The 57,508-nt window shown below is 46.0% G+C and carries 56 protein-coding genes, 1 pseudogene and 1 CRISPR repeat array (2 of these 58 cut by a window edge); of the genes and pseudogenes, 24 read left to right on the plus strand and 33 right to left on the minus strand.

The features are described from left to right. Both FTU69_RS02325 and FTU69_RS02330 read right to left on the minus strand, forming a co-directional pair. Positions 1-352 carry the 5' portion of an FxsA family protein gene (locus FTU69_RS02325; RefSeq protein ID WP_016658253.1) on the minus strand. The gene continues 224 nt to the left of window position 1, outside the view, so only the first 352 of its 576 coding nucleotides appear in the window; its start codon is at positions 350-352; its stop codon lies off the left edge, out of view. Positions 353-509: 157 nt separating this feature from the next. Continuing rightward, positions 510-896, minus strand: a complete 387-nt coding sequence (locus tag FTU69_RS02330) for a YkvA family protein (protein ID WP_180103412.1) — start codon at positions 894-896, stop codon at positions 510-512. A gap of 242 nt (positions 897-1,138) precedes the next feature. On the opposite strand from FTU69_RS02330, the gene ruvC reads away from it, so the two are divergent. Beyond that, on the plus strand, positions 1,139-1,684 hold the full coding sequence (gene ruvC, locus FTU69_RS02335) for a crossover junction endodeoxyribonuclease RuvC (protein ID WP_045795787.1): 546 nt from the start codon (positions 1,139-1,141) through the stop codon (positions 1,682-1,684). A gap of 52 nt (positions 1,685-1,736) precedes the next feature. Here the strand turns inward: ruvC and FTU69_RS02340 are convergent, their stop codons facing one another. Both FTU69_RS02340 and FTU69_RS02345 read right to left on the minus strand, forming a co-directional pair. Continuing rightward, positions 1,737-2,012, minus strand: coding sequence for an acylphosphatase (locus tag FTU69_RS02340; protein WP_005177399.1), 276 nt, complete (start codon positions 2,010-2,012; stop codon positions 1,737-1,739). Between the two features lie 3 nt (positions 2,013-2,015). Continuing rightward, positions 2,016-3,473 (minus strand): NAD(P)H-hydrate dehydratase, encoded by a 1,458-nt coding sequence (locus FTU69_RS02345; protein ID WP_180103413.1) that lies wholly within the window; start codon positions 3,471-3,473, stop codon positions 2,016-2,018. A gap of 41 nt (positions 3,474-3,514) precedes the next feature. Here FTU69_RS02345 and queG point away from each other — a divergent pair, with 41 nt between their 5' ends. The 3 genes from queG to bioB all read left to right on the plus strand — a co-directional run bounded on the left by queG (position 3,515) and on the right by bioB (position 6,072). Then, positions 3,515-4,591 carry a tRNA epoxyqueuosine(34) reductase QueG gene (queG, locus tag FTU69_RS02350; RefSeq protein ID WP_180036770.1) on the plus strand — a complete coding sequence of 359 codons (1,077 nt, stop codon included), beginning with the start codon at positions 3,515-3,517 and terminating at the stop codon, positions 4,589-4,591. 120 nt (positions 4,592-4,711) lie between these two features. After that, a complete protein-coding gene (locus tag FTU69_RS02355) occupies positions 4,712-4,927 on the plus strand; it encodes a hypothetical protein (RefSeq protein ID WP_005177388.1) in 216 nt (71 codons plus the stop codon). Between the two features lie 143 nt (positions 4,928-5,070). Further along, on the plus strand, positions 5,071-6,072 hold the full coding sequence (gene bioB, locus FTU69_RS02360; protein ID WP_016658258.1) for a biotin synthase BioB: 1,002 nt from the start codon (positions 5,071-5,073) through the stop codon (positions 6,070-6,072). A 43-nt stretch (positions 6,073-6,115) separates the two neighbouring features. On the opposite strand, the gene FTU69_RS02365 is transcribed toward bioB, so the two are convergent. Continuing rightward, complete coding sequence (locus FTU69_RS02365; RefSeq protein ID WP_075166751.1) at positions 6,116-6,325, minus strand: hypothetical protein; 210 nt, start codon at positions 6,323-6,325, stop codon at positions 6,116-6,118. Between the two features lie 660 nt (positions 6,326-6,985). On the opposite strand from FTU69_RS02365, the gene FTU69_RS02370 reads away from it, so the two are divergent. Continuing rightward, a complete protein-coding gene (locus tag FTU69_RS02370; protein WP_180088346.1) occupies positions 6,986-8,620 on the plus strand; it encodes a long-chain-fatty-acid--CoA ligase in 1,635 nt (544 codons plus the stop codon). 107 nt (positions 8,621-8,727) lie between these two features. On the opposite strand, the gene FTU69_RS02375 is transcribed toward FTU69_RS02370, so the two are convergent. The 12 genes from FTU69_RS02375 to paaA form a co-directional block, all read right to left on the minus strand. Further along, positions 8,728-9,327 carry a gamma carbonic anhydrase family protein gene (locus tag FTU69_RS02375; RefSeq protein ID WP_180088348.1) on the minus strand — a complete coding sequence of 200 codons (600 nt, stop codon included), beginning with the start codon at positions 9,325-9,327 and terminating at the stop codon, positions 8,728-8,730. Positions 9,328-9,397: 70 nt separating this feature from the next. Next, the gene (paaX, locus tag FTU69_RS02380; protein WP_005177380.1) at positions 9,398-10,345 is read right to left on the minus strand and encodes a phenylacetic acid degradation operon negative regulatory protein PaaX; all 948 of its coding nucleotides are present in this window, start codon (positions 10,343-10,345) and stop codon (positions 9,398-9,400) included. Positions 10,346-10,405: 60 nt separating this feature from the next. Next, positions 10,406-11,698, minus strand: a complete 1,293-nt coding sequence (paaK, locus tag FTU69_RS02385; protein ID WP_005177377.1) for a phenylacetate--CoA ligase PaaK — start codon at positions 11,696-11,698, stop codon at positions 10,406-10,408. A gap of 43 nt (positions 11,699-11,741) precedes the next feature. Then, the gene (pcaF, locus tag FTU69_RS02390) at positions 11,742-12,968 is read right to left on the minus strand and encodes a 3-oxoadipyl-CoA thiolase (RefSeq protein WP_180103414.1); all 1,227 of its coding nucleotides are present in this window, start codon (positions 12,966-12,968) and stop codon (positions 11,742-11,744) included. Positions 12,969-12,982: 14 nt separating this feature from the next. Continuing rightward, positions 12,983-14,536 carry a 3-hydroxyacyl-CoA dehydrogenase gene (locus tag FTU69_RS02395; RefSeq protein ID WP_180103415.1) on the minus strand — a complete coding sequence of 518 codons (1,554 nt, stop codon included), beginning with the start codon at positions 14,534-14,536 and terminating at the stop codon, positions 12,983-12,985. A gap of 2 nt (positions 14,537-14,538) precedes the next feature. Continuing rightward, on the minus strand, positions 14,539-15,330 hold the full coding sequence (gene paaG, locus FTU69_RS02400) for a 2-(1,2-epoxy-1,2-dihydrophenyl)acetyl-CoA isomerase PaaG (protein WP_180103416.1): 792 nt from the start codon (positions 15,328-15,330) through the stop codon (positions 14,539-14,541). After that, positions 15,330-16,100 (minus strand): enoyl-CoA hydratase-related protein, encoded by a 771-nt coding sequence (locus FTU69_RS02405; protein WP_168397596.1) that lies wholly within the window; start codon positions 16,098-16,100, stop codon positions 15,330-15,332. Before FTU69_RS02405 ends, paaG begins: the two co-directional genes overlap by 1 nt. 24 nt (positions 16,101-16,124) lie before the next feature. Beyond that, on the minus strand, positions 16,125-17,183 hold the full coding sequence (gene paaE, locus FTU69_RS02410; protein ID WP_005177359.1) for a 1,2-phenylacetyl-CoA epoxidase subunit PaaE: 1,059 nt from the start codon (positions 17,181-17,183) through the stop codon (positions 16,125-16,127). A gap of 39 nt (positions 17,184-17,222) precedes the next feature. Continuing rightward, positions 17,223-17,723 (minus strand): 1,2-phenylacetyl-CoA epoxidase subunit PaaD, encoded by a 501-nt coding sequence (gene paaD / locus FTU69_RS02415; RefSeq protein ID WP_180103417.1) that lies wholly within the window; start codon positions 17,721-17,723, stop codon positions 17,223-17,225. A 28-nt stretch (positions 17,724-17,751) separates the two neighbouring features. Then, positions 17,752-18,507 (minus strand): 1,2-phenylacetyl-CoA epoxidase subunit PaaC, encoded by a 756-nt coding sequence (gene paaC, locus FTU69_RS02420; RefSeq protein WP_005177355.1) that lies wholly within the window; start codon positions 18,505-18,507, stop codon positions 17,752-17,754. A gap of 11 nt (positions 18,508-18,518) precedes the next feature. Next, the gene (paaB, locus tag FTU69_RS02425) at positions 18,519-18,809 is read right to left on the minus strand and encodes a 1,2-phenylacetyl-CoA epoxidase subunit PaaB (protein ID WP_005177351.1); all 291 of its coding nucleotides are present in this window, start codon (positions 18,807-18,809) and stop codon (positions 18,519-18,521) included. A gap of 36 nt (positions 18,810-18,845) precedes the next feature. Continuing rightward, positions 18,846-19,790, minus strand: coding sequence for a 1,2-phenylacetyl-CoA epoxidase subunit PaaA (gene paaA, locus FTU69_RS02430; protein ID WP_104498663.1), 945 nt, complete (start codon positions 19,788-19,790; stop codon positions 18,846-18,848). A 261-nt stretch (positions 19,791-20,051) separates the two neighbouring features. On the opposite strand from paaA, the gene paaZ reads away from it, so the two are divergent. From paaZ to FTU69_RS02445, 3 genes are all read left to right on the plus strand, one after another. Further along, positions 20,052-22,169, plus strand: a complete 2,118-nt coding sequence (gene paaZ, locus FTU69_RS02435; protein ID WP_180103418.1) for a phenylacetic acid degradation bifunctional protein PaaZ — start codon at positions 20,052-20,054, stop codon at positions 22,167-22,169. 200 nt (positions 22,170-22,369) lie between these two features. Continuing rightward, the gene (locus tag FTU69_RS02440) at positions 22,370-23,794 is read left to right on the plus strand and encodes an MFS transporter (protein WP_168384153.1); all 1,425 of its coding nucleotides are present in this window, start codon (positions 22,370-22,372) and stop codon (positions 23,792-23,794) included. Between the two features lie 266 nt (positions 23,795-24,060). Beyond that, on the plus strand, positions 24,061-24,555 hold the full coding sequence (locus FTU69_RS02445; protein WP_005177343.1) for a Dps family protein: 495 nt from the start codon (positions 24,061-24,063) through the stop codon (positions 24,553-24,555). A gap of 48 nt (positions 24,556-24,603) precedes the next feature. Then, a CRISPR array of direct repeats spans positions 24,604-24,871; the repeat unit is 28 nt; unit sequence TTTCTAAGCTGCCTACATGGCAGTGAAC. Positions 24,872-24,982: 111 nt separating this feature from the next. Here the strand turns inward: FTU69_RS02445 and FTU69_RS02450 are convergent. The 3 genes from FTU69_RS02450 to FTU69_RS02460 form a co-directional block, all read right to left on the minus strand. Beyond that, positions 24,983-25,357: a transposase gene (locus FTU69_RS02450; RefSeq protein WP_180103419.1), complete on the minus strand. Its 375-nt coding sequence runs from the start codon at positions 25,355-25,357 to the stop codon at positions 24,983-24,985. A 185-nt stretch (positions 25,358-25,542) separates the two neighbouring features. Beyond that, positions 25,543-26,532, minus strand: coding sequence for an AraC family transcriptional regulator ligand-binding domain-containing protein (locus FTU69_RS02455; protein WP_180103420.1), 990 nt, complete (start codon positions 26,530-26,532; stop codon positions 25,543-25,545). Continuing rightward, complete coding sequence (locus FTU69_RS02460; protein WP_104988725.1) at positions 26,529-27,452, minus strand: GGDEF domain-containing protein; 924 nt, start codon at positions 27,450-27,452, stop codon at positions 26,529-26,531. The genes FTU69_RS02455 and FTU69_RS02460 overlap by 4 nt, the downstream gene beginning before the upstream one ends. Positions 27,453-27,769: 317 nt before the next feature. On the opposite strand from FTU69_RS02460, the gene FTU69_RS02465 reads away from it, so the two are divergent. The 11 genes and pseudogenes from FTU69_RS02465 to ribA form a co-directional block, all read left to right on the plus strand. Then, positions 27,770-30,229 carry a TonB-dependent receptor gene (locus FTU69_RS02465; protein ID WP_180103421.1) on the plus strand — a complete coding sequence of 820 codons (2,460 nt, stop codon included), beginning with the start codon at positions 27,770-27,772 and terminating at the stop codon, positions 30,227-30,229. A 58-nt stretch (positions 30,230-30,287) separates the two neighbouring features. Next, entirely contained in the window at positions 30,288-32,255 is a 1,968-nt protein-coding gene (locus tag FTU69_RS02470; RefSeq protein ID WP_180103422.1) for a phytase, read from the plus strand. Between the two features lie 71 nt (positions 32,256-32,326). After that, a complete protein-coding gene (gene tolQ / locus FTU69_RS02475) occupies positions 32,327-33,013 on the plus strand; it encodes a protein TolQ (protein WP_180103423.1) in 687 nt (228 codons plus the stop codon). Positions 33,014-33,019: 6 nt separating this feature from the next. After that, positions 33,020-33,466: a protein TolR gene (gene tolR, locus FTU69_RS02480; protein WP_005177325.1), complete on the plus strand. Its 447-nt coding sequence runs from the start codon at positions 33,020-33,022 to the stop codon at positions 33,464-33,466. After that, the gene (locus FTU69_RS02485) at positions 33,463-34,257 is read left to right on the plus strand and encodes an energy transducer TonB (RefSeq protein ID WP_180103424.1); all 795 of its coding nucleotides are present in this window, start codon (positions 33,463-33,465) and stop codon (positions 34,255-34,257) included. Before tolR ends, FTU69_RS02485 begins: the two co-directional genes overlap by 4 nt. A 571-nt stretch (positions 34,258-34,828) precedes the next feature. Continuing rightward, positions 34,829-36,982 (plus strand): TonB-dependent siderophore receptor, encoded by a 2,154-nt coding sequence (locus FTU69_RS02490; protein ID WP_180103425.1) that lies wholly within the window; start codon positions 34,829-34,831, stop codon positions 36,980-36,982. A gap of 64 nt (positions 36,983-37,046) precedes the next feature. Continuing rightward, complete coding sequence (locus tag FTU69_RS02495; RefSeq protein WP_163145893.1) at positions 37,047-37,658, plus strand: DUF4198 domain-containing protein; 612 nt, start codon at positions 37,047-37,049, stop codon at positions 37,656-37,658. A gap of 41 nt (positions 37,659-37,699) precedes the next feature. Continuing rightward, entirely contained in the window at positions 37,700-37,984 is a 285-nt protein-coding gene (locus FTU69_RS02500; RefSeq protein ID WP_168369521.1) for a hypothetical protein, read from the plus strand. 3 nt (positions 37,985-37,987) lie between these two features. Continuing rightward, a complete protein-coding gene (locus FTU69_RS02505) occupies positions 37,988-39,547 on the plus strand; it encodes a PepSY domain-containing protein (RefSeq protein ID WP_180103426.1) in 1,560 nt (519 codons plus the stop codon). After that, on the plus strand, positions 39,544-39,825 hold the full coding sequence (locus FTU69_RS02510; RefSeq protein ID WP_180103427.1) for a hypothetical protein: 282 nt from the start codon (positions 39,544-39,546) through the stop codon (positions 39,823-39,825). The genes FTU69_RS02505 and FTU69_RS02510 overlap by 4 nt, the downstream gene beginning before the upstream one ends. Positions 39,826-40,902: 1,077 nt before the next feature. Then, positions 40,903-41,397: pseudogene (ribA, locus tag FTU69_RS02520) on the plus strand (GTP cyclohydrolase II); the annotation flags it as partial. Between the two features lie 16 nt (positions 41,398-41,413). Here ribA and FTU69_RS02525 read toward each other — a convergent pair. The 4 genes from FTU69_RS02525 to trpB all read right to left on the minus strand — a co-directional run bounded on the left by FTU69_RS02525 (position 41,414) and on the right by trpB (position 44,545). After that, entirely contained in the window at positions 41,414-41,884 is a 471-nt protein-coding gene (locus FTU69_RS02525; RefSeq protein ID WP_180103428.1) for a transposase family protein, read from the minus strand. Further along, positions 41,832-42,227 (minus strand): transposase family protein, encoded by a 396-nt coding sequence (locus FTU69_RS02530; RefSeq protein WP_008306679.1) that lies wholly within the window; start codon positions 42,225-42,227, stop codon positions 41,832-41,834. The genes FTU69_RS02525 and FTU69_RS02530 overlap by 53 nt, the downstream gene beginning before the upstream one ends. 321 nt (positions 42,228-42,548) lie before the next feature. Further along, positions 42,549-43,337: a tryptophan synthase subunit alpha gene (gene trpA, locus FTU69_RS02535; RefSeq protein ID WP_180103429.1), complete on the minus strand. Its 789-nt coding sequence runs from the start codon at positions 43,335-43,337 to the stop codon at positions 42,549-42,551. Then, on the minus strand, positions 43,334-44,545 hold the full coding sequence (gene trpB, locus FTU69_RS02540) for a tryptophan synthase subunit beta (RefSeq protein WP_180103430.1): 1,212 nt from the start codon (positions 44,543-44,545) through the stop codon (positions 43,334-43,336). Before trpB ends, trpA begins: the two co-directional genes overlap by 4 nt. 102 nt (positions 44,546-44,647) lie before the next feature. Between trpB and FTU69_RS02545 the strand changes: the two genes are divergently transcribed. The 4 genes from FTU69_RS02545 to FTU69_RS02560 all read left to right on the plus strand — a co-directional run bounded on the left by FTU69_RS02545 (position 44,648) and on the right by FTU69_RS02560 (position 47,401). Further along, a complete protein-coding gene (locus tag FTU69_RS02545; protein WP_163142160.1) occupies positions 44,648-45,529 on the plus strand; it encodes a LysR substrate-binding domain-containing protein in 882 nt (293 codons plus the stop codon). 119 nt (positions 45,530-45,648) lie between these two features. Further along, on the plus strand, positions 45,649-46,221 hold the full coding sequence (locus FTU69_RS02550) for a nuclear transport factor 2 family protein (protein WP_171525607.1): 573 nt from the start codon (positions 45,649-45,651) through the stop codon (positions 46,219-46,221). Further along, positions 46,197-46,697, plus strand: a complete 501-nt coding sequence (locus FTU69_RS02555) for a chalcone isomerase family protein (protein ID WP_180103431.1) — start codon at positions 46,197-46,199, stop codon at positions 46,695-46,697. The genes FTU69_RS02550 and FTU69_RS02555 overlap by 25 nt, the downstream gene beginning before the upstream one ends. An 11-nt stretch (positions 46,698-46,708) precedes the next feature. Next, on the plus strand, positions 46,709-47,401 hold the full coding sequence (locus tag FTU69_RS02560; RefSeq protein ID WP_111885226.1) for a response regulator transcription factor: 693 nt from the start codon (positions 46,709-46,711) through the stop codon (positions 47,399-47,401). Here the strand turns inward: FTU69_RS02560 and FTU69_RS02565 are convergent. The 9 genes from FTU69_RS02565 to nudC all read right to left on the minus strand — a co-directional run bounded on the left by FTU69_RS02565 (position 47,398) and on the right by nudC (position 56,573). Continuing rightward, positions 47,398-48,720, minus strand: coding sequence for a sensor histidine kinase (locus FTU69_RS02565; protein ID WP_373685076.1), 1,323 nt, complete (start codon positions 48,718-48,720; stop codon positions 47,398-47,400). The genes FTU69_RS02560 and FTU69_RS02565 overlap by 4 nt on opposite strands. Before the next feature lie 39 nt (positions 48,721-48,759). Beyond that, positions 48,760-49,809 carry a cyclopropane-fatty-acyl-phospholipid synthase family protein gene (locus FTU69_RS02570; RefSeq protein WP_180103432.1) on the minus strand — a complete coding sequence of 350 codons (1,050 nt, stop codon included), beginning with the start codon at positions 49,807-49,809 and terminating at the stop codon, positions 48,760-48,762. An 8-nt stretch (positions 49,810-49,817) separates the two neighbouring features. Continuing rightward, on the minus strand, positions 49,818-50,597 hold the full coding sequence (locus FTU69_RS02575) for a DUF1295 domain-containing protein (protein ID WP_180088381.1): 780 nt from the start codon (positions 50,595-50,597) through the stop codon (positions 49,818-49,820). Positions 50,598-50,622: 25 nt separating this feature from the next. Beyond that, positions 50,623-51,819 carry a cyclopropane-fatty-acyl-phospholipid synthase family protein gene (locus FTU69_RS02580; RefSeq protein ID WP_180088384.1) on the minus strand — a complete coding sequence of 399 codons (1,197 nt, stop codon included), beginning with the start codon at positions 51,817-51,819 and terminating at the stop codon, positions 50,623-50,625. Next, positions 51,816-52,610 (minus strand): DUF1365 domain-containing protein, encoded by a 795-nt coding sequence (locus tag FTU69_RS02585; RefSeq protein ID WP_180088386.1) that lies wholly within the window; start codon positions 52,608-52,610, stop codon positions 51,816-51,818. The genes FTU69_RS02580 and FTU69_RS02585 overlap by 4 nt, the downstream gene beginning before the upstream one ends. 9 nt (positions 52,611-52,619) lie before the next feature. Then, positions 52,620-53,903 (minus strand): NAD(P)/FAD-dependent oxidoreductase, encoded by a 1,284-nt coding sequence (locus FTU69_RS02590; protein WP_180088388.1) that lies wholly within the window; start codon positions 53,901-53,903, stop codon positions 52,620-52,622. Further along, positions 53,900-54,886: an acyl-CoA desaturase gene (locus tag FTU69_RS02595; RefSeq protein WP_180103433.1), complete on the minus strand. Its 987-nt coding sequence runs from the start codon at positions 54,884-54,886 to the stop codon at positions 53,900-53,902. The genes FTU69_RS02590 and FTU69_RS02595 overlap by 4 nt, the downstream gene beginning before the upstream one ends. Before the next feature lie 137 nt (positions 54,887-55,023). Further along, a complete protein-coding gene (locus FTU69_RS02600) occupies positions 55,024-55,572 on the minus strand; it encodes a lipocalin family protein (protein ID WP_136143614.1) in 549 nt (182 codons plus the stop codon). A 227-nt stretch (positions 55,573-55,799) separates the two neighbouring features. Next, a complete protein-coding gene (gene nudC / locus FTU69_RS02605; protein WP_171324809.1) occupies positions 55,800-56,573 on the minus strand; it encodes an NAD(+) diphosphatase in 774 nt (257 codons plus the stop codon). A gap of 380 nt (positions 56,574-56,953) precedes the next feature. On the opposite strand from nudC, the gene FTU69_RS02610 reads away from it, so the two are divergent. Further along, positions 56,954-57,508: the 5' end (the start) of a cryptochrome/photolyase family protein gene (locus tag FTU69_RS02610; protein WP_180103434.1), read on the plus strand. 969 nt of this gene lie beyond the right edge of the window; the window shows 555 of its 1,524 coding nt (coding positions 1-555); the start codon lies at positions 56,954-56,956; its stop codon lies off the right edge, out of view.

Raw genomic sequence — 57,508 nt, forward strand, 5'->3', positions numbered from 1 at the left:
GTTTCATCATCGCTTTCATCATGGCCGCTTTAAAGGCATTTTGTACGCCCGGAATCATAATCAGCACAGCCAGCACATCGGTGATCAGACCTGGAATCAACAGCAGGAAACCTGCAAAGATTTTAGGCAAGTTATTGCTTAATGCCGGATCTGCACTCATTTGTCCCATCTGCATCTGCTGCATTTGTGGCATGATGCCCGCAGAATACTTACGGATCAGATTCATACCAATAAAGAAGGCGGCAATAAACCAGAAGAACACGTACCACATGCTACCGACCAGGTCACCCACGCCGATCCAGACGAATACTTCCAGAATTAAACCAGCCAGAATAATAAGAAATAATTTCATGAAAATTAATCTAATCTCAACAAAATAAATAGAGTGCAGGCATCAACTGCTTAATCAGCATCAAGCTTTTTTTGACACGCTTATGTAACAATATGGGCATTATTCTATTTTTAAAGTGCAGGCCTGTCATTAATATTTTCAATGACAGACCTGAGCTTTATGCTGTAGCACGATAAAAATAAATATAAGCCGCATACGCGAGCAGCAGCCACAGCCCGATAAACACTGCCGCAGCCAGCGTACTGCGCGGCTTTTGACTGGCCGCTTCAGCTTTGTCACGGCAACGCTGCATAATTTCGGCAGGCACCAGACGCATCACCAGCAAAATACCCAAAGGCACCAGAATCAGATCATCCAGATAACCCAGTACCGGAATAAAATCCGGAATCAGGTCAATGGGAGACACTGCATAGGCAGCCACCAGCAACGCCACCAGCTTGGCCAGTAATGGCGTATCAGGATCACGTGCGGCAAACCATACGGCATATACATCGCGTTTAATCTGCTTGGCCCAGTGTTTCAAGCGGTCTATCCAGCCTGACATGATCAATCTCGGTTTGACTGTAGATGTACAGTATAAACCCCGAAACTTAAGCCAAAATGAAGATGCAGCCTTTTTTACCAAGATAACCTATATATTGTCCCTGCTATTTTTAATAGCAGCTCCAGCGAGTTTGAAGCATTGTTGATAGTCTTGAGTATCCGCACCGGTTGCTGCAAATTCCCTCACACAATACCGCTGTAAAATCATATAATTCATTTTGATGTAATTTTTTAAGGCTTGGCATGTCACTGATTATTGGTATCGATCCCGGTTCCCGGCTTACCGGTTACGGCATTATTGAGCGTGATGGCTCAAAATTGCGTTTTGTAGATGCCGGCACCATTCGGACCGAAACCACGGAAATGCCTGAACGCCTGAAACGTATTTTTGGTGGTATTGACCGGATTGTAAAATTTCATGGCCCGACTGAGGCCGCAGTTGAACAGGTTTTTATGGCGCAAAACCCGGACTCGGCACTGAAACTGGGTCAAGCGCGTGGTGCTGCCATTGCCGCACTGACCAATCTGGATTTACAGGTGGCGGAATATACCGCCCGCCAAATCAAGCAGTCTGTGGTCGGCTATGGGGCAGCCGATAAAGAACAGGTGCAGATGATGGTGATGAAGCTGTTAAATTTAAGCATTAAACCGCAAGCTGATGCAGCTGATGCGCTGGCCGCTGCCATCTGCCATGCCCACGCCTCCGGCAGTATGAGCAAAATGGCGGTACTGAATGCCCTGGGTGGTATGGCGCGCGGCCGTAGCCGTTCTAGCAGCAGACGGCGCTAACTGGAAGCCATCTTGATCCCGGTGAGGGGATGTCCAAATCGGGAGTTTCTACTTAACGGATCATCTGGAAATGGGTGTATTCACGTTCTGCCGGATCAAACGGGATGCGCTCAATTTTAGTGACCTGTGCCCGCAATGGTCCAACCAGACTGCGTTTCAGAATTTCCTGAATCTGCATTTCCTCGCCAATAATTTCTGCTTCGACATCACCATTGTCCAGATTTTTGACATAGCCGGTTAGCTGCAGTTCTTGCGCCTGCTGTTCAAACCAGCGGCGATACCCCACGCCCTGCACATTTCCCTGAATAATAATTTTAAGTGCTTGCATCTCTCACCTGTTCACGACCTGATAAATGGCCTGATTCATCTGCTGTGCCTGAAGTCCGCGCATACCGGATTCCGCCAGTACATCTCCAGCTTGCGCATGTAAAGTGACAATCTCATGTAAACTGAGTTCAGTATGATATTGTGCTTTTAAACTGGCGATCATGCCGGACAGAACATCACCCATGCCGCCCGTGCCCATCCCGGCATTGCCGGCAGTACATAGCCAGAGCTGATCTTCCAGAATCAAGCTGCCCGCGCCTTTAAGCACCCACTGGCCGCCATAACGGGCCTGTAATTCCTGAATGGCCTGTAAACGGTTCTGCTCAACCTCCATTGTCGTTAGGCCTAAAAGTTTCGCCGCCTCACCCGGATGTGGCGTTAAATAACTACCTTCAGGTAACTGCTGCGGATGTGCGGCCAGAAACCATAAGGCATCTGCATCGAGTACCCGTTCCAGTTCAGCCTGTAACAGTTTCGGCAACCATAGTGCATATTGACGGGCAGCCCAGTCATCACGTCCAAGTCCCATACCAAAACAGATGGCATCGACCTGCTGTAGCAGCTGTTCAATGGCATTATCCTGCAGAGTGTTAATATCGCGCAGCATGATATTCGGAGCGCGACTTAAAATAGCCGTATGATGTTTGGCATCACAAACCACGGTCACTTTGCCACAACCGGCCGCAAACGCTGCTTCCGCTGCCATGATTACCGCGCCGCCCATATCGGCATGACCGCCGACCACTAGCACATGCCCATAACTGCCCTTATGACCAAAGGCCTGACGTGGCGGCAGCTGAATCTGGGTGGGTACCAATTGAGCGATGGCATGTAATTCGGCATCGGGAGGAATGGCGGCAATCACTTCCACCTGTCCGGCGTAGGCTTTGCCCTTACCGGTAAAGAGTCCGGCTTTTAAACCCAATACGCTATAGGTCAAATCAGCCTGAATTGCGCAAGGTAAAGGCTGACCACAATTGGCATCCAGGCCACTTGGAATATCAATTGCGACTTTCAAGCCGCGCTGCTGATTCATCTGATGAATAATCTGTTGCCACTCAACGCTCAGTTCACGATTCAGGCCAATCCCAAACAGCGCATCAACATAGACCTCATAAGCCTGTTGAAACCGAAAACCGGATTGAATATCTAGGCCAGCCGCTTGGGCCTCGCGTTCAGCCTGCTGCAAATCAGGCGAGGGTCCGAGTTCAGCCGCATAAATATGCACCTGAAAACCGGCCTGCTGTAAATATTTGGCCAGTAGATAGCCATCCCCGGCATTATTGCCCTGCCCGCAGCAAACGGCGACAGATTGATAGTCGTGCTGCTGTAAAACGGGAACGACGCGCTGGGCAATCGACCAGGCCACCTGCTGCATCAGGCCATAAGACGAGTTTTGCCGAGCAAACCAGCGCTGCTCCCATGCTTGAATATCACGGCTATGATAAACTTGTGGATGCATTGTTTTTCCCTTGTTTTGTCATTATGAACTCATCACCTGCCATGCAAAATATTCCGGTCAATCAACTTGATCCCGTCCAGTTAAAAGCATGGATTAAAGCGCAGGCTTTAGCACTGGGCTTTGCTGATTGTGTCATTGCCCGGCCCGATGCTCAAGCAGAATTACCCCGTTTGGAAGCCTATTTAGCGCAAGGTTATCAGGCAGATATGCATTTTCTGGGCGAAAATCTGGAGAAACGTGCCAACCCGGCCTTACTGGTGCCAGGCACCAAAAGCATTATTTGTGTGCGCATGAATTATCTGGTAGATCGGCCTGCGCCACGACACGTGCCAGATGCACCCAATAGCGCCATTATTGCGCGTTATGCCCGCGGCCGCGATTATCATAAAGTCATGCGCGGTCGTCTTAAAACTCTGGCCAGCCTGATTCGGGACAAAATCGGTGATTTTGAATCGCGCCCTTTTGCCGATTCAGCCCCCATCTTTGAAAAATCGCTGGCCGAAAGTGCCGGCATGGGCTGGACCGGTAAACACACCCTGCTCATTCATAAAAAATCCGGCTCATTCTTTGTATTAGGTGAGCTGTTTAGCTCGCTTGAGTTGCCGTTTGATGAACCGGCCACGGCGCACTGCGGTTCCTGTAGCGCCTGTATCGACATCTGCCCAACCAAAGCCATTGTCGAGCCCTATGTGCTGGATGCCGGTAAATGTATTGCCTATTTAACCATTGAATACAAAGGCATTATTCCTGAAGATTTGCGCCGGCCGATTGGCAACCGGGTTTTTGGCTGTGATGACTGCCAGTTAATTTGCCCCTGGAACAGTTTTGCCCAGCTGACTCCGCTGGATGATTTTGCCCCGCGTCATGGGCTAGACCGGATGAGCCTGCTGGAACTCTGGCAATGGGATGAAGCCACCTTCCTGGCCTGCACCGAAGGCAGTCCACTCAGACGGACCGGTTATCAGAGTTTTAAACGCAATATTGCGATTGGTCTGGGCAATGCGCCTTATTCCGCAGATATTATTGCCCAGCTGCAACAGGCCAAAACGCTGCATGATGAGGTGGTGAATGTGCATATCGACTGGGCCATTCAGGAGCAGTTGACCAAATCTGCATAATTTTTCATTTCTTTACCTAAGCTCACAGATCCCCACACAAGCCCTACAGCGCGTGGTACTGAATTGTGGCTCAATAGAGGAATCCAACAGAAAAGATGTTGTCATCAGGAGGAATTTATTATGCAAACGCATCATAAAAACCAACAGCAGCAGAAACAACAGCAAAAGCAGGAACTTGAACAGCAGACTGAACATTTAAAACAGCAACAGCAGCAACCCCAAGGGCCTATTGATAGCCCTAAAAACAACCAGCATGAACAGGATGACCGGATGCTGAATAAACAGCACCGTGCCGATCTGCAAAACCAGAACATGCACGGCAACCATCGTGAATAATGCTGAAGTTCATGTTCCCTCACTCAACAAAGTCCACTTCAGGTGGACTTTGTTTTTGGATTACGTCATATTTTGCTAATGAAGCGCCTGCCGCTTTTGCTTAATATGTAGTATGCAAAATATGGATAATTAGGGACAGACTTATGAGCAGTATGCGTCCGGTACGTAATGATTGGTCTCGTGAAGAAATTGAGGCACTTTATCAGCAACCGTTTTTAGATTTGGTTTTTGAGGCACAGCGCGTACATCGTGAGCATTTTGCCGCCAATACCATTCAGGTCAGTACCTTACTCTCGATTAAAACCGGTAAATGCCCGGAAGACTGCAAGTACTGCTCTCAATCGGCTCATTATGATTCACAGCTGGAAGCTGAAAAACGTATTGCCGTTGAAAAAGTGATTCAGGAAGCCAAGGAAGCGCTGGAATCAGGTTCTTCACGTTTTTGTATGGGCGCAGCGTGGCGCAATCCGCATGAACGCGATATGCCTTATGTACTGGAAATGGTGCGTGAAGTAAAAGCGCTGGGTCTGGAAACCTGTATGACGCTGGGTATGCTGAACCAGTCTCAGGCAGAACGTCTGAAAGATGCTGGCCTGGATTATTACAACCATAACCTCGATACTTCACGCGAATACTATGCCAACATTATTAGTACCCGCAGCTTCGATGACCGTTTAAATACCTTGGAGCATGTGCGTAATGCCGGCATGAAAGTCTGTAGCGGCGGTATTGTCGGTTTAGGTGAAGATACCCAGGATCGGATTGGCCTGTTACATGAACTGGCCACCTTGCCGATTCATCCGGAATCTGTACCGATTAATATGCTGGTCCCAATTGAAGGGACGCCACTGGCCGATGTAGAAAAACTCGATGTCACCGAATGGATTCGTACCATTGCCGTGGCGCGAATTATCATGCCAACCAGTTATATCCGTCTGTCTGCCGGTCGTGAATCTTTATCTGATTCAGATCAGGCCCTGGCTTTTATGGCTGGTGCCAACTCACTGTTCTCGGGTGAAAAGCTGCTAACCACCCCAAATGCCGGTGAAGGTAAAGACCGTCAACTGTTCCAGAAACTGGGACTGGTGGCGGAAAAAGCCAAACCGACCGTTCAGGAACTGTCAGTAGATGCGATGGCGGTTTAATCCGCATCACACGAAAAAGCCCATCTTCTGGATGGGCTTTTTTTTATGAGGTAATTAACAGGCCATAATTGGCATTCAGATACATACCCGGTTTAATCAGATCGGCACCATTGGCATGATAAACCGTGAGTTCCTGCTTGATGACATCAAAATGGAAGGCATCAAAACAGTCCTGATGCTGACACAGCCAGGCCAAGGTATCGCTGAGCTGATCATCTACAATATAGGTCGGGGCATTAAAATCTTTGGCCATGTACACATTCAGTTATAGAGAGATGACAGGATTTTAGCCTGAAACGGCAGTAAATAAAGCAGCTTGCAATGAGATTTAAATATTTAAAGGCGGAGATGAGCCTGCGCGAATGTTGATGCAGTGTATCAACAAAAAGAAGTGAGTCTAGCCCACTTCTTTTTCGAATCCGGTTTGATCCCCTCTATGATTTATTGGCCCCACACTTACGACACTCAATATGCGCACCAATTTCCTCCATTTGCTCATATTCATAAATATGTAAGCAGAAAAAGTTTTTTAATAATTGAAGCATCCTAACACTCCTATTTTTGATTATTTTTCATTCAGCTTCTTGCCGCTTATTTCATCCTGAAACAAGCATAACCAAAATTGGTTATACTCATTTTTTAACACATTTTTTAAAAAGATCAAGTGTTATTTCAAGGACTTCTTTTGAACGTCATTCATCATACTTATTGAAGCTTTTACTCTATATTCAAATAGCTAGCGCATTTTTCGGTTTAATTCTGCACAAAACAGATTTTTTGTAATCCCCTCTTGATTTCATCACGCAAGTGTTTAGGATGAAAAAACAGCCTTTTTCGGCAATGATGCCTCGGAAAAGTAGTCAAGAAACAAGACATTATTTAAACAACAAAAAAATGGAATAAGGATGTCAACATGCTTGGACGTATGATGTATCAACCGTTATTGATTAGCTCGCTGATTGAACATGCAGCACGCTATCATGGCGATACACCCATCATTTCAAAAAATACCGATGGCAGCATGAGCAGCACTGACTGGGCCGCTGTGGCAGAGAATGCCAAACGCTTTGCCAATGCGCTGCAGGCCTTGGGCCTAGAACAGAGTGACCGTGTGGCAACCATTGCCTGGAACAATCATCGTCACCTGGAAAGCTGGTATGCAATTTCCGGGAGTGGTCTGGTCTGCCACACCATTAACCCGCGTCTGTTTCCTGAACAGCTGATTTTTATTATTAATGATGCTCAAGACCGGGTGGTGATTTTTGATAAAACCTTCCTGCCGCTAATTGTCGGGGTAAAACAGCATTTGCCGCAGGTGGAGCATTTTATCTGTCTGGATGCACCGGATGATGCGGTCCGGGAAAAATTGCCTGAAGTTCAGTTTTATGATGATTTGATTGCCGCCCAGTCCAAGACATTTGACTGGCCAGAACTGGATGAGAATATGGCCAGTTCCCTGTGCTACACCTCAGGCACCACCGGTAATCCAAAAGGCGTGCTCTACAGCCACCGTTCCACCTTGCTGCACAGTTATGGCATCAGCCTGCCCGACTCCCTGAATTTATCGGCCAAAGATGTAATGCTGCCGGTGGTTCCAATGTTCCATGTCAATGCCTGGGGCACGCCATATGCTGCGGCGATGGTTGGCTCAACCCTGGTGTTTCCGGGACCAGGGCTGGATGGTGCCAGTCTGGTACAGCTCATTGATAATTATAAAGTGACGGTGGCCTTGGGTGTGCCGACCATCTGGCAAGGTTTACTGGCCGCAGCCAAACAGGCTGGCAGCACGCTGGAAAGTATGAACCGCAATGTTGTTGGTGGCTCGGCCTGCCCGCCGGCGATGCTGAAAACCTTTAAAGAGCAGTATAACTGCGACACCATTCATGCCTGGGGCATGACTGAAACCAGTCCGCTGGGTTCTGCCAACCAGCTCAAAGCCAAGCATGAACTGCTCAGCCCGGAAGAGAAAACCCAGCTACGCCTATCTCAAGGTCGTCCACCATTTGGGGTAGATTTACGTCTGGCTTCTGCAGAAAAAGGCACCGACTTGCTACCACGTGATGGCCAGACCACTGGCAATTTACAGATTAAAGGCCATTGGATTATCGAGCGTTACTTTGGCAAAGAGGAATCTGCCCTGACCAGTGATGGCTGGTTCGATACGGGCGATATTGCCAGCCTGAACAGTGATGGTTTCCTGCACATTAGTGACCGTTCTAAAGACCTGATTAAATCGGGTGGTGAATGGATTTCATCGGTAGAACTGGAAAATCTGGCCATGTGCCATCCGGAAATTGCCATGGCTGCAGTGATTGCCGCCAGCCATCCAAAATGGGATGAACGTCCGGTGGTCATTGCCATGAAAGTGCCGGACAGCCAGCTTACCGAAAACGAACTGCTGGACTACTATGCCGATAAGGTGGCCAAATGGCAGATTCCGGACAAGGTGATTTTTGTTGACAGTATTCCGCTCAGCGGGACCGGCAAAATGCTAAAAAAAGATTTACGCGAACAATATGGTCAGGTGTTGATGGAAGCGCCCGTGTAAATATTGGTCTATGTAAATACAAGATAGAAAAAGCGCTGATAGATTCAGCGCTTTTTTATGGGATTAACAATGCGATATACCTAAGGATCACTGCTATTTATATTCACTTAAGCGTGTTTTTTAATTACATGCTCGGCAGAAAAATCACGATAGCTACGGCGTGAAGCAGTTTGTTCAGGTAATGGCTCGACCTCGTGCATGCTCTGCAGACAGCGTGCAGTCAGTTCAATATATTGCTGGGTGCCATGACGTTTCCAGGCAATTTCCTTGTCTTCCAGTGGCCGCACCACCTTGGCTGGACTGCCGAGTGCCAGGACATTGGCCGGAATCTGGGCTTTGGCTTTTACGGTACTGTTGGCACCAATAATGGTATTTTCGCCAATTTCCGCTTCATCCAGAATCACGCTGTTCATGCCAACCAGTACATTTTTGCGAATGATGCAGCCATGCAAAATTGCCCCATGTCCGATATGACCATATTCTTCCACCAGCGTCACGCTGTCCGGAAAACCATGCACGGTACAGGAATCCTGCACATTGGCATTTTGCTGAATATGAATCTGGCCAAAGTCGGCACGTAAGGCAGCAAATGGGCCGATATAAGCCCCGGCTTCAATAATCACATCACCAATGAGTACAGCAGTTGGATGCACATAAGCCTGTGGATGCACCACAGGAATCACACCATCAATGGAGTAACACGGCATATTTTATTCCTTTAAAATAAGCGGAGTGGCTACTTCCCTACTACGAGGTAAGGAAGCTCTATGAATAAGCTCAAGCCAATGAGCTGGGTTCTTCTATTTTAATACCGCCAAAACGCTTGAAGAATTGCGGATGCGCCGGTGGCATTGAACCTTCCGACGTGCGCGCCAGTTCCATAAAGAATTCTTCTCCGGCACTGACCACACGCTGATACAGGTTGCTACTTAAGTTGCGTGCATTCAGCGATAACCAGTCCGATGGCAGCAGCTCAAACGGCAGGTTCGGATCTTTCAGCAAAATCCGGCGATACTGATGAATCAGCAAAATCCGGATCTGGAAGGCTTGCACCGGGTCCAGTTCATCTTCGGCATCAACCAGATTCAGAAATTCACGGAAATCACCCATGAATTTTTCATAACGCTGATGCAGTTCAGGCACCGGCCAGTTGGTTGCCACCATGCGTTTAATGGTTGGATACGACTCCTGCCATAACTGCAAGGTTTCAGCTTTAAAGATCACCACCTGATCGGTCATTTGCAGATTCAGTAGCAGATTTTGCAGTTTCAGATGATCACAACCCGGATAAGCCATCACGTTGGTGGCAATATTGGCAAAACCGAGCCATTCCAGTTCTTTCTTTAAAATGGCTTTATTTTCCAGCTCGACCGAACTGAGCAGTACCAGATCCCATTTCTGATCCCATTCCTTGTGCTGGAAGCTGTAAATTTTCTGGTCCGCCATAATAAAACGCTGACGGCTGTTTTCGGTAATACGGTAATAACTGGTGCGGCCAATTTTTTCCGATACCAACCAGCCGTTTTGTACCAGACGAAATACGGCGGTACGTACCGAACGTTCATTCAGGCCAAACACATCCATCAGCTGGATCAGGCTGGCCAGACTGATAATCCCACCGCGATGAAAAATACAGTCACCAAATACGGTCATAATCAGCGATGTGCCACTTAAGGCTTCATGCTGAATAAAATCATCAATACTTTGTTTTAGTTTTGGATTCATTGCGATGTATTCACACCCTGTTTGTGAGGGCAATTGACCGCAGTCAATCGCCCACTGAACCTATGCAGACTTTCGGATATCAAATACCCGCTGCGCCTTACCTTCTGAGCGTGGCAGACTACCTTCCGGCAACACATCCACCGTCACGCTAATGCCCACCATGGTTTTAATCTGGGCTTTTAACTGCCCGGCCAACTGGTGCGCCATAACATCATTGGTATCTTTACGCATTTCTGCCTGAATATGCAATGTGTCGAGGTGTCCCTGTTTACAAATATGAATCTGATAATTCGGAATCAGCTGCGGAATATGTAAAATCTGCTCTTCAATTTGTGACGGGAACACGTTCACACCGCGGATAATCATCATATCATCGCTGCGTCCAACGATTTTGTCCATACGACGCATGGTGCGTGCCGTGCCAGGTAACAGACGGGTCAGGTCACGGGTACGGTAACGGATCACCGGCATACCTTCTTTGGTGATGGTGGTAAAGACCAGCTCGCCCAGTTCACCATCTGGCAGGACTTCACCAGTTTCCGGATTGATAATTTCCGGATAGAAATGATCTTCCCAGATGGTTGGGCCGTCTTTGCTTTCCAGACATTCCATTGCCACACCCGGTCCCATTACTTCGGACAGGCCATAAATATCCAGCGCATCAATGCCCAAGCGCTCTTCAATTTCCTTGCGCATTTCATTGGTCCACGGCTCGGCACCAAAAATACCGGTACGGATAGAACAGTCTTTGGCTGTACCAAATTTCTTTTCCAGCGCTTCAATAATATTCAGGCAGTAAGATGGCGTAACCATTAAAGCGGTGGGCTTAAAGTCATGAATCAGCTGCGCCTGACGCTCGGTTTGGCCACCCGACATTGGAATAACCGTGGCACCCAAACGCTCTACGCCATAATGCGCACCCAAACCGCCGGTAAACAGACCATAACCATAGGACACCTGAATGGTATCTTTGGCACTTAAACCGGCTGCACGTAAGGAACGTGCTACCACATCTGACCAGGTCTGAATATCCTGCTGGGTATACCCGACCACGGTCGGCTGGCCGGTGGTGCCTGATGAGGCATGCACACGCACAATCTGTTCCTGTGGCACGGCAAACATGCCAAACGGATAGTTGTCACGTAAATCTTGTTTGGTGGTAAACGGGAATTTGGCCAGATCTTCCAAAGTGTTGAAATCATCAGGATGGACCCCTGCTTCATCAAACTTCTTTTGATACACCGGGCTGTTCTGGTAGGCATGCTGCAGCGTTTTTTTCATGCGCTGCAGCTGGATGCTACGTAATTCATCGATTGAAACAGTTTCGATTTTTTCCATTGCATTGTTATTCATCTTATTACTCCTTTTCAATCATCCTGATTGAGTGCTGTATTTTTTACTTGGATGTGTCCTCATCCACATTTTCGATAATCATGGCCACGCCCTGGCCCACACCGACACACATGGTGCACAGTGCATATCTCCCTTGACGACGTTTTAATTCTTTCATGGCGGTAATCACCAGACGCGTTCCACTCATCCCGAGTGGATGTCCCAAGGCAATCGCGCCGCCATTTGGATTGACCCGGGCATCATCATCCTGCAAGCCCAGTTCACGGGTCACCGCCAGTGCCTGTGCGGCGAAGGCCTCGTTCAACTCAATGATATCCATCTGGTCCAGGGTTAGCCCGGTCAGCGCCAGTACTTTACGTACCGCCGGCACCGGCCCAATGCCCATATATTTAGCTTCAACACCGGCACTGGCCGAAGCCACCACTTTTGCCAAAGGCTTGAGCTGATGCTGATCGACAAAAGCCTGATTGGCCAGCATGACACAGGCAGCGCCATCATTTACCCCGGAAGCATTACCAGCAGTGACTGAACCACCTTCTTTACGAAACGGGGTTTTCAGGCTGCCTAAAGCCTCCAGCGTGGTGTCAGCACGTGGATGCTCATCGGTCTGGAAGATGATGCTGTTTTTCTTACGGTCTTTAATTTCAACCGGCATAATTTCTTCGGCCAGAATTCCGTTTTGCTGGGCCACTGCAGTTTTCTGCTGGCTACGATAGGCAAACAGATCCTGATCGGCACGATGAATCTGGTATTTTTCTGCAACGTTCTCGGCGGTTTCCGGCATGCTATCGACGCCAAACTGCGCTTTAAATTTCGGGTTAATAAAGCGCCAGCCGATGGTGGTATCAAAAATTTCCGGGGTGCGGCTAAAAGCGGTTTCCGGTTTGGACTGGACAAAAGGTGCACGGCTCATGGACTCAACCCCACCGGCCAGTACAAACCGCGCTTCACCGGCCTTGATCATACGCGCGCCTGTGGCAACCGCATCTAAACCTGAGGCACAAAGACGGTTTAGGGTGATGCCCGCGACATTGTCCGGCATGCCGGCCAGCAAGGCAGCCATACGCGCCACATTACGGTTATCTTCACCAGCCTGATTGGCACAGCCTAAAATCACCTCATCCAGTTCCTGCCAAGGCAGTTCAGGATGCTGGGCTTTTAAATACTGTATTGGCAAGGCAGCCAGGTCATCTGCACGGATGCTGCTGAGTGCACCGGCATAACGGCCAATTGGGGTGCGAATTCCATCGCAAATAAATACCTGTTCCATGTCCTGTGGTTTCCTTAGCCTGCTTGGCGAAATTCTAATTCTTGCTCTGACTGCGTACGTTCCTGTGCAGCCTTCTTGCTTAAATATATACTACAACGGTAGCGTTCTTCACCATAAATACGATACATATTTTTCAAAATTTGTAAAATAGTGTTATATCCAATTTTTTCTGCCCACTGGAATGGACCTTGCGGATAATTCACACCATATTTCATTGCTGAATCAATATCTTGTTCGGTTGCTATAGCATGCAGCACTGCTTCACTGGCTTCATTCACCAGCATGGAAATGGTACGCAGCACATACAGACCTGCATGATCTTTAGTCCAGATTGGTATCAGATCAATCGCAGCAAAAAACTGCTCGACTTTGGCGATATCGGCTGCGTTACAGGCCGGTGATGCCACGATTGGTAACGCCTGTGCCACATTCCAGTCAGCATGCCAGTCCATCAGCACCACTTTGTCCTTGCTATAGTCCAGCTCGACCGATTCACCGCGGCTTAAACGCAGGCGTACATCACCCAGTACAATCTCTTCATCTGCCTGTGGCTGACGCTGCACTTTCAGCTGTGAGGCTGCCTGAATCCGCGAGATCAAGCCGCTAGAATGTGACCAGCTTCCATTGACTGCAAGCTTAAGTTCACCCGGTGCAACGCTCGGCATAGCCGGTAAACGATAGGCCGGTGAACGTTCAGCCTGACGATAATCATAAAAACCCTGCCCACTTTTACGGCCGAAACAGCCGGCATCCACCAGCTCTTTCTGGATTAAAGACGGACGATAGCGCGGCTCATAAAAGAATTCCTGATAGACGCTTTGGGTCACGGAAAAATTGATATCCTGCCCGATTAAGTCGGTCAGTTCACACGGCCCCATAGCAAAGCGGCCACATTCACGCATGATAAAATCCAATTGTTCAGGCGTGGTGACATTTTCCTGTAAGGCACGAAAAGCTTCGGCATAATAAGGACGCGCTACCCGGTTGACAATGAAACCCGGAGTTGATTTGGCCGTCACTGGCACTTTATTCCAACTTTGCATCAGGCTGAACAATGCCTGTGCAATCTGGGCTGAGGTTTTCAGGCCACGAATAATTTCTACCAGTTTCATTACCGGTGCCGGATTAAAAAAGTGCAGTCCGACCACACGCTCAGGCTGTGGAATTGCCGCGGCAATGGCGGTAATGGAAATGGATGAGGTGTTAGAGGCAAAAATGGTTTCTACCGGACACAGTGCTGCCAGTTGCTGAAACAGCGCTTGTTTGACTTCTTTCTTTTCCACAATGGCTTCGACCACCAGTTGTGCATTCGCCAGTGCCTGAAGATCGCTGGCAATCGTTAAATTGGCCAGCGTTTGCTCTAACAGCTGCGCTGTCATTTTCCCGGCCGTAACACGTTTTTCCAGCTGTGTTTTCAATTGTGCCAAAGCAGCCTCAGATTTTTGCACATCCACATCAAACAGCTGGGTTGGATGGCCATGCATCGCCGCCAATTGGGCAATACCAATGCCCATGGTGCCGGCGCCAATCACCGCGACACGGGCCTGCTGTAAACAAAGTTGTTTCATGATTAGCATCCTGTATATTGCGGTGTGCGTTTTTGCATAAAGGCTTGGACGCCTTCTTTATAATCACTTGAACGGCCGGCCAGACGCTGCAGGTCACGTTCCAGAATGAGCTGCTCATCCAGATTATTATCGGCTGCAGCATGAATGGCTTTTTTGATTAAGGACAGACCATAGGTGGGCTGTTTGGCTAAATGCTCGGCCATTTTCTCGGCTTCGGCTTTCAGCTGATCATCTTCTACCACCTGCCAGATCATGCCCAGTTGCAGCGCCTGTTCTGCGCTGACTTTATCACCCAGCATGGCCAGCCCCATGGCTTGGGCACGGCCAACCAGACGCGGCAGGAACCAGGTGCCGCCAGAATCCGGAACCAGACCTAAACGGCAGAAAGCCTGAATAAAAGACGCCGATTTTGCCGCCAGTACAATGTCACAGGCCAAGGCAATATTGGCACCAGCACCGGCCGCAACCCCATTGACTGCGCACAGCACCGGTTTGGGCATATCGGTAATCAGCTTGATTAAAGGGTTGTAATATTTTTCAATTGACAGGCCTAAATCTGGTGCATCGGCATTCGGATCGACCACGCGGTCATTCAAATCCTGTCCGGCACAGAAACCACGACCTTCGGCAGAAATGACCACCGCGCGAATCTTGCTGTCTTTGGACCAGGCCTTCATAACCTTGGACACTTCCTGATGCATGGTTTCATTAAAACTGTTGAGCTGCTTCGGACGGTTAAAGGTCAAATAGCCCACTGCATTTTTTTCTTCGACAATAATTGTTTGGTAATCCATTACACACCTCTAAATTCCGGTTTTCTTTTTTCTAAAAATGCCTGAATGCCTTCCTGACGGTCTTGGGTCGCGGCCAGCCAGACAAAATGTTGACGTTCTAATTTTAGGCCCTGGCTCAAGGTCACTTCATGAATCGACTTTAAGGACTGTTTGATGGCACGGATAGCCAGTGGCGCCTGCGCTGCAATTTTTGTTGCCAGTTCCAGTGCATATTGCACCGTAAGGCCGCTTGGACAGACCTGACTGCTAATGCCGTGTTGCAAGGCGGTCGTGGCGGAGACCATCTCTCCGGTCATGGCCCAGCGCATCGCCAGTTGCTGTCCGACCAGACGCGCCAAACGCTGGGTCCCACCGGCGCCTGGTAACATGCCCAAACCAATTTCAGGGAGTGCAAACTGGGCATTTTCACCGGTGATGATCATGTCGCCATGCAAGGCCAGTTCAAAACCTGCCCCCAGCGCATAACCATTGACCGCCATAATCAGTGGCTTGGAAAATTCATCAATACCTTTCCACAGCAATGGACGCTGATCCTGCTGGATGCTCACCACATCCAGTTGCGCCAGTTCATTTAAATCTGCCCCGGCAGCAAAACACTGCGGATTGCCGGTAATCACCACGGCTTTTACACTGGAATCTGCATCCAGCTGCTGCAGATGACCAGCCAGTTCTTTTAAGGTGGCATTGTTCAAGGCATTACGCTTTTCCGGGCGGTTCAGTTCAATTAACACCACACCCGGCGCAGCCAGACTGCTTTTTAAATAATCCATGGCTTGTGACTCCCTGTCCGCTGCTTATTCGTCAAAACTCAAGCGTACATTGGCACTGGTCGGACGTGCCTGACAGCTCAGCACATAGCCTTTGGCCACTTCATCTTCTTCCAGGCTGTAGTTGATGGCCATTTCGACCTCACCTTCCAGCACCTTGCATTTACAGGTCGCACAGACCCCGCCTTTACAGGCATAAGGCAAGTCAGCACCGGCACGTAAGGCGGCATCGAGAATGCTGTCATCCTGTTTGGAAACGTCGACAATCAGCTCACGGCCATCGAGAATAATATTAACCTTCTCTTCGCTACGGCTTTCAATTTGTGCCGCGCTGGCTTTCGGTGCAGTGCCGGTATTAAAACGCTCGGTGTGAATTTTGCTGCGCTCGATGCCCAGTTCTGGTAACACTGTTTCCACTGCATTCATCATCTCTTCCGGGCCACAGGCAAAGCAGTGATCGAACTGGGAATGAATTAAACCGGCCTGAAACAGCTGTTGCAGTTTTTCCGCATCAATCCGGCCATTGAGTAACTGGCTGTCATTCAGTTCACGCGAGAAAACATTGACCAGTTGTAGACGCTCTTTATAACGGTCTTTTAAATCCATGATCTGTTCCGAGAACATGGTCTGTTTCCAGGAACGGTTACCATAAACCAAGGTAAAATGCGCACCCGGCTGATGGTTCAGCACCGATTTCACAATCGACAAAATTGGGGTAATGCCGCTACCAGCAGCAAAGCCAAGATAATTCTGGCCGCCAGTTTTGGCTGCTTTTTGAAAAAATACGCCTTGTGGTGGCATCACTTCCAGTACATCACCGGCTTTAAGATGTTCATTGGCCCAGGTCGAAAACTGGCCCTGATCAATTTTCTTGATGGCAATGCTCATGTCTTCAGCACGATCACTGCAAATTGAATAACAACGACGGATTTCACCCTGCTCGGTCAAATGACGGATGGTAAGATGCTGGCCTGGCTGATACTGGAATAAATCGGCCTGTTCAGGTGCCAGATCAAAGGCAATACAGATGGCCTGTTCGGTTTGTGGCTGAATTGATTTAATGGTTAAAGGTATAAATTGGCTCATGTGAAAATCCCTCTTGCATGCCGACGATGCTTGTCATACTTATATACATTTGAAATAGTCAAACGGTTCAAGACAGTCCTGACACTTGTATAAGGCTTTGCAGGCTGTGGAACTGAATTCGCTTAATAATTTGGTCTGCTGGCTATGACAGTGTGGACAGCGAATGCCATCACTGAGCGCCACATGCGTGCCACATTGATGTGACTGGCCTTGTGGTGGCGCAATGCCGTACTGCTGCAACTTCTGCTTGCCACTTTCGCTCATCCAGTCGGTGGTCCAGGCTTCCGATAAATCCACCACCACCTGAACCGGGGTTAGACCTTTACTTTGGAACGCCGCGGTGATTTCATCTTTAAGCAGATCGGTGGCCGGACAGCCGCTATAGGTCGGGGTCAGTCGCACCACAATTTCATCTTGCGCGTTGAGTTCAACGCCGCGAATCATGCCCAGATCCAGCACCGACAACACTGGAATTTCCGGATCAGACACCTGCGCCAGCGCATTCCAGCATTCATCTAGACAATGTCGAATTAAATTCATGCGACTCACTCCCTGTGATCAAGCTGAATTACCAGGCCATATTTGGATAGGAACGCTGCATATATTGCAGTTCGGCCAGAATAAAGCCCAGGTGTTCGGTATGCAGGCCCTGTTTGGCGCCACTACGATACGCACCCGTGTCTGGCAGGCTCAGGCCAAAACGTTGCAGTTCGGTCTGTACCTGTGCCGTCCAGGCGGCTTTTAAAGGTGCAAAGTCTGGTAAAATGCCCTGTGCGACCAGCTGCTGCTCATCTGCGGTCTGTTCAAACAGCTCTGCAGTAAAACGCCATAACTGGTTCAAACCCTGCTGGGTTTTCTCATGCGCTTCGGCAGTGCCCAGACTTAAGCGCTCCATCCAGGTGGTAGAAAAACGCAGATGATATTTGACTTCTTTTAAAGATTTCACCGCAAAAGCAGCGACATCGGCCTGCTGGCTCTGGCTTAAAGCTGTAAACAGTTCTAGGTGATACAGATCCATTAACCATTGGCGTACCATGGTCTGGGCAAAGTCACCATTCGGCTGTTCACATAACAACAGGTTGCGGTATTCACGTTCGGTGCGGAAATAAGCCAGTTTGTCTTCATCACGGCCCAAACCTTCAATCTCACCAGCCAGACTTAAAGCGGTACGTGCCTGACCGAGCAGGTCCAGACCGATATTGGCCAGTGCAATGTCCAGCTCCAGTTCCGGCGCATGGCCACACCACTCGGCCAGACGGTGCGATAAAATCAGCTGGCTATCGCCCACATGCAGGAGAAATTGTGCTAATACAGTTTGATTCATTGTACTGCTCCTTACATGTGCTCAATGCCATCTGGAATATTGTAAAACGTCGGGTGACGATAGACTTTGTCCAGCGAAGGATCAAAAAATTCCGGTTTTTCATCTGGTTGAGATGAGGTAATCAGTTCCGATTTCACCACCCAGATACTCACCCCTTCATTACGGCGGGTATAAACGTCACGTGCATTTTGCAGCGCCACTTCATCATCAGATGCACGCAGACTGCCAACATGACGATGGCTTAAACCCTGTTTGCTGCGTACAAACACTTCATATAACGACCAGTGATTTTTATTGTCCATGAGCGTATTCCTTCTTCATTTCCCTATGTGAGCTGCTTAAGCAACTTTCTGTTGTTGTTGCTGGGTCTGCTGTTTCTGTGCATAAACGGCTGCGGTATCACGCACCCATTTGCCGCCTTCCCAGGCTTTACGACGTGCTTCAATGCGTTCGTGGTTACATGGGCCTTTGCCGGCAATCACATCAAAGAATTCGGTCCAGTTGATTTCACCAAATTCGTAGTGACCAGTGTCTTGATTAAAACGTAAGTCCGGATCTGGCACGCTCAAGCCAAGCTGCAACACTTGCGGTACGGTGTTATCGACAAACTTCTGACGCAGTTCATCATTACTGAAACGTTTGATTTTCCAGGCCATACTTTGCGCGCTGTTCGGCGAGTTGTCATCGCTTGGACCAAACATCATCAGCGCCGGCCACCAGAAACGGTTAACCGCATCTTGCGCCATCTGTTTTTGTTCTGACGTACCGTTGGCCAGTTGCATCATGGCTTCAAAGCCCTGACGCTGATGGAAACTTTCTTCTTTACAGATGCGCACCATGGCACGGGCATACGGACCATAAGAGGTACGGCAAAGCGCGACCTGATTGACAATCGCTGCGCCATCGACCAGCCAGCCAATCGCGGCTACATCGGCCCAGCTCAGGGTTGGATAGTTAAAGATGGATGAATATTTCATGCGACCGGCAATCAGCTTGTCCATCATGTCGTCACGATCGGCGCCCAGAGTTTCTGCCGCGCTGTACAGATACAGCGCATGACCGGCTTCATCCTGCACTTTGGCCAGCAATACGGCCTTACGTTTTAGGCTAGGTGCACGGGTAATCCAGTTGCCTTCTGGCAACATGCCGACCACTTCGGAATGTGCATGCTGGCCAATCTGGCGAATCAGGGTTTTACGGTAAGCCTCTGGCATCCAGTTTTTAGGTTCAATTGAAATGTCCTTTTCAATTGCCTGCTCAAAGCTGTGAAGTTGATTTGTCATTTTATCCTCACTTATCCCAAGTGTTCTGGTATTAAAATTAAAACGATACATTTTAAAAATCAATATTAATTTTTAAGTATCAAATAAAATAATTCACAAAATTAACTCAATTTATTGTTTTTTAATATTTTTATTTTTTAAAAAATTTTTTATTGCAAAATTTGAGCAGAAATATGATTGACAAAAGCGCGTTAAAGTCAGAAATTATGAAACATCAAAACTAAAATATTACTCAAAACGTATCATAAAAGGAGTTATATCATGCTTGAGTTAGACACCCAGACAGCGCAGACGGAATCGCAAGCGACTGATTATTCAAGCGTTCGCCCGGCACTGAAGACCTTAAGCTCACTGGTATGCGGTCAGGAATTTGTTGCGAGTCAGGATTTCCGTCCGGTACAGCATGCCATTACCGGTGAAACCATTTATCAGGTCAGCAGCTTTGGCCTCGATACCCGTGCGGTGGTCGACTATGCCAAACAGCATGGCGCGGCGATTGCCTCCTGGACTTTTCATCAGCGTGCCAATGCACTTAAACAGGTGGCGCAATATCTACTGGAACGTAAAGAAGATTTTTATGAACTGGCCAAAGCCACCGGCTGTACCCGTAAAGATGCCTGGATTGATGTCGAAGGTGGTATTGGTACCCTGTTTGCCTACTCCAGTCTGGTGCGCCGCGAACTGAGCGATGAAACCGCCTGGGTGGAAGACAGCTGGATTCCGCTGTCCAAGCATGGCGCTTTTGGCGCCAAACACGTCTTAAGCCCGAAAGCAGGCGTGGCGGTGCATATTAATGCCTTTAACTTCCCGATCTGGGGCATGCTGGAAAAAATCGCGCCAACCTTATTGGCCGGTGTACCGTGTATTGTTAAACCGGCGACCGAAGGTGCCGAGCTGACCCATGCCGTAGTTAAAGCTATTCATGCCAGCGGGTATTTACCGGAAGGTGCATTACAGCTGATTTGCGGCCAGACTTATGACCTGTTTGAGCAGCTGAACCCACAAGACACCGTGACTTTCACCGGTTCTGCGGCAACCGGCCAGAAATTACGTGCGCATCCGCACCTGAATCAGTACTCGATTCCATTTAGCATGGAAGCCGATTCTGTCAACAGCGCCATTCTGACGGAACAGGCCAGCGATACGGCGATTGACCTGTTTGTGCGTGAAGTCTTCCGTGAAATGACCAGCAAAGCCGGACAGAAATGTACTGCAATTCGTCGCGCTTTTGTGCCACGTGAACTTTTAGCGACCGTGCAGGAACGTTTGATTGCCAAGCTGCAAAAAGTGGTGGTCGGTAATCCGGAGCTGGATCAGGTCACCATGGGTGCACTGGCCAGCCTCAAACAGAAACAGGACGTGGCGGCCAAGGTGGAACAGTTAAGCCAGGAAGCCCAAATTGTCTTTGGTAGCCATTTACGTCAGGACTTTAGTATTCAGGCTGATCAACCTGAACTCGGCGCATTCTATCCACCAACTGTACTGGTCTGTGAACAGCCTGAACAGGCCAGCAGCCTGCATCAGATTGAAGCCTTTGGTCCGGTGGTAACGCTGATGGCCTATGATAATCTGGCACAACTGGCCGGTCTGGTGGCACGCGGTGAAGGTAGTCTGGTGGCCTCGGTGGTACGTGATTGCGAGCAGAATATTGAACAGCTGATTGCCAAGATTGCCCCGTGGCATGGCCGTGTGCATGTGCTGGATGAGGAAAGCGCCAAAGAAAGTACCGGTCATGGTTCGCCATTGCCGCATCTGGTGCATGGTGGTCCGGGTCGTGCTGGTGGAGGTGAGGAACTGGGCGGCTTGCGCGCGGTAAAACATTATATGCAACGCACCGCAATTCAAGGTTCACCGAATGCCATGACCCAGATTGGGCATAGCTGGACCGCCGGTGCTCAGGTGTTTGAAGATCGGGTTCATCCATTTAAAAAATCGTTTGATGAATTACGTGTTGGTGAACGTCTGCTCACCGCACGCCGTACCGTAACCGAGGCCGATCTGGTGAACTTCGCCTGCTTAAGCGGTGATTATTTCTATGCACATATGGACAAAATTGCCGCGGCAGAATCGCTGTTTGAAGAGCGTGTCGCACACGGCTACTTTGTGGTGTCGGCCGCAGCCGGTCTGTTTGTTGATGCTGCGCCTGGCCCGGTGATTGCCAACTACGGCATGGACAACCTGCGCTTTGTCGAGCCGGTGAAAATTGGTGATACCATTCAGGTCGAGCTGACCTGCAAGCAGAAAACCCCGAAACAGCAACGCGACCCAAACCAGAAGCCACACGGCGTGGTGGTGTGGGATATTAAAGTGAAAAACCAGCGTAATGAACTGGTCGCCACCTACGATATTCTGACACTGGTAGAACGTGGCGAAGCTTAAGCCGAACTATATTGAACCAAGAAAAGGAATCTTTATGATTCCTTTTTTTATTTATACTTAAAAATATGTATCTTTTTATTCAGAACAGATTGACCCGCTGTGCAGAAAGGAATAAATTGAAGATAGAAGATACAAAACAAAAATAATAAGGTTTAAAACGTATCATATTATCTTATACGTTCAGCACAGGAAGTTGCACAATGAATGATAAAACTCTAGAGATAGATGCGGTTGAAAGGAATATTCAACCCGAAAGCAAACAGTTTGAAGCGGCTCATCCCATTGACCTGCCGGCCACGCCTAGTTCGCAGGACAGCAGCAGTACCTATCAGTGGTATGTGGTGATTATCTGTATGGTGGCCTATATCCTGTCTTTTGTAGACCGCCAGATTCTGTCCTTAATGATTGAGCCAATTAAGGCCGATTTAATGCTCAGTGATACCCAGTTCAGCTTATTGCAAGGCCTGGCCTTCTCGCTGTTCTATGCCTTTATGGGTGTGCCCATTGCCGCACTGGCCGATAAAAAATCACGGATTAAAATTATTTCTATCGGCATTGCCTTCTGGAGTCTGGCCACAGCGGCTTGTGGTTTAAGTAAAAACTTCATCCAGATGTTTTTAGCACGTTTAAGTGTCGGCGCCGGTGAAGCGGCCCTGTCACCTGCCTTCTACTCGATTGTGGCTGACCTGTTCCCGAAAGAAAAACTTGGCCGTGCTTTAGGTGTTTATGCGATTGGTGCCTTTATTGGTTCTGGTCTGGCCTTCCTGATTGGCGGCTACGTGATTGGCTTATTAAAAGAAGTCGATTTTGTGGTATTGCCAATAATTGGTGAATTAAAAACCTGGCAACTGACTTTTTTTATTGTCGGTTTACCGGGTGTATTATTGGCCCTGGTGATGATTCTGACCGTACGTGAACCCAGCCGTAAAGGCGTGAAAGTCGGTCAGGATGGTGAAGTGGTTAAAGCCTCATTTAAAAACTCGGTGGCTTTTATTAAATTGCACAAGAAAACTTTCTTCTGTCATTTTATTGGCTTCTCTTTCTACACCATGATGCTGTATTCGTTATTAGGCTGGGCACCGGCCTATTACATGCGTCATTTTGGTCTCGATGCCAGTCAGACTGGTTATGTCTTGGGCTGTATTATTCTGGTGGCGAATACGGCGGGTGCGCTGTTCTGCGGCTGGCTCATCGACTTTTTCTCCAAACGTGGCTATAGCGATGCGGCTATTCGTGCCGGTGCTTTGGGCTGTGCAGCGCTGATTATTCCAAGTGTGCTGTTTACCCAGGTAGATAATCTGTACTTATCGTTTGCACTGATTTTTGTGGCGATGTTCTTCTCGACCTTCCCGATTCCAGCCTCGGCTGCCGCGACACAAATGCTGACCCCCAACCAGCTCCGTGCTCAGGTTTCTGCCAAATTCCTGCTGATCTCCAACCTGATTGCCTTGGGTGTGGGTACTACGGCTGTGGCTTTAATTACCGATAACTATTTTGAAAACACACTGATGGTTGGCAACTCGATTTCTATTGTCAATGCAGTAGCCGGTGTGATTGGCGTATTCCTGCTATATAAAGGTTGTCGCTATTATCGTGACAGTATCCAGCATGAAAAATTGAACTAAGTGCTCCACCCTAATGAAGAATGAGCCGGCCTCATTCTTCATTTATTTCTGGCAGATCATCCATCCTATCTCATCGTCCCTGTTCAAATTGACTTTTCTATCTCCTAATCTGCGCGTTCTCAGCATCTTCAAAATTCCTCTGATTTCTGGTGATGATGCTTATACAGTATTACTACCATCTGCAATCTTTTTGCAGCAGCAACTGTGCTACATTCATGTATGTTGATCATCTGATTCCTTATAACGACAAGCTTTGGGAGCGACTCATGGCGAAAATGAAAAAAGCATCGATGCATATTGATATTGGTATTTCTGAAGATAACCGGGCCAAAATTGTCGAAGGGCTTTCCCGACTTCTGGCCGACAGTTATACCCTATATTTAATGACCCATAATTTCCACTGGAACGTGACCGGGCCACAGTTTAACAGCCTGCACACCATGTTTATGACACAATATACCGAGCAATGGAATGCACTGGATGTTATTGCCGAGCGGATTCGTGCGCTGGGTTTTCCGGCGCCGGGAACCTATAAAGAATTTGTAAAACTGGCGTCGATTGAAGAAGTCGAAGGTGTACCAAAAGCCAATGAAATGGTGGAGTTATTGGTTCGTGCCCATGAAACAGTTGCCCGTACCGCACGCAGTATTTTTGATGTGGTGGAAGAAGCCAATGACCAGCCAACTGCGGATGTACTGACCCAACGATTGGAAGTCCATGAAAAAACTGCCTGGATGTTAAGAAGCCTGTTAGAAGAATAAATAGATGAAGAATAAAACCGGGGCGATGCTCCGGTTTTATTTTGGGTGTTTTTAAGCTGCCTACATGGCAGTGAACCCCCTCTTGATCTGGCAATAAAAAAGCACCCATTTCTAAGCTGCCTACATGGCAGTGAACCTGGTCCTGTCATACTGAAAATTCTGGTGAATTTTCTAAGCTGCCTACATGGCAGTGAACGTGGTGAAGAGGCGCTGATTGCTTTGGCGAATTTTCTAAGCTGCCTATATGGCAGTGAACTAGACAGGTATTTCCAGCCAGCAGAGCGGAATTTTCTAAGCTGCCTGTATGGGGTCGTATCCATACCCGCACGCATGTCCATGGGCTGGGTAGACAACCAGATTTCATCGATACGGATCATTTGATCAAGCCCTGAAGTAAAAGCAGTAATTCAGTTGCAGACTCCACCGGTCATTCGATTTCGATCATCTGATCCCTTACGGAACATTGTTCATCATGTAATGGAATCCTGATATGAGCGGTAGCTTTCCTCTCTGGCACAGGTGGCGGAGGTGCTTCTTGTTTGACTGGCGTCGGGTGAAGAATGACGGGAAGGAAGTCGGTCTGTGGACAAGATGGGGTTGTTAATGATGGAACCATTGATCTGGACTGACGAATCCATTTATGCAACAGATTGGCATTGATCTGATGTTGCATTGTGACCTTAGCCACCGATGTATCTGGCTGCTGGCATTGCTGAATAAGTTGATGTTTAAATTCAGCAGTGAAGGTTCGACGGGGCTTTTTTAGCGTTGGTGTGCTGTCTATAACTATCTTTAAATCCATAAATAGGTGTCCACTTAAAATTTAGTGGACACTATCGCGGTATTAATGAGTTAGAAAAAGTGGGGCTCAGCGGACGCTTACAAATAACGGAAATTAAATTGCAACTCACTTGGAAATCCGAGACATCAATCAAGGCCTCAACTCAAAGCCGAAACCTGTCCCAGCTCTCTATAAAATCCTCTAAATCAGGATACAACCACATTACTCCAGCGCTTAAATGCCCTTCTAAAATTATGAATATCATTAATATTTAAATAGTCGGCGACCAGCTCATCGTTATAGGCAAATAAGGTCTTTAATTGTATAGACGTAAACAAACGGGCCTGATCCAGCATTTGCTGATAACTGGTATTATGTTTATTCAATCTTCGCTTAAAACTCGCAATACTGATTTGAAAATATTCTGCACATTCTTCCAGATTCGGTGCCTGATGAATGTTACGAATCAAAAAATGATGTACCTCTTGCAGAAAGCTCTGCTCCAGACCGGACTGTTGTTGCAGCACTTTCGCCTGATGATAGTAGGCTTGGCGCATCGCACTGGTTTGATAATTCTGTTTTTGTGTGCACTCCTGAATATCAATCTGTATGGCATTCACCAGACTATTAAATTGAATATTCTCTCCCAGATGTTCCCAGAACTGCTCAATAAATTCCGGCTCTGCACCGACAAAGTGATAGTTCATCTTCAGCTCTTCTTGGGTACTATTGAGCAAAATTGTCCGGACAGCCGTCATGGCACTAATAACCAGAGAGGTGGCATGACGCTGCTGGCTATTTAGCCAGAACAGAATAATTTTATGATCAGAATAGTAAGCCACCGGCGTCAGCCAAGGGCTTAAATATATATGAAACTCGACATAGCGCTGTATCGCTTCTTTAATATTCTGGCTATACGCAATGGCATTTAAGGCCGGATGCGTTAAAGTTTCAATATAACGCTGACCAAATAAAAATTGCACTTCAGGATGCACAATACTCTCATGCAAATTCCTGATCATGTGTATCAGCTGTTCGACACTAACACACTGATTCACCGAGATCAGCCCCTCAATAAACACCGGTGTTCCTTTTAAAATACGGTTAGGATTTACACCGTACATCTCAGCTAAATCAATCAATAATGCAGGTGCCAGATAAGTCGGCAGAATCAACTGATCATTCTGATAGCTCATACCGACATCCTTGTTCTTAACTTGATAATCTGCTGATGTTTCATCTGTTTATATAATTTCTGGATTTCCGTAGCTGGGCTGTCTTGTTGAACTTCACTGATAGTATAGCGGCAGTCGATGTTAAATTTCTGAAAATCCTGATGTGTATAAAAAATTTGTGACTGAATACATTTCTGCAGTTCTCTGGCCATGATCTCAACCTGTGCATCAGCCAGATCCAGCAGCATCAAAATAAATTTGTCACCGGCCAAACGGCAGACCAGATCACACGGTCGGATATTCAAACTGATGGTTTGTGCAATGACCGACAAGACCTGATTGCCCGTATCAAAACCAAACTCTCTATTGATGGCGCTTAAATCTTTAATATTGATCATCATCAGATGGATATTTTTTGCCGAATGATGGCGCTGGTTAATTTCATGCTGTAATTGCTGTTTAAAGTATTGGGCATCTGCCAGCGGTGTAATCGCATCAAATAAACGGTGATCCCGAAATACATGCTCTTTGGTTTGCAATTTTCTGGACAAGACCAGCTGCTCTTTATGCCAGTTCACCATAGCAATGGTCAGCACAATAAAACCGATAGGGGTAGTAAAGGATTCCAGTAAATCATCCCAAACCAATGTTTTGGGGATGGCAATAAATTCATCCAGCACATCCATCCATAAAGCCAGAAAGACAAAGGTCAGTCCCCAATAAAAATATCGGGTCACATAGCCTCTTGGACGGCTTTTCAGAATGAGATAAATCCATAACAAAGTCAGTAAACAGGCCAGCCCCTCCCCAATCACATCAATCACCTGAATTTCACTGTGTGCTTTAAAATTTCCGGACAGCATAAAAAAAGCCAGACAGGCGATGGCCATGATCATCACCAGTAAAAAGTGCCGTGGATAGTAGAAGAATGGTTTTAGCATAGCCCGAACATAATTATTGTTTTCATAAGCTAATCAGTATTTTATGACAATTTAATTACAAGCCGCTTTTGCCCGATTTTCAAATCAGCTCAGGATAAATTTTAAAAAGTCTGTCGCTTCGCTTTTAATGCCACTGCTAACAGGTGCTTATACGCGTTTCTGCTCTTCATGAGCCTCAATATTTCCATCAAATCAGCTCAAACCGGACTGAAACATCGGTGGATATCATTTCAGCTTTTATTATTGTCATCATTTAGTCATTGACCAAATTTAAGGTGCTCAACAAACAGCCATTGCGCTCTTTGGGGATAATATAAATGAGCACTCATTGCAGTAATAAAACAGCAGCATTTACCTTTAAGGTCAGCACTTTAGTGTTATGTATGTTGGCCACTGGCCATAGTCTGGCAGCCGAAACCGCAACCGAATACGTCCGTGTAATTGGACAGGCCGCAAGTATCAATGAAGCATTAAAAGAACAGCGCAAATCCGATTCGATTTCCAGCGTGGTGCATGCCGATGCCATTGCAAAACTACCTGATGATAACGCAGCGGAAGCCTTACAACGGATTCCTGGAGTGTCAACTGAACGTGACCAGGGTGAAGGCCGTTTTGTTACAGTGCGAGGTTTGGGCACCGATCTGAATGCGGTTACGATTAATGGCACGCTGGTTCCTGCACCAGAGGCATCGCGCCGTGGTGTAGCGCTGGATGTCTTACCTGCAGAACTGGTGCAGTCTTTAACCGTGGTTAAAACCTTAACTCCAGATATGGATGCAAACTCACTGGGCGGGACCATTCAGGTTGAAAGTCTGTCGGCGTTTGATCATGACGGCCTGTTTTATACGACTGCAGTTGAAGGCGGTTATGATGAAAAACGTGAAGAATATAGCCCGAAAGTATCAGGTGCGGTGAGCCAGAAATTCAGTCTCGGTTCCGGCACCGATAATTTTGGTGTCGCTGCAGCCCTGAGCTGGCAAGAGCGTACCTTTGGTTCAGATAACGTTGAAACCGGAGGGAAATGGGAGGATGGCCTGCTCGAAGAAACAGAAATGCGTCAATATGATATTGAACGTGAACGTCTGGGCGCGGGCCTGAATTTCGATTTTCGACCAAATAAGAACAGTGAATACTATTTACGTACCTTATATAGCCGCTTCCAGGACAATGAAACCCGTCAGGCTGCAGGTGTTGAATTTTCCGATCCGCTCGCCATAAATACACCAGGCAGTGCAGAAGTAGTTCGTGAACTGAAAGAACGTGAAGAAACCCAGGAAATTAAATCCTTTGTGCTAGGCGGTAAAAACCGTTTTGATCAGTGGACGCTGGAAGCTCAGCTCGGCTATAGCGAAGCCTCGGAAAAGAATCCGGGCGGTATTGCCGGTGCCGGATTTGTCGGTGAATTTGATGATCTGCAATATTCAAGCACGCGTATTCCTGTCGTGAAAGGCGCGGCCAGCTTCTATGACCCAAGCCAATATGAACTCGATGAAGTAGAATGGGAAAAAAGCACAGCCAAAGATAAAGAGAAAAATGCCAAATTCGATCTGAGCCGCGATTATCTGCTCAACGATTATGCATCTGTCTTCAAATTTGGGGCAAAAGTCAGCCAGCGCACCAAAACCAATGATACTGAAATCTGGAAAGTTGAAGATTTAGACACATTCCCTGTCCATTTTGGTTCAAACGGTCATTATGAACTGGCACAGTTCGGCCCGACCTTGTCTAGTGGCCCGATCCATAATCAACTGGCCAAGCTCAACCCGAATGACTGGCGAGATGCTGAAGAATCGGTCATCAACGATTATAAAACTTCTGAAGATATTCATGCCGCTTACGTCATGAATACCATTGATTTTGATCGGTTACGGGTGATTGCGGGTCTACGCTATGAAGATACTGATTTTGAAACACAAGGCTATCGGATTCTGGACGGTGAAAGCAGCTCTGTTTCCACCCAAAATGATTATAATCACTGGTTACCGAGCCTGCATCTTAAATATCAATTAATTAGTGATGCTATTTTAAGAGCCGCATGGACCAATACTGTGGTACGTCCAAACTTTGAACAATCCCGACCGGGAATTTATATTGATGGTGATGAAGCCGAGTTTGGTAATCCAAATCTTAAAGCGCTGGAAGCCTCCAACTTTGATTTAGGCGTAGAGAAATACTTTGGTGATGCCAGCGTAATTTCCATGAATGCGTTCTATAAAGATATTGATCACTTTATTTATAACGCTAACGTTGCAGGCACTGGTGACTGGATCGATTTTGATGAAGCCATGACTTTCAAAAACGGTTCATCCGCCAAAATTTACGGTGTAGAACTCGGCTATAGCCAAAAATGGCATAACTTCATCTTTGGTCTCAACAGCACCTTCAGTCGTGCCAAAGCCGATATTGATGGTATGGTCGATGGTGAATTGATGACCCGAACCATTAATTTCCCAAGCCAATCTAAAGTGGTCGGTAATGCCATGATCGGCTGGGAAAACGACCGTGTGGGTCTGCGTCTTGCCGCCAACTATAAATCCCGTTATCTGAATGAAATTTCTGGCATTGATGAGCCAGAAAAAGATTTATATACCGATGATCAGGTGTTTGTTGATTTGAGCGGTCATGTGAATTTTAACAAAAATATCCAGCTATTCTTTAATGCACAAAACCTGACCGATGAAGTGTATTACAACTATAACGGCAATCGTCATTATAACGCGCAATACGAAGAATACGGCCCGAGCTATAAAGTTGGTCTGAAATTCACACATTTCTAAGCCTTTAGCTCACCCAAAGCCACTTTGGCTTTGGGTACTTTTTATTTAGAGAAAAATCATGACAATGCTTTTTAAATTAAGCACCTTCTGTGCAGCGCTTGTGGCTTTATCTGGCTGCACCTCCTCTGCTCATACCCAAAAGAACACCATCAGCAGCCCGCTTCATCTGGAACAGACTCTTTCAGCATTGGATCAGCCTGCGCTGCCGGTGGAGCAAATTTTCAAGTTACCCATCACCGTCGAAGATGCACATTGGATTGAGATTGATGGTTTAAATGCTCAAGTGCTCACCAGCAGCAAAACCCAAGGCCTAAGCCTGTGGAATTCAAATGCCCAACGTGTACAGCATATTCCCGGCTCGTTCAGTAAAATTGACTATCGCAGCATTGGCCAACAGCTGATTATCCAGACCACTGATTTACTTCAGCAGCGACCGGTCATTTTCCGTTTTGATTTAAACACCGGAACCTGGGCAAAGCCTGTCTATCTGGCGGCCCGTAGCTTTAAAACCGAAGATAACTGCCTGTATCTCACGCCTGATCAATCTTTATATAGCTTTCTGGTGGGAGAAGAAGGTATCGGGGAGCAATGGATGATTCAGTCTGGAGGCTCAAACCAGATTAGCCCTCGTTTTATTCGTAACATGAGCCTGCCACCCAACAGTGGTTTTTGTGTGGTAGATGACCATCAAGACAAACTGTATATCAATGAAGAAGATGTGGGCATTTGGGCCTATGAGGCAGATCCTGAAGCAGATCTGATCCGCTATCCAGTAGATTTGAATCATCCGTATGGATCAATTCTAGGCAATGTTAGCGGACTAAGCTTGATCGACAATGCACTGGCAGCAATGGATGAATCCAAAGCTGTGCTGTACCGCTATCGCATTGAGGGTACTTCATGGCACAAATTACCTCCACTCTCTCTACAGAATGTAGATGAGCCTGAACGTATCAGCCTGAAAGGTACCCAAGACCAGAAACAGCTGTTACTGGTTGATGATCAGATCAAGCTATTGAACATTGACTGGACCACGCAAGCCCTGCCTCCTAAAAAAGCAGGCTTAGCCATTCCGGCAGATGTCGAAACCGATTTGGTTCCAAGCCGTGGTGATGCGGCTGATGATCCCGCAATCTGGGTCAATCAGGCTAACCCACGTCTGTCACGTGTGCTGGGTACAGATAAACAAGGTGGCCTTGCGGTCTACGACCTGAACGGGAAACAGCTGCAATACTTAAAAGTCGGCCGTCTGAATAATGTTGATATTCGACCGAATTTCAAACTGGGGCAACAGACAGTCGATTTAGCCATCGCCACCAACCGCGATCAGAACAGCCTTCACCTGTTCAGCATCCATCAAAAAACTGGACAGGTCAAAGATTTAGGAGAACTGCCAACAGATCTCAATAACATCTATGGATTCTGTATGTACCAGAACCGGCAAGGTGAAACCTTTGCCATTCCAAACGATAAAAATGGCACTTTTGTGCAATATAAGATTCAAAGCAAGGCAAGCGGCCTGAGCGCAGAGGAAGTCCTTAGGTTTAAAGTATCTAGCCAGCCTGAAGGCTGTGTGGTGGATGATGAACATGACCGGATCTATGTCGGTGAAGAAGCAAAAGCGGTGTGGACCACCAGGCTGGATGACCCTAAACAGATTCAGCTACAACCGGTGATTACTGTTGGGGAACAGGTCAAGGCAGACATTGAAGGACTGGCCATTTATAAAGGTCAAGTACGTGATTATCTGGTCATTTCCAGCCAGGGAGATGACAGTTATGTTGTGGTCGATGCTGCCGCCCCTTATCAGCTGCGCGGGAAATTTAAAATCTCGGCCAATCTGAATCACGAGATTGATGCGGTCTCTGAAACGGACGGGCTTGAGGTGACCTCAGCCAATCTGAGAGGTATCTGGAAAAAAGGTATGCTGGTGGTTCAGGACGGACGTAAGCGTATGCCAGAAGGCAATCAGAACTACAAATATGTGGCCTGGGAAAAAATTGCACAAGCCTTGGGTCTGGAATAAGCCCTTGCCTCAGGTACAGCCTACGGCGCTGTACCTGTGTTTCATCTAAGAATAATTTTATTGAGGTTTTTATGTCGAATCCATCTGCAGCACAGCTTTCAGTATGGGAAGTGATTAGCCATGCCAGTCTGCTGGTTCAAGCAGTAATGCTGATTTTATTACTGGCATCCATTATTAGCTGGTATGTCATTATCAAACAGAGTATTCGTCTGCGTCAGGAAACAGCTGCGAATAAAGTCTTTTTAAGCCAGTTCCGCCAACAGCCTTTTCCGCTTGCCACAACCGAACCATCCGAGCCGAAATCAGGGGGGCTTGGGCAGATCTATCAGGCCGGCCTGGATGAATTTCATACACTTCAACATACCAGCACTCGCCTCTCCTCGGCAGCGGTAACCGATCAAGTTGAACGACGTTTGCTCACCAGTGTCAGTGAACAGGAAGAAAAGCTGGAAAAGCACCTGAGTTTTCTGGCGACTGTGGGTTCAGTCAGCCCCTATATCGGTTTGTTTGGCACCGTCTGGGGCATCATGAATTCTTTTATTGGCCTGTCTCAGCTTGAACAAGCCACCCTTTCCGCTGTCGCACCGGGTATTGCGGAAGCATTAATTGCCACCGCCATTGGTTTATTTGCAGCCATTCCTGCGGTGATTGCCTATAACCGCCTGAGTGCCCGTGCAGAAAAAATTTCTAATAGTTATTACAGTTTCGGCAATGAATTACAAACCCGAATGCTGCGTTTTTTACAGGCAGGGAATTAATACCACATGCAGAAACGTCAGAAAAAGCACGCACTCAACGCAGAAATGAACGTTGTTCCCTATATCGACGTGATGCTCGTGCTGCTGGTGATTTTTATGGTCACTGCCCCCATGCTCACCCAAGGCATAAAAGTGAACTTGCCGAATCTGGAGGCTGAAACTCTGGTCACCCCCAAGGAACAAAAAGTCATTACTATTTCGATTCAAGAAGATGGCCGCTATTACTGGAATGTGGGAGAAAGTGTCGATACTACACAAGTCACCGATCGGGCAACGAGTCTCACAGAAATGAAAGAAAAATTATCTCCACTGCTACAAATCCATCAGGATATTCAGGTGTTTATTCGTGCGGATCGTAGCGCCAATTATGAGCTTGTTGCACAAACCATTGGATTGCTACAACAAAGTGGCGTTGAGCAATTGGGCCTAGTCACCGAGGAGCAGGATCAGTGAAAAGCATATCACGGATCAATCCAGCCACTGCTGTCGCTTTCTCTGTGACGGCTGTATTGCATGCCACCCTGGTCTACAGCGTGTTAAACCAGAATTTTGACAGTCCCATCCAAGAAGTCACACCCAAGTCGGTACAGGTTAAATTTATACAGCTTCCAAAAGCTGACATATCACCTCAGCTCCAACCTGAACATGCGCCAACTCAAGAACCAGCTCAATCTCAAGTAATGCCCCCAGTCGCTGCACCAGTCCAGTCCGCGCCAACTCAACCCGTTCAGCCGGTTAAAGCGAAGCCAGTTTCAAACCAATCTGCCAAAGCCAGACCAGAGCCAAATCCTCAACCCAAAATCGCCAGCTCACAAGCAATGACAGATCATACATCCACCACCATGCAAACTACTGCAGTAGTGACGCATGAGGCTCCTCCTGCACCGGCCCAGCCTGCTGCGACCACACAGCCGGCGCCATCTGTCAGCAAACCGATAGTGGCGGAAAATACACAACCTCCGCCTGTATTTGATGAAAAAAACTATAAACCGATTTCAAAAGTGAAACCGGATTACCCAATGCGAGCTTTGGAGAATGAATTGGAAGGCAACTGCACGGTCGAATATAGCGTGAATACTCAAGGCCAAGTGATAAATCCTAAAGCATTAACAGACTGTGATCCGATATTTGTGCGTCCTTCACTCAATGCAGCCCGGCAATTCAAATACCAACCACGGATCGTCAATGGTCAGGCTGTTGAAGTTGCTAAAATTAAAAATACCTTTGAATACCGGATTGAATAAAGATGCTTAAATAGGCTCAGTTCTTTGTATGGTCTATCTTTATGAAACCATCTAGGTCACTGGATTATCTGTCATTCATAAGGGCTGATATGAGTAGCTCAAAAATGAAGTCATCTCGATGCGAACAGGAACTCAGGTGGTTGAACTGAAAAATGGCTGACAGCAATATGACACCAATCCTGTTCACCAGAGCAAAACTTTGATAAAGAAGCTTTGCATTATCCCCGATCATTGAATTGAGGTCATCTCTTATAGACTAAGATGCAAAATACCTCTTCTATCCCCCAATTCTTATTCAAAAGCCAATCACTTAACACCAGAACATCCAACCAGAATATTTAAAAGAATATATAGCGATATCTGCAACATGATCTGGCCAGAAATAATTAATGCAGTAACTCCTTATTATTCATCACAATAATTAACTTCTATCGCACACTTAAGCGCACGACCTCCTAATTTCTCTATGATTTATTCATCTTTCATTCATATTTCCTATGGATTCAGGATTGCTTTGCAATAAATTAACAAATAATATTTATGATAATTATTATCATTTTCATTAACAAAAATGTCCTACATCGTGCACCCATCCTTCAAGCTATCTTTGCTAAGTCTTGCAATTTTAGTGAGTCAACAAGGCTTTGCAGAAGATACGCAGCAGCTCGCCACCATTACCATGACCGCTGAACCCGCTAAGGCAGATCAAAGTTCTGAACACACTCAACGTTATATAATTCAAAACTCTGCAACAGCCTCCAAGCTCAATATTCCGCTCAAAGAAACCCCACAAACGGTCAACGTGGTCACGCGCCAGCAACTAGATGACTTTAGTCTGAACAATACTCGCGATGTCCTGCGCAACACCCCCGGTATTATGGTGAGCAATCAGGAAACGGAACGAACCTCTTACCTCTCACGCGGCTTTGAAATTTCCAATGTGCTGGTCGACGGCGTTGGGCTGCCGCTTGAAGGCTATAATTATAATAATGACAATCCGGACAGTTTTTTATTTGATCGGATTGAAGTCGTTAAAGGTGCCAATGCCTTGAATAATGGGATTGGCGATCCGGGTGCAACCATTAACCTGATTCGAAAACGCCCGACTCAGGACTTTCAGGCAGCACTCAATGCCAGTTACGGTTCATGGAATACCCAGCGCTATGAAGCCGATGTATCCTCCGCCCTGACGCAAGATGGCAGAATCCGAGGGCGACTGTTTGGTTATCAGCAGACGGGTGACAGTTATCTGGAGCGTTATAGCCTGGAGAAAAACGGTGTCGGGGCTGTGCTAGAAGCAGATCTGACCGATACCACCCTGTTGACCGCCGGGTATAGCGAAACTCAGAATCAACCGAATAGCGTGAACTGGGGTTCCAATCCGCTCATCAACACCGAAGGCGAACAGCTTCATTATCCACAAAACTATAATTACAGTCCGGACTGGGCCTATTGGGATAGCAATATTAAAAACTATTTTGCCGAGATTGAACAAAAACTCGGGGGTGACTGGACGGCCAAACTCAGCTATGACGAAAAGCGGACAAAACGGGATGCAAAACTTTTATATCTGTCCGGCCGGCCAGCGGCTGATGGCACATCAGGCGTGTTTCTCTATCCGGGCATGTATCTGGATGACAATAAACAGCAGCAAGCCAATCTGAGTTTCAGCGGCACTTATCCGCTCTGGGGACAACGTCATGAAGCATCTGTAGGGTATATCTGGGCAGAAAACCAGCTGGATGAACTCGGTTACGGAGGTAGTTTTGCTCAGCCTTTCACCACAGATTTAGCCAGTTTTACCCCCGAAGAACCGAGCTGGGATCTATCGAAAACCAGTGGGGAAATGCATATCCGGCAGAAAAATCAGAGCCTGTATGCCGCCACTCGTCTACATCTGAATGAGGATCTCAAAGTACTGCTTGGTGCCAATTATGTACAGGCCAAAAGTACAGGCAGCAGTTATGGTACCGACACCATTTATGATGAAGATAAAGTCCTCCCCTATGCTGGCCTGACGTATAACTTCAGTCCTGAATATACCGGCTATTTAAGCTATACCTCCATTTTCCGTCCGCAAACCAGCAAAGCGGCAGATGGCAATCTCAATAAACCGATTGAAGGTGAAAGTTACGAAGCCGGCATTAAAAGTTCCTGGTTAGATGACAGACTGACCGCCACTATGGCCATCTTCAGGACAGAACAAAGTAATTATCCGCTACGTGACTCTGATGGCATTCCGACGTTACGCAAAACCCAAGTCAGCGATTTACGTTCTCAAGGATATGAATTCAGTCTTGCCGGGCAGTTAAGCGATCATCTCAATCTCAGTTTTGGTTATACCCAGTTTAGCCTCAAAGATCTGATCAATGGCGGAGATGCCCGTACCTTCAATCCGAACCAGTCTTTTAATCTGTTAACAACCTATCAGGTACCGCAAATTCCAAAACTCAGACTGGGGCTTGGGCTGCAATGGCAGGATAAAACCTATCTGGAAGTACCGGAAAGCACCACAAATGGCGTGACCCAGCAAGCGGGCATGATTGAACAGAATGCGTATGCACTGGTCAATCTGATGGCCAGTTATGAGCTGAATGAACATATCACCCTGCAGGCCAATGGAAATAATCTGACCAATGAAAAATACCTGTTCAATTTCCCGAACCAGCAAGGCTTCTATGGTGCGCCGGCAAATTATAGCGTTGCGGTGAAATTCAAATATTGATTACTCCCTTGGCCTTAAAACTTTTTCAGGACCAATCCTTTTATTTAAAAACAGGTAAAAACACATGAAAAAAATGATAGCGTTGACAATGGGCTTGTCGATGAGCTTGTCTGCTCAAGCGCATATGCTGTGGCTTGAACGTGGCCCAAATGCTCAAACCTATGCCTTCTTTGGTGAATACAGTGAACAGCTGAAAGAAACTCAGGAAGGTGCCTTAAAGTCATTCAATCAAGCTAAAGTGGTTCAGGCCAAAAAAATCTTCAGTCCTCAGCTTCAGCAGGATCATCTGGTCTATGCCACGCAAGATCAGGCTGATGTAAAACTCAGCCATGAACTGATCTATGGTGAATCTTTACTGAGCTACCATGCTAAAGCCGGACGACAGAATCTGAAAGCCGAATCCGAGCTGGATATTATCCCCGCCCAACGCAACAGCAATACCTTTACCGTGCTGTATCAAGGCAAGCCCGCGGCTGATCTGGAGGTTACCGTCTTTTCTCCTCAGTATTGGCTGAAAAAATACACCACCAATAGCCAGGGACAAATTACGGTTGCTACGCCATGGAAAGGTCAGTACATGCTTGAAGTGGCAAAAGAATTAGATCAAGCAGGCACCTTTAATCAGCAAGCCTATAAAAAACAATATTTTGTCACCACGCTCAGCTTTGTGCATTAAGCCACTCATTTTTCTTGTCGAGATGCAACTAAAGGTCCTCTATGATTTCGATTTCTGTGATTCAGCCCCTCGCTGTCCTGTATCGCTTAGGGATATGCTTTGGGATGGGCTATCTAGGCAGTGACCTGATAGCACGTGATCTGGCTTATTTTTTACAAGCCTATCTTCCCAAAGCCGAATCGGTCTATCTGGCGACCTTTACTGCACTGATTTTTTATGTCTGTTTTGTGATTGGAACCTTCTGTATTCAAAGTTTAAAAAAGCTTTCTGTATATGGCTTGGTCCCCATCATCCTCTTGTTTATTCTCTCGCACTTCACAGGTTAAACCATGCATAAATCTGTCCGTCAATCTATGGCATGGCTGCATTCATGGCTGGGTTTAAGCTTTGGCTGGCTGCTTTTCGCGATCTTTTTAACCGGTGCAGTGACCTATTATCGTCATGAAATTACCATGTGGATGCAGCCACAATTTGCCTCAATGCAGGTAAATCAGGACACCGCGGTCAAAACGGCCTATCAATATTTACAGCAACATGCAGCAGATGCGCAGCACTGGTACATTGGCGTCGCTCATCCCGCCGCGCCGGTCAATAAAATCTATTGGCAAACACCCGATGGCCACTATGAAATGAAAACTCTAGATGCCTCGACGGGCCGTGAATTAACCCTTTCAGCGACACAAGGCGGAGATTTTTTCTATAATTTTCATTTTCAACTGTATGGTATGCCCTACACCATCGGGCGTCTGATGGTGACCATTGCAGCATTCATCATGCTGATCACCCTGATTTCAGGAATTATTACCCACAAAAAAATCCTGACCGACTTTTTTACCTTAAGGGCCTTTAAAGGACAACGATCCTATCTGGATTTTCATAATGTCAGTTCGGTAATTGCACTTCCCTTTTTCTTGACCATCACCTTTACCGGATTGGCGATTTTCTTTTATATTATCCTGCCGTCTGGTATGAAAAAGTTATATCCGGAACATCCTTTTCAATATTTTGAAGATATCCAGACTGTAAAGGGATCAGCTATTTCTACTGCGCCTGTCAAAAGCAACATGCTTCCTGTTCAGCATTTTACTACAACGGTACAGCAGCATTGGGGACAGACTGAATTTGAGAGCATTACCGTTAAACAGCCCAATACCCAACTGGCTCAAATCACCTTCACGGAACTGAAAGATCATTCTATTACCCGAAATCAGGCTCAACTCACATTCAATGCCGCCACAGGTAAACTGCTAAAAAACACACGTAATGACAGTGCAATTGCCACTTTAAATGCCGGCGTGTATGGCTTGCATATGGCACGTTTTGCTGACCCGGTGTTACGGTTGGCTCTGTTTTTTTCCGGCCTCTTAGGTTGCGCCATGATTGCCTCGGGTTTATTGCTCTGGAGCCTGAAACGTCAGATGCAGAAAAAGTCGGTACGTTTTCATCTCGGATACTATCTAGTTAACCGTTTAAATATCAGCATGATCCTTGGCCTTCCGCTGGCCATGCTCGGCTATCTGTATGCCAATCGTTTTGTCAGCATCCCTGCAGGTGCACCGAATTATGAAATTTATAGTTTTTTCATTATCTGGATTGGCAGTTTCATGCTGGCCTGTTTAACGCCACAGCAGTATTTATGGAAAACCCAACTCAAAATCCTGATTGGGGCTGCGTTTATGCTTCCGCTGATTGATATATATTATCTGGTTTCGCAACACGATATTGATTCGTTTAAAAGCTACTGGCCATTTTTACGTATTGATTTGATGCTCTGGCTATTGGCACTGCTTGCTTACTTTTTACACCAGAATATTCACCCTATTCAGCAAAAGGCGGTCCGTAAAATCCAGACCAAACTTAAAACTGTGCAGCAAGGATCTTCATCATGATATGGATTGCAGTAATCGGACTTCTCTGGCTGGCCTGTTTTGGTTTTTATACCGTCAGTGAAAAACAGGTCATAAAAACCAGAACCTCCAGATATGCCCTACTTTCAGTATTTCCAGTCTTGGTTAAACTCACGTCAGGCACTATTTTATGTATGGTGATGTTGCTATTAAGCACACAGTTTAGCGAGAGTATTAGCTTCATTGCGCTCTGGGTGCTGCTGAGTCCGGTACTTTTTGTTTTTATTTTAAAAATTAATCATTTAGGGAAAAAGTTATAATTTTGGGGTTTAATTATAAATGGCTTGGTTACATAAAGATTTTAAAATTAAAGTTCCCTAATTAATAAGCTTGAAGTGTTTATATATTTATTACTCTGTTTTGCTTTTATACATAGACTATTTAATATCTGAAGTTTTTCAGATGATTTATCTTAAAGATAACAAAATTAAAAAAAATATTGTTCATAAGAAAAAATAATACCCCGAAGGAGAGCCAGATTTACGGGCATTTTTTCATGTCCGAGATGTTCGGTAAGTTCGGCATTAAGAGCCGTTTCAACAGTGAGTTTGGTCAACAATCGGGTGAATTGGTTGAGATCGTCTTCTGTTTTGATTCCTTTAGCAAATTCAGGCAATTACACAATTTAATTTACAGGCTCGAGTGAGGGGGAGGCTTTTTGGAGAGTGCAATCTAAATTTTCAGATAAAGTCATAAAAAATGAGCGTATTGGCATACACTCATTTTTACTACATTTTGCTAATGTTTGCTTAACTGACTGACATTATCGACACGGACACATTATATCCTTCATATAATTAGACTCAGATTTGTTCTGCGCCGAGTGTAGTTGTATTGACCCAACCTAGAATTTTCGCCTGATCGTCCGAGGTTAATGTATTGCACCGACTTAAGCGATGCCCATCTTAGATCGATTCAAATTCATATAGCTCCCAACGTCGACGTAGTAGCCTTATCTTTTATCAAATACATTCTTGTAAAACAGCAACTTCTACAACACTTTTACTTTCAGAAAGCAAAAGAATCATTTAGGTACGTTGCCTTTCACGCGAATGTTTTGCATGCTTAGTCAAAAAAATGAGTTGTTCTTGCTGTTCTAGGCTGAGTAGGATAGAAACAATGCGAGGCATGTGTGAACATTGGCTAACTAAAAAACTTTTCCACCTGGTTAGTTGTTTTTGTCAACTTAACATTTCACAAAAAATTCACTATTAAATACATACTCTTTAATCAGAAGTAAAACGCTGAAATTTATAATTGTAAAAAATTTAGCCGATGCTTTTAAGATAGATTAAGTAAATCGTATCAAATATAAATTTATATAGGTGTATTCTTCAATGGCTATAGAATTTGTTTCAAAATCAAAACTACCTACTGCATTTGGCAATTTTGAAATTATAGCATTTCAAGACCAAAGTACTGGTGAAGAACATATTGCTCTTGCCAAAGGCATGAATACTATTTCTAATCAACCAGTACTTGTTAGAATTCATTCAGAATGCTTAACAGGTGATGCTTTTGCTTCACTGAAATGTGATTGTGGCCCCCAATTACATTCAACCATGAAAATGATTAATGATGCAGGTCAAGGTGTGATCTTATACTTACGCCAAGAAGGTCGCGGCATAGGACTAACCAATAAAATTCGAGCTTACGCCCTTCAAGACCAAGGACATGATACTCTTGACGCCAATTTATTATTAAATTTACCAGCAGATGCTCGTAAATATGATATGTGTACCATTATGTTAGATTATTTAAAAATAAAGAATGTAAAACTCATTACAAATAATCCCCTTAAAATTAAATCTTTAACTGATTTAGGAATTAATAGACCTCTTTCATAAATCATTTTTTGCTCAGTTCCAAGTTGTAGATTCCAGCGATTAAATTGAATCTCAAACCAAGCCTTTTACCTCTATTTCGATAACGCTCAGCAAGGATTTTGAAGGTTTTCAGGCTGCCAAATACATGCTCAATTCCGATTCTTCTTTTATTGATTTCTTGATTATAGATTTTCAATTCAGGATCCAATTTACAGTGTCTTTTGGCTTTTAATGGCAACAGGCTATTCGGATACAACACATAAATCCCCTGATAGCCTTTATCTGCAAGGATAAAAGCCCCAAAAGGAATCTGGTTTAAATTGCGTTTGAACAACTCGAAATCATGCACTGCACCGCGACTGGTACATAAACTCAGAATTTGCTGAGTTTTGTAGTGAATCATGGCCTGTACTTTAAAGGTATGAGTCTTTTTCTTGCCGCTATAGCTTTTCTTCTGTTTTTTTAGGCCTTTGTATTGGAATTTCCGTGGCATCTACGATCACAACATTCCAGTCGATGCCTTCGCCCTCGGGTAAATCTTTGGGTAAATTAAACAGATTGGACCGAATCAGACAATCTTCAACATGACGGACAATTCTTGAGGCTGTGGGCTCTGAAACCCCGTAACTCGTCGCAACGTGAAATAAGGTTCGGTATTCCCGCCAATAGCTCAGACAGAGCAGAACTTGATCCTCCAGGCTTAACTTGGGCGGTCTGCCTTTGGCAGAGACATGCTTCTGCAATTGCTCAACCATCAAATAGAAAGTTGACCATGAGATGCCTGTGTATCGCTTGAACTGAGGATCAGAAAGCTTGTTTGAATCGATGTATTTCATCGGCAGATTATGCACGAATGCCAAGAAATCCGGAGTGTAAATATTAACCAAAAAGAAGATCGTTTTTTGATTTATGAAAGAGATCTAATGTTGTTGAACGTATTCCATTAAAAGTTGGTTTGAATATCTTTAACAAAGCTTATCTAGAAACAAAGCAAAAACGTATGTCACATCTGTATGATAATAGTGATTTCTAAAAAGCGATCACTTTCGGTAAAAAATCACAGACAAAGTTCCATCTCCCTTTCGGGAGAAGGCCAAGAAAAAATATTGTTTTATATTCAATTATGGTTTTAAAGTAGATTTATGAAAGGTGCCTGACTATTCTTTATTTTGTCTCAGTATCTGTGCAAAAACCGTCACTTTTTCTAAAGTCGCATTCATTCCCTTATTAAAAAAAGTATCGACAAGCGCTGAGCCAATGATAATAAGATCTACTTTATTGGCTAGTGCTTTAACATGGCTTTCATTTTTGATCCCAAAACCCATTGCAACAGGAATATTAAAAATCGGCTTGATTTCAGCAATCTTTTTCTCAAGATTAGCCAAATTTAAGTCTCCTCCTGTTAAGCCATTTTCTGCAATATGATATAAAAATCCTGTCGCGCGTGCTGAAATTTGCTCTAACCTTTCAACTGGTGTCGTCGGCGCGGTCATTGCAATTAAATGCATATTTTTTTCATTTAACTGCACCTCAAATTTTTCTCGATATCCATATGGAGCATCTAAAATCAATATTCCATCTATAAGATTTTCTGTTTCGGTGATAAGTTTCTCAAAACCATATTGTATCATCGGATTTAAATAAGTCATGAAAATTATTGGTGTCTGGTCATCATGCAGTCTTATTGCTTTTACCAACTCAATGGTCTGTTTTACCGTTTGACCTGCATCTAAAGCCCGAAGATGCGCTGCCTGAATGATCTCTCCATCTGCTACTGGATCAGAAAATGGAATACCCACTTCAATAATGTCAGCCCCTGCTTGACCCAATTGGCTTAACAAACGACAACTTTCTGTAAAATTAGGATCTCCAGCAGTAAAATAACAGACCAGACCGCTTCGATTTTCCAGTTTCAATTGCTCTAATTTTTGATCTAGACGGTTCATGCTGTAGCTCCTGCAAGATATTTTTTGACCGTGTTTAAGTCTTTGTCACCTCTGCCACTTAAATTGACAATAATGATCTGTTCTGGCTGCATTTCTTGTGCAAGTTGAATCGCATACGCAATTGCATGAGAACTCTCAAGCGCAGGAATAATGCCCTCCTGTTGGCTTAAAAGCTGAAATGCATTTACCGCTTCTTGATCGGTGATCGCCGTATATGTAACACGTCCTGTTTCAAACAGAATGCCATGCTCAGGGCCAATACCAGGATAATCTAAGCCGGCCGATATAGAGTGTCCTTCTAAAATCTGCCCATCTAAATCTTGTAATAAATAGGTTAAATTGCCATGCAGCACACCGACTTGACCTTTGCAAATAGAAGCGGCATGTTCATCGCTATTTATTCCTTTTCCACCTGCCTCAACGCCAAACATTTTGACATTCAGGTCTTCTAGAAAAGGATGCATCAACCCTAATGCATTTGATCCCCCACCCACGCAAGCAACTAGAGCATCAGGCAGTTTATTTTCTTTCAGGAGTATTTGATTTTTGGCTTCTAAACCAATAATTTTCTGAAATTCTCTCACCATGGTGGGATATGGGTGAGGGCCTGCACCCGTACCCAATAGGTAATAGGTTGTATCCACATGACGAATCCAGTCACGTAATGCTTCGTTCATGGCATCTTTTAAAGTCCCACGACCTTTTTGAACACTTCTGACTTCAGCACCGAGTAATTTCATACGTTCAACATTCATTTGTTGGCGCTGAATATCTGTTTCTCCCATAAAAATAGTACATTTCATCTTAAACAGCGCGCAAACCGTTGCTGTTGCAACACCATGTTGTCCAGCACCCGTTTCTGCAATGATTCTGGTTTTCCCCATAAATTTGGCTAATAAGATTTGCCCTACACAATTATTGATCTTATGCGCACCCGTATGGTTCAAATCTTCTCGCTTGAGATATATTCGAGCGCCGCCTGCATAAGCTGTTAGGTTTTTTGCATAAAAAAGAGGACTAGGACGACCAACAAAGTCCGTTAAAATCTGCTGATATTCAGCCCAAAATTCAGGTTTGTGCCGAACAGTATGAAAGGCTTGCTCTAATTCTTGAAGTGCTGGCATTAAGCTCTCTGGCATGTAACATCCGCCAAATTTACCAAAAAATCCCAAATCATCAGGACCACTACCTGTATAAGGGGTTGTCATCTCATATCTCTTTTACTATCAAAACTTGTTTGATCTTAAAATATTTTCATTTTTATGATAATTGATATATTTTGTGGTTATGGTGTTAGAAAATTTTACAACATGAAACGCAGAACATTACCTCCGCTTAATGCTTTAAAAGCTTTCGAAGCTGTCGCCAGAAATAAAAGTTTCAGCTTAGCTGCCGAAGAATTATGTGTCACCCATAGCGCGATTAGCCATCAAATAAAGCAGTTAGAAGAATGGTTGGATAAAAAATTGTTTATTCGACATTCCTCGACCATCTCTCTGACGGCCGACGCAGAAGAATTATCGCTCGTTTGTACGCAGCTTTTTAATCGTTTAGAACAATGCGTCTTTGAGTTAACTAATAAGACATCTGAAGTAGAAGTTGTCATAGGCGCTTCTCATAGTTTTATGGCAAATTGGCTGATTCCTCGATTAGAAAAGCTCGAAGTCATTTATCCCAATATCCATATCAAATTAATGACATGTAATGATTTAAAATTGTTAGAAAAAGAGAAAGTTGACATATTTATCAATAGCATCAGTGAAAATCATATACTTCCCAACTTTTTGAATAAATATCTTTTATTTCCCGATAACATGGGGCCTGTTTGTAATCGTGAAATAAATCCTCTTCATTCCGTAAATGATCTTTTAAATTATCCATTACTTCATACTCACTCAAATAAAAGTGCATGGCATACATGGTTTGATCAGTCCAAGATTCACTTTTCCCCAAAAGCGAATGACCGTTATTTTGATAGTCTGAATTTAATGATAGAGGCTGCCGTGTCTGGGTTAGGAATTGCCATAGCACCTCAAATTCTAGTAGAAAAAGAAATGTTAAATGGAAAGATCATTGCCCCTTTTGGTTTTATCTATTGTGACTATAATTTTTATGCAATGGTCAGAAAAAATAACGAAAATCGTGATGTTATGAATATCATTGATTGGTTAATGGCCGAAGAAAAAAGTTAAACATTTAATCTTTGATTTGAAAAATTCTATTCAATTGCTTCATCTATAACGTCTATTTCACATTCTGTTCACGCTGTGCTGCCTAAGGTATAAACACACACTTCATACGGACACTGATGATGAGACTTGTAAAAACACTAATTGCTACAGCCTTATCCTTGCCGCTTCTGTTGTTAGCCGGATGTAAAAGTATTCCCAGTTATTCAGCCGATTACGCCCAATCTAGAAATGGTATTCAGGGGATAGCGCTGGATCAGGCTAAAGCTCAGGATATCGGCCTCCGCTTTACCTCAGCCTTTAATACCTTGGGCACACCGGAATTTGTGGAAAGAGCCGGATCGCTGTATGCCGACCAGCTGTTTATTAACGATACCCTATCGCAATTTTCATCCCGTCAAAATCTGCTGGAGCACTTTCAAGGCATGAACAAACGGGTCAGCAAGGTCAGCGTCAAGCTGTTAAACGCTTCTTATCATCAGGACTCTGCCTATGTGCACTGGCATATGACCTATGATTTTAAAATGTTCGGCACGACCCGCAGTATGGACTCTTATGGCATCAGTGAAATCAAGATCAACGAAAACAACAAGATTATTTTCCAGCAGGATTTCTGGGACCCTGCGAATGGCCTGTATCGTTCCCTGCCTTATGTTGGAGGGGGCTACTCATGGCTACTGCCTTTCAAAAAATAGCGATTAGTACGGCGTTAGTGATGGGATGTAGCTTCAGTCCATGGGTCCAGGCACAAAGCCTGAATCAATGCGGCAATGGTCCGCTGATGGTGGGTCAAAAACAGGTCGGTATGGCAAGTTATTTTGCACAAAACTGTAGCCAGTCCTGGGAAAAACAAAATATACAGATGGACTTTTCCTATACACAGAATATTCCGGAATGGGCATTTAAGCGTGCGGCCACACATTTACTGAAACGTAATGTTAAAGACGCAAAAATACATGCTCTATTCAACCCAATCACCGATTTGTATCGTCCGGTCAGATCAGGCGACCTGTACCGTTTAAAATACGACCATGCTACACAGACCCTAAGCTTATCCCTGAACCAGCAGGGTTTAGGGCAGCTTAAACATCCTCTGGCACAACAATATTCTAATATATGGCTGGGTCCCCAGCCATTTAGTGCTAAATTAAAACAGCAATTATTAAATTAGTATCTGCCGCTATGTCGAAACATTTTATCCTGATGGTTGAAGACCATTATGAACTGGCCTCTACCCTATGCGAGTTTCTGGAAGAACATGGCTTTGTGGTCGATCATGCCCGCAATCTGAGTGCTGCTAGACAATTACTGAAACAGCAACGCTACCATATCTTGCTACTAGACATTAATTTGCCTGATGGTTCTGGTTATGAATTGTGCGAGTGGTTACGCAATGAAGAAGGGTTGGACTTACCTGTCTTGATGCTTACCGCTCGGGATACCTTGGATGATAAACTCAAAGGCTTCAATTCCGGCACGGATGATTATCTGGTCAAGCCCTTTGACTTTAACGAGCTGGTGGTTCGGGTCAAGGCCCTGATCAAACGTTCTCTGGGTGAAGTATCTAGCAGTCGTCTGCAAATTCATGACCTAATTTTGGACCCAGCAACACAGCAGCTAACTCGAGCTGGGCAGAACATTGAATTGCCTCCTATTCAGTTTAAACTTTTGAAGCTACTGATGCGTCACTCTCCTAAAGTACTGACCAAACAGGAAATTATGATGGAGCTTTGGGGTGACGAAGAGCCAGAAAGTGATGCTCTGCGCAGTCATATCTATAATTTACGCAAAATGGTCGATAAACCCTTTGAACAAAAGCTGATTCACACCATATCCGGGATTGGTTTAAAGATTGCTTTCGAAGATGAAGCCTAATTTAGGTACACAACGACAATCAGTCCAGTGGTCATTGCCAGGTCAACATTCTGATGAGTGCCAAGATAATATTGCCTGTCAAACAGCTCCACACGCCAACCTAGCTGTTTGCATAGCTTTTGCACCAATTGCAATCCAATGCCATGCCCTTTGATTTCCAGTTGTAGCTGCTGGCCAGACAGTTCCTGAACCTTAGAATTGTTAGGTAAAGGCATGCCGACCCCATTGTCAGCAATCAGCACTTTATTTTTTTCCAGAATCACATCAATTTCTGTGCCCTGTGAATAGTTCAGCGCATTGCGCAGAATATTACCAAACACCATTTTGGTCATGGATGGATAAAGTTTACGCGGCTGTTCATCGAGGTCTTTTTGCAGGTCAATCTGCATGCCTTTGTTATGACTGACACTCTCTAGATCCTGCACCAGATTGTCCAGACATTCTGAAAGCATGGTCGGTTCAGCAGTTAAAGTGTTGGTGGTATTGCGGGCAATGGCCAGCAAGGTATCGACCAGCAGCTGCATGTCTTCAATGGTGTTATGCAGGCGGGTAAAGGACTTGTTGTCGCCATAGCGTGCCTGACACAGCTGCACATTGCCTTTTAAAATGGTCAGTGGCGTGCGCAGCTCATGGCTAACATCTCCGGTAAATTCACGCTCACGCTGAATAAATTCGCTTAATACCTGATGATATTTTTCCAGCGCCTGCTTGAGGTATTCAGCTTCCAGATTGGAGTCGGTGCGGATGTCCTGAAAAGGCGAAGCCTGATTTTTCTGATGTTCCCAGTCGATATGTTCCAGCGCATTGGCCAACCGGGTAATCGGGGAAAAATAACGTCGGGCCCGACGGTTCCACCACCACAATACGCTATATAGCACAAACAGGCTGACCATCAGCGGTGCCAGACCAAACAGCCAGACCAGCTTGTTGACGTTGCTTTCGCCAAACACCAGCAGCACATGCTGTCCGTCTTTTTCACCATACACGGTCATGCGCTCCTTGCCATCGACAAAATGCCGGTTCACCCCTTGCTCAAGCTGTATGTGGCGAAATTGGACTGGCGGTACATCGCTCCAGCGATAACCATACAAGTTTTTAGTGTCGGGCAGTTCAGCAGCCGGATTACGTTCCAGCCGCTGCCAGTAGTGTGACATTTCCTGTTCTAGCGCAGTTCTGAGCAGGGAACCTTTGATTACCCAAGCACTACAGCCAATCCCGATTACCACAGACAGGGCAATGAATCCGATTTGCAGCCAGTAATAGCGGTTAAACACCTCACCCAGAGGATGATCGTGTTTGTCCCTGAACAGCTTTAACATTGGTGAATTCCCCGCCACCCCATCCGATTCGCCATTCAATTATACGGTTTTCTTTTTAAACAGAAAGTGACCGATCACCCATTCGCGTCCATGCTCATAACCGAACAGCTCGGCACAGGCCATAAAGAAAATCCGCCAGCGTTGCCACCAAATTGCGGCATCCGCGCCATAAGTTTTTTCAAACAAGGGCTTTAGCTCGGCCTGTTTACCATCCATATTTTCTAGCCAAGCATTTGCGGTACGTTCATACTGCGTACCCGCCCATTGCCAGTGCTGCTCTAATTGCAAATGCTGCTGGAAATGTAGAAAGGTTGACGCTGCCGGCATCAGTCCGCCACTGAAGAAATATCTCGACATCCAGTCGAATTCATTTTTCACTTCAAACGGATAATGCAGGAAACGGTGACAGAAAATATGGCACCAGAGCAGACCATCCGCTTTCAGCCAGCTGCTGATATTTTCAAACAGTTTCTGGTAGTTGCGTACATGTTCAAACATTTCCACCGAAACCACCCGGTCAAAGGACGCGGGTTCCATTTGCAGCACATTGACGTCGCAGGTGATCACCGTCAGGTTCTGCAGTTTTTTCAGACGCGATTGTTCCTGAATATAGAGGCGCTGGGTCGAGGAATTCGACACCACCGTGATACGGGCTTTGGGATAATGCTCGGCCATATACAGACTCAAAGATCCCCAGCCACAGCCAATTTCCAGAATATCCTGTCCATCTTTTAACTGTGCACGCTGGCAATAGCTGGCAAGTGCCGCTTCTTCCGCCTGGTCCAGCGTGGTATGAGTATGTTCAAACAGGCTAGCACTGTATTTCAGACGCTTGCCCAGCACCGCCTGGAAAAATGCGGTGGGCAGTTCATAGTGCTGTTCATTCGCCTTGTCGGTCTCGATGGCAATCTCGCTATTTTTCAGCATATGCAGCACATCCATATAGCGCCGAGCTGCCAGTGCCGGGTCAAAGCGTCCTTCTTGTGCCAGACGTTTTTTGCTTAGGCTGCGAATGCCCGCGCGAATCACCGAATCGGGCAGCTTGCCACTTTCGACCAGTTTTAAAGATTGTTGAATCATAAAGTCCATGTATTTACCTACTGTTTGGGTGGCCACGGAATAAACATTGAAGTTCGTCGTTGATAGTCTTTATAGTTGTCGCCGCGATGTGCCAGCGCCTGTTGTTCACTAAAGGGAATCCCGGTGATATAGTAGAGAAACAGCCACATCAGCAGCGGATAAATCCATAATCCATAGGCACCTGCTGCCAGACCAAGGACCGGATAGGCAAACCAGTGCAGCCATTCAAAGAAATAATTCGGATGACGCGAGTATTTCCAGAGTCCCCGATCCATGGTTTTACCTTGATTCTGTGGATCTAGCTTAAAACGGTAAAGTTGCTGATCGGCAGTGCTTTCGCCTATCAAAGCGGATAGCATGATCATGCCCGCCACAATCACAGTGACCAAAGTCCAGTCATTCCACTGCTGGGTCGAGATACTTAACAACTTCAGCATTGGGTAAGAAAACAATAGAGCCAAACCTGCCTGAAATATAAAAAACACCAGAAAACCAAGATGCTGATAATCCCCCATCGCTCGGCGCATGTTGGCATAACGCGTGTCTTCTTGGGTTTCACTGGCATAGCGCCGTAAAAGATGCCAAGTCAGCCGTGAAAACCAGATCCCACTCGCCAGTCCCAGAAATAAGCGAACCAACATCGGTGCACTGTCAATCGCCCAAGCGGCAATAATCACATTGAGGGTAATACTGAAACTCCAAGCGACATCGACCAGCCCTGCTCTGCGGTTATAGGTCACCAGCAGCCAGCTACAGAGCATGATAAAGACATTCAGCATCAGTAAATTCAGCAGCATTTCGTCCCTCCTGTTTTATCTTGGCTTAGTAGGCACTGGCTTCGAACAGCAGATGTACATCACTGATCACGCCTTCGCGGAAGCCACCTTCGCAATAACACAGATAAAAATCCCACATGCGGATAAAACGCTCATCAAAGCCAAGCCCAAGTACCTGATCATGCTGCTGCAAGAAACGCTGACGCCAGCAGTGCAAGGTCTGGGCATAGCTCTGGCCGATATCTTCCAGATGTTTGAGTCGCAGTTTTTGTTCGGAAGCGGTCTGGGTCATGACACTGATACAGGGAATAAAACTGCCCGGGAAAATATAGCGCTTGATATAGTCAACGGTATTCAGGGCTTTGGCATAGCGTGCATCTTCAATGGTAATGGCCTGTATCAACGCTAGACCATTCGGCTTGAGGAGCTCGCGGCATTTTCGGAAATAAGTTGGTAAATACTGCTCACCTACGGCCTCGATCATTTCAATCGACACCAGCTTGTCATATTTGCCTTCCAGTAAGCGGTAATCTTTCAGCTGCACAGTCACACGATGTGACAGTCCGGCTGCAGCGACCCGGGCCACAGCTTCATCATACTGTGCTCTGGAAATGGTAATGGTGGTGACCTTGCAGCCATAATGTTGCGCGGCATAAATGGCAAAACCTCCCCAGCCGCTGCCTATTTCGACCAAATGATCCATCGGTTTGAGTTGCAGTTTCTGGCAGATCAGTTCTTTTTTATAATCCGAAGCCTGTTCCAGGCTCATGCCCGGCTCTTTAAATACCGCACTGGAATACATCATGCTGTAATCCAGGAACAGCTTGAAAAAGTCATTGCTCAGGTCATAATGCTCAGCAATATTTTTGCGGCTGCCATCAATCGAATTCTTGCGCGATTTATACCAGACCTTTAACAGTAACTGGCTGGCTTTGGCCACTGCATTCTGATTCATCTGGTCCAGCACATCGCGGTTACGTGCCAAAATGCGGATCACATCGACCAGATCTGCACTGCTCCAGTAGCCACGGATAAAACCTTCGGCAGCACCCAGTACACCATTACGGAACAGCAGATCCATCAGACGGACATCATGCACCTGTATCACCGCCTGTAAATCGCTATTTTCCCCGACAGCCCCGTTCCAGACGCCTTTAAAAATCAGCTGACCATGGCGTAATTTCAGCAGGTGGCGCAGTACCACCGGCAGTGTGCTTTGCTCTCCCATGAATAGTGTCTTCATCGCAATGTGTTTCCTTTTTCTTTTTTAGGATGTCGGTAAAATGGAACTTTCTTTTTCCATAAACGAAAGGCGTGCAGATAAATTCCGCTGACCATCCTGAAGGGTTCAAGAACTTTCATTACAGCATAGCGATGCTGCTGTGAAGGAACCGTGATGGCCTGCAAGGAAAATTTCAGGGTGGCATCGAATTGCAAGACTCCCTGCTCAAACAGCTGCATATGAATCACGTTCTGCCGATCCGAAAAGCTGAAGCGCCAGCGATAATCCAGCCCCATCGGCATGAACGGCGACACATGAAAGGCCTTTTTAAAGTCAAACTGGTGACTCTGGTACGGCGCATATTCGTCTGCATTGTTCTGGCAGTCGTGAATGTAGACCTGTCGTTCATTCCACGGTGTGTTGGTGATTTCACTCAGCACAAAGAGCAATTGGTCGGTGGCACCAAAGACCAGATAAAATACTACGGAATTGAAACGGAAACCTAGTGTGCGCGGTAAAGCCAGCACCCGGATGGAAGCGGCATGCGGTAACAGATAGTTTTCCCGCTTGATCAGCAGGCGTGCAATCTTCTGCCGAATCGAGCCACATTCCATAGTCAGAAAATCGCGCTCATCTAGGGTCAGGAAATTCCAGCGTTTAGATGACCACAGCCAGGATTTTCGGGTAAACGTCGTGAGTTGATCTGGATCAAACCATAGATAGCTCAGCTGGGTTTTAAAAGCATGTGCTTGGGGCAAATAACGTCGATGCCGGATTTCAGCAGTGGCGATCGCCAGTGGATACATCTGCATCATGCGCTCCTAGGCTGCCTGTTCGGCCTGTTTTAATAGCTGATCGATTACCCATGATGCGCTACGCGCCCCATCCTCATGAAAGCCCCAGCCCCAGTAAGCGCCGCAATATGAAGTGCGGTTTTGGCCGTTGACCTCGGCCCAGCGTTGCTGTGCTTCAATCGCTGGGGCATCAAACACGGGATGACGGTAATGTCGTTCTACCCAGACTTTTTTAGGATTCAGGGCAAAATTAGGATTCAGGGTGGCAAAGACCTGGGTTTTGCAGTTCAGGTTCTGCAACTGGTTCATCCAGTAGCTAAAGCCATAATGTGTGCCACTGTGTTGGAATGGCGTCTGTTCAGTGACCTGAGTCGGCGTGACGTGTACATGCCAGCTGGCCCACTGGCGACGGGATTTGGGCATGATAGAGGTATCGGAATGTACAACCATGCGGTTATCCTGATAGCGGAACTTGCCGAGCACATCCAGTTCCTGTGCAGACGGGTCTTTCAGCAGTTTCAGGCTGTCATCGGCGTGGCTGGCGAAAATCACCCAGTCAAAACGCTCACTGCCCTGTTGAGTTTCAATCAGCACATCATTGGCACTGCGAGACACCTGATGCACAGCAGTTTTACGGAACGTGATATTGCACTGGGCCTGAATGGCACGGACGTAGCGAGCTGATCCACCCTTGACCGTCAGCCATAAAGGACGGTCTTTGAGCTGCAACATGCGATGATGCTGGAAAAAGCTCACCACAAACTTATACGGAATCTGTCCGGCCTGTTCCACCGGGCAGGACCACAGCGCCCCGCACATCGGATAGAGATGTTCCTGACGGAAGGCTTCGGAATAGCCATGCCGATCCAGATACTCATCAATACTGAGCTGTGCATCGACCTGTTCCACATCCAGATCTTTATTGGCCGCATAGAAACGGAACAGATCCGACAACATCGCGCGAAAATTTGCATTAAAAAAGTTTTGAGGTCTAAACAACAGGGATAATTTTTTTGACGGATTGTATTGCAAGCCGCTGACCTGATTATTCACAGAAAAGCCCATGTCACTGCTTTGCGATTGAATCCCAAGTTCTTTGAGCATGGCGCAGAACAGCGGATAGTTATGCTCATTAAATACAATAAAGCCACTGTCTACCGCAACCTGTTCACCATCGATATTCAGCTGATGGGTATCGGTATGACCACCAAAGTAGTTATTCTTTTCAAAGACTGTGACTTCATGCGCTTTGCTGAGTTTCCAGGCAGCGTACAGACCGGAAATACCTGAACCAATAATTGCAATTTTCATGGTGATTCCTTTGAATGAATAGTCGGAGTGCCGGTCTTGACAGCTTTTATCTGTTTTCGAGCCCGGGCAATTTTACTGACATCATAGACACGTGCCGGAATGGGCTTGAGTCCCCAGACCAGCCCGAGCCAGGACATGAGTTTCAGCAGGTAATAGGTCACATCAATCTGCCACCAGTAAAAACCCTGCCGGGTACTGCCGGCATAATAATGGTGATTGTTGTGCCAGCCTTCGCCTAAGGTAATGATGGACAAGAATAAGTTGTTACGGCTGTGATCTTCAGTGTCAAAATCTCGGCTGCCATAATGATGCGCCAGTGAATTGATACACAAGGTGGCATGGATCAGTAACACGGTAGACACGACAAAGCCCCACACTAGCAATTGCAGGCCTGATGTACCAAGTTGCGGCCAGGTGATGGCCACCCACTCCCCGAGTGCATAAATTCCTCCCGCGGTCAGCAGCACCACAATTAAACTGAAGCGGTCCAGCCAGATCAGTTCCGGATATTTCAGCCAGTCCTTGATCACTTCTTTACGCGTGGCAAAATTATATTCATTTAAAAACCAGCCGACATGGCTGTACCAAAAACCATGTGTTGAGGAGTGTGGATCTTGTAATGTATCGGTATAGCGGTGGTGATAACGGTGATGGGCCGCCCACCATAGCGGACCACGCTGTGCACTCATAGTTCCAATTAACACAAACAGGAATTGCACCAGACGCGAAGTCTGAAAAGTTTTATGTGACAGATAGCGATGAAAAAAGGCCGTAATGGAAAACATGCGGATTAGGTAGAATGCGAGCATGAAACCCAGTGCAAACCACGATACCCCCACCCAGAATACTGCCAGACAGGCCAGATGCAGTAGAATAAAGGGTAAAATTCTGAACCACTGAATTTTACTATTTTCAGCGGTCAGCGTTTCAGGCGATGTGTGTATGGACCAGCTGTCTATCCATCGCATCAGGCTTTTCAACATGGACTCATCCTACTTTTAAGCGGTTGTCTTTATTCTATTTGATGAGTCTAATCAGTCAGATATGAATTTTATGTGAAGTGAAATAAAAAAAAGCCGAACTGTAGAGAGACTAATGAGTTCGGCAAAAGGGTAACAGATTAATGCGGCAATTTGATCAGTTTTGTAACGTCGTAGCCATAATATTTTGCTGTATCCAGATAGGACTCATAGGTGGCTTCATCCAGTTGCGGTTCGCGCGATAAAATCCACAGGTATTTGGTACTCGGTCCACCGACCAGCGCCACTTTATATTCCGGATCCACGCGTAATACCCAGTAATGCCCTTTGGTAAACGGAATCCATCTTAAACCTGGCGGCAAAAAGCTGACCTTCAGTTTGCTGTTGCCCTGATTTTGCGGATAGGCTACCCCTTCAGAGCTGATCATTTCACCATTTTCAATCCGGCAGCTATTTAAGACGCCCATGGTCTGATCGGCATTGACAGTGTATTGTGCCGAGATATCCGAGACACATTTACGCTGAAAATACATCGGTAAATGCGCAATTTCATACCATTTACCCGCATACTGCCGGATATCCACCTGATCGACTGCCTGAGGGGCAACCGTTTCAGCTCGGGCAGTAAAGCTTAAGCTGATGATGGCCAGCGCTGTAACTGCGAAAACCGACTTGAATAGCATCTTCATTTTTAAGCCTTATTTGATTTTAGTAATAGCATAACCCAGATGGATGTGAACAAATCGTGAAGATTAGATGCTGCGATTCAGTTTTTGTTGAGATGCCATTCGTTTATCCGCTAAAAAATAATTAAGTCTTCAACATTAGAAAATTCAGGTTCTCGGGAATTACACCGATCGAAAATAAACCTCCTGATTCTTTTCTTAATTTAAGCAGTCAAACCAGACTAGTTAATTCAAAGCCATTCTTTGCTGTCATCGGCAACAGGTGTGCCATGCATCACATGCTGAATCATGGCATAGGCGATACTGCCCTTGAACGGAATCTCGGGTAACTGATCAAACTTAAAAAACTGCGCATCGCTGAGTTCATTTTCCTGAATCTGAATCTCGCCTGCATGATATTCTGCCCTGAAGGCCATCATCAAATTGCTGGGAAACGGCCACGGCTGACTGGCTAGATATTGAATATTTTTGATTTGTAGTCCCACTTCTTCCATCGTCTCACGGCGTACCGCCTCCTCCAGGGTTTCGCCCACTTCGACAAATCCGGCAATCAGGCTGTACATCTGGGTTTTGTTACGAGCATTTTTTGCCAGCAGAATTTCATCTGTACCTCGGGTAATGATAGTGATCACACAAGGATTCACACGCGGATACTGGTTATAACCACAGGATGGGCAGACCATAGCATAGTGACTGACGTGCTGCTGGGTCGGGTGGCCACATTTACTGCAAAAGCGGTGATTACGGCGCCACTCTAGCAACTGCACAGCGCGACTGGCTTGTTCAAACTGTGGCCTGCTCCAGACCTGCACCAATTGCCGGATCGGGACTAGTTGATAGCCTTCAGGTACTAATTCATTTTCTTTTAGATCCCGTGCAATAACCTGGCCATTTTCCGACAGATCCAAGTCGTGCTGCAGTCTTGCTACCAGCGGCAACTGAAAATGCTCATCCACCATTAATTGCTGCTGTCTAAAAATATACGCTTTTGAATGCATGCTCATGACATCCACTGATTAAAAAAAATCCCATACATTGGGGTGTATGGGACAAAACTAAGGAAGCTTACATAGAGTAACTTCTCTTTAGATACTAAGCGCACGCTGCCTGAATTACAACCATAATAATTTGTATCTTTTTGATTAAAATCACATAATTTTCACAACATTTATGTCTTCAGGAATAATGCGAAGCGAGTTTCATTAACTGGCTGTAGCATTATAGAGATGGACACTCTGTTATTGTAGCAATCATGATTCCTGTGCAATGTCAGCAAATCAGGTCGGGCTGAATTGACTGAACATGCGGACTGATCTGTATTTTCACAAAAAATTGAACTGTCTGGCTTTACACTAGACTATCTTTGATCGGGTCTGGAAAGGCTATGCGTTTCGGTTTAATTTTAGGTGACCAGCTTCATCATCAGCTCGCTACGCTTAAAGCGCTAGACAGTACCCAGGATGTGATCCTGATGGCCGAAGTGGTTGAGGAAGCGACTTATGTCGCCCATCATCCGCAGAAAATTGCCCTGATTTTTAGCGCGATGCGGCATTTTGCCAAAGAGCTCAAAGCGGAAGGCTGGCGTGTACGTTACCATGCTTTTCAGTCCGGCAGTCCGATTCGTAGCCTGCTGGATTTCGTACAGGCACAGCAACTGCTGTTCCCCGTCAAAGAACTGGTAATGACCCGATGCGGGGAATACCGCCTGCAGCAGCAGATTGAACAGCACTGGAGCCAGCAGTTGCAACTGCCAGTACACTGTCTGGATGATGATCGTTTTTTCTGTAGCCCGGAGCAGTTCCGGCACTGGGCCAGCCGCTACCAGACGTTGCGCATGGAATATTTTTACCGGGAAATGCGTAAACAGACCGGTTATTTGATGCAGGGACAGCAGCCGCTTGGACAACAGTGGAACTATGACAGCGCCAATCGCAAGGCA

Source organism: Acinetobacter sp. YH12134, from assembly GCF_013418555.1.
In the GTDB taxonomy this organism is placed as follows: Bacteria; Pseudomonadota; Gammaproteobacteria; order Pseudomonadales; family Moraxellaceae; genus Acinetobacter; species Acinetobacter indicus.

Excerpts from the sequence above, each read along its gene's own strand:
- FTU69_RS02330 (WP_180103412.1), bottom strand. The coding sequence starts at position 896 with ATGTCAGGCTGGATAGACCGCTTGAAACACTGGGCCAAGCAGATTAAA.
- ruvC (WP_045795787.1), top strand. The coding sequence starts at position 1,139 with ATGTCACTGATTATTGGTATCGATCCCGGTTCCCGGCTTACCGGTTAC.
- FTU69_RS02340 (WP_005177399.1), bottom strand. The coding sequence starts at position 2,012 with ATGCAAGCACTTAAAATTATTATTCAGGGAAATGTGCAGGGCGTGGGG.
- FTU69_RS02345 (WP_180103413.1), bottom strand. The coding sequence starts at position 3,473 with ATGCATCCACAAGTTTATCATAGCCGTGATATTCAAGCATGGGAGCAG.
- queG (WP_180036770.1), top strand. The coding sequence starts at position 3,515 with ATGCAAAATATTCCGGTCAATCAACTTGATCCCGTCCAGTTAAAAGCA.
- FTU69_RS02355 (WP_005177388.1), top strand. The coding sequence starts at position 4,712 with ATGCAAACGCATCATAAAAACCAACAGCAGCAGAAACAACAGCAAAAG.
- bioB (WP_016658258.1), top strand. The coding sequence starts at position 5,071 with ATGAGCAGTATGCGTCCGGTACGTAATGATTGGTCTCGTGAAGAAATT.
- FTU69_RS02365 (WP_075166751.1), bottom strand. The coding sequence starts at position 6,325 with ATGGCCAAAGATTTTAATGCCCCGACCTATATTGTAGATGATCAGCTC.
- FTU69_RS02370 (WP_180088346.1), top strand. The coding sequence starts at position 6,986 with ATGCTTGGACGTATGATGTATCAACCGTTATTGATTAGCTCGCTGATT.
- FTU69_RS02375 (WP_180088348.1), bottom strand. The coding sequence starts at position 9,327 with ATGCCGTGTTACTCCATTGATGGTGTGATTCCTGTGGTGCATCCACAG.
- paaX (WP_005177380.1), bottom strand. The coding sequence starts at position 10,345 with ATGAATCCAAAACTAAAACAAAGTATTGATGATTTTATTCAGCATGAA.
- paaK (WP_005177377.1), bottom strand. The coding sequence starts at position 11,698 with ATGAATAACAATGCAATGGAAAAAATCGAAACTGTTTCAATCGATGAA.
- pcaF (WP_180103414.1), bottom strand. The coding sequence starts at position 12,968 with ATGGAACAGGTATTTATTTGCGATGGAATTCGCACCCCAATTGGCCGT.
- FTU69_RS02395 (WP_180103415.1), bottom strand. The coding sequence starts at position 14,536 with ATGAAACAACTTTGTTTACAGCAGGCCCGTGTCGCGGTGATTGGCGCC.
- paaG (WP_180103416.1), bottom strand. The coding sequence starts at position 15,330 with ATGGATTACCAAACAATTATTGTCGAAGAAAAAAATGCAGTGGGCTAT.
- FTU69_RS02405 (WP_168397596.1), bottom strand. The coding sequence starts at position 16,100 with ATGGATTATTTAAAAAGCAGTCTGGCTGCGCCGGGTGTGGTGTTAATT.
- paaE (WP_005177359.1), bottom strand. The coding sequence starts at position 17,183 with ATGAGCCAATTTATACCTTTAACCATTAAATCAATTCAGCCACAAACC.
- paaD (WP_180103417.1), bottom strand. The coding sequence starts at position 17,723 with ATGAATTTAATTCGACATTGTCTAGATGAATGCTGGAATGCGCTGGCG.
- paaC (WP_005177355.1), bottom strand. The coding sequence starts at position 18,507 with ATGAATCAAACTGTATTAGCACAATTTCTCCTGCATGTGGGCGATAGC.
- paaB (WP_005177351.1), bottom strand. The coding sequence starts at position 18,809 with ATGGACAATAAAAATCACTGGTCGTTATATGAAGTGTTTGTACGCAGC.
- paaA (WP_104498663.1), bottom strand. The coding sequence starts at position 19,790 with ATGACAAATCAACTTCACAGCTTTGAGCAGGCAATTGAAAAGGACATT.
- paaZ (WP_180103418.1), top strand. The coding sequence starts at position 20,052 with ATGCTTGAGTTAGACACCCAGACAGCGCAGACGGAATCGCAAGCGACT.
- FTU69_RS02440 (WP_168384153.1), top strand. The coding sequence starts at position 22,370 with ATGAATGATAAAACTCTAGAGATAGATGCGGTTGAAAGGAATATTCAA.
- FTU69_RS02445 (WP_005177343.1), top strand. The coding sequence starts at position 24,061 with ATGGCGAAAATGAAAAAAGCATCGATGCATATTGATATTGGTATTTCT.
- FTU69_RS02450 (WP_180103419.1), bottom strand. The coding sequence starts at position 25,357 with ATGGATTTAAAGATAGTTATAGACAGCACACCAACGCTAAAAAAGCCC.
- FTU69_RS02455 (WP_180103420.1), bottom strand. The coding sequence starts at position 26,532 with ATGAGCTATCAGAATGATCAGTTGATTCTGCCGACTTATCTGGCACCT.
- FTU69_RS02460 (WP_104988725.1), bottom strand. The coding sequence starts at position 27,452 with ATGCTAAAACCATTCTTCTACTATCCACGGCACTTTTTACTGGTGATG.
- FTU69_RS02465 (WP_180103421.1), top strand. The coding sequence starts at position 27,770 with ATGAGCACTCATTGCAGTAATAAAACAGCAGCATTTACCTTTAAGGTC.
- FTU69_RS02470 (WP_180103422.1), top strand. The coding sequence starts at position 30,288 with ATGACAATGCTTTTTAAATTAAGCACCTTCTGTGCAGCGCTTGTGGCT.
- tolQ (WP_180103423.1), top strand. The coding sequence starts at position 32,327 with ATGTCGAATCCATCTGCAGCACAGCTTTCAGTATGGGAAGTGATTAGC.
- tolR (WP_005177325.1), top strand. The coding sequence starts at position 33,020 with ATGCAGAAACGTCAGAAAAAGCACGCACTCAACGCAGAAATGAACGTT.
- FTU69_RS02490 (WP_180103425.1), top strand. The coding sequence starts at position 34,829 with ATGTCCTACATCGTGCACCCATCCTTCAAGCTATCTTTGCTAAGTCTT.
- FTU69_RS02495 (WP_163145893.1), top strand. The coding sequence starts at position 37,047 with ATGAAAAAAATGATAGCGTTGACAATGGGCTTGTCGATGAGCTTGTCT.
- FTU69_RS02500 (WP_168369521.1), top strand. The coding sequence starts at position 37,700 with ATGATTTCGATTTCTGTGATTCAGCCCCTCGCTGTCCTGTATCGCTTA.
- FTU69_RS02505 (WP_180103426.1), top strand. The coding sequence starts at position 37,988 with ATGCATAAATCTGTCCGTCAATCTATGGCATGGCTGCATTCATGGCTG.
- FTU69_RS02510 (WP_180103427.1), top strand. The coding sequence starts at position 39,544 with ATGATATGGATTGCAGTAATCGGACTTCTCTGGCTGGCCTGTTTTGGT.
- FTU69_RS02525 (WP_180103428.1), bottom strand. The coding sequence starts at position 41,884 with ATGCCACGGAAATTCCAATACAAAGGCCTAAAAAAACAGAAGAAAAGC.
- FTU69_RS02530 (WP_008306679.1), bottom strand. The coding sequence starts at position 42,227 with ATGAAATACATCGATTCAAACAAGCTTTCTGATCCTCAGTTCAAGCGA.
- trpA (WP_180103429.1), bottom strand. The coding sequence starts at position 43,337 with ATGAACCGTCTAGATCAAAAATTAGAGCAATTGAAACTGGAAAATCGA.
- trpB (WP_180103430.1), bottom strand. The coding sequence starts at position 44,545 with ATGACAACCCCTTATACAGGTAGTGGTCCTGATGATTTGGGATTTTTT.
- FTU69_RS02545 (WP_163142160.1), top strand. The coding sequence starts at position 44,648 with ATGAAACGCAGAACATTACCTCCGCTTAATGCTTTAAAAGCTTTCGAA.
- FTU69_RS02550 (WP_171525607.1), top strand. The coding sequence starts at position 45,649 with ATGAGACTTGTAAAAACACTAATTGCTACAGCCTTATCCTTGCCGCTT.
- FTU69_RS02555 (WP_180103431.1), top strand. The coding sequence starts at position 46,197 with ATGGCTACTGCCTTTCAAAAAATAGCGATTAGTACGGCGTTAGTGATG.
- FTU69_RS02560 (WP_111885226.1), top strand. The coding sequence starts at position 46,709 with ATGTCGAAACATTTTATCCTGATGGTTGAAGACCATTATGAACTGGCC.
- FTU69_RS02565 (WP_373685076.1), bottom strand. The coding sequence starts at position 48,720 with ATGTTAAAGCTGTTCAGGGACAAACACGATCATCCTCTGGGTGAGGTG.
- FTU69_RS02570 (WP_180103432.1), bottom strand. The coding sequence starts at position 49,809 with ATGGACTTTATGATTCAACAATCTTTAAAACTGGTCGAAAGTGGCAAG.
- FTU69_RS02575 (WP_180088381.1), bottom strand. The coding sequence starts at position 50,597 with ATGCTGCTGAATTTACTGATGCTGAATGTCTTTATCATGCTCTGTAGC.
- FTU69_RS02580 (WP_180088384.1), bottom strand. The coding sequence starts at position 51,819 with ATGAAGACACTATTCATGGGAGAGCAAAGCACACTGCCGGTGGTACTG.
- FTU69_RS02585 (WP_180088386.1), bottom strand. The coding sequence starts at position 52,610 with ATGCAGATGTATCCACTGGCGATCGCCACTGCTGAAATCCGGCATCGA.
- FTU69_RS02590 (WP_180088388.1), bottom strand. The coding sequence starts at position 53,903 with ATGAAAATTGCAATTATTGGTTCAGGTATTTCCGGTCTGTACGCTGCC.
- FTU69_RS02595 (WP_180103433.1), bottom strand. The coding sequence starts at position 54,886 with ATGTTGAAAAGCCTGATGCGATGGATAGACAGCTGGTCCATACACACA.
- FTU69_RS02600 (WP_136143614.1), bottom strand. The coding sequence starts at position 55,572 with ATGAAGATGCTATTCAAGTCGGTTTTCGCAGTTACAGCGCTGGCCATC.
- nudC (WP_171324809.1), bottom strand. The coding sequence starts at position 56,573 with ATGAGCATGCATTCAAAAGCGTATATTTTTAGACAGCAGCAATTAATG.